At 60.5% G+C, this 57,671-nt stretch carries 41 protein-coding genes (1 of these 41 running past the window's edge); 30 read left to right on the top strand and 11 right to left on the bottom strand.

The window, feature by feature from the left end; all coding sequences use genetic code 11:
* On the top strand, positions 1-526 hold the 3' portion of the coding sequence (locus tag AB4061_RS27185; protein WP_441639343.1) for a methyltransferase family protein. The gene continues 152 nt to the left of window position 1, outside the view; 526 of the gene's 678 nt are visible here — the last part of the coding sequence; its start codon lies off the left edge, out of view; its stop codon occupies positions 524-526.
* A 76-nt stretch (positions 527-602) separates the two neighbouring features.
* On the opposite strand, the gene AB4061_RS27180 is transcribed toward AB4061_RS27185, so the two are convergent.
* Positions 603-1,055, bottom strand: coding sequence for a PA2169 family four-helix-bundle protein (locus tag AB4061_RS27180; RefSeq protein WP_441639341.1), 453 nt, complete (start codon positions 1,053-1,055; stop codon positions 603-605).
* Between the two features lie 414 nt (positions 1,056-1,469).
* Between AB4061_RS27180 and AB4061_RS27175 the strand changes: the two genes are divergently transcribed.
* Positions 1,470-2,309: an AraC family transcriptional regulator gene (locus tag AB4061_RS27175; protein ID WP_441639339.1), complete on the top strand. Its 840-nt coding sequence runs from the start codon at positions 1,470-1,472 to the stop codon at positions 2,307-2,309.
* A gap of 742 nt (positions 2,310-3,051) precedes the next feature.
* Here AB4061_RS27175 and mnmE read toward each other — a convergent pair.
* The gene (mnmE, locus tag AB4061_RS27170) at positions 3,052-4,506 is read right to left on the bottom strand and encodes a tRNA uridine-5-carboxymethylaminomethyl(34) synthesis GTPase MnmE (protein WP_441639385.1); all 1,455 of its coding nucleotides are present in this window, start codon (positions 4,504-4,506) and stop codon (positions 3,052-3,054) included.
* 14 nt (positions 4,507-4,520) lie between these two features.
* Positions 4,521-5,369: a CHAD domain-containing protein gene (locus tag AB4061_RS27165; RefSeq protein ID WP_441639337.1), complete on the bottom strand. Its 849-nt coding sequence runs from the start codon at positions 5,367-5,369 to the stop codon at positions 4,521-4,523.
* Positions 5,370-5,612: 243 nt separating this feature from the next.
* Between AB4061_RS27165 and AB4061_RS27160 the strand changes: the two genes are divergently transcribed.
* Positions 5,613-6,050 carry a PaaI family thioesterase gene (locus AB4061_RS27160; protein WP_441639335.1) on the top strand — a complete coding sequence of 146 codons (438 nt, stop codon included), beginning with the start codon at positions 5,613-5,615 and terminating at the stop codon, positions 6,048-6,050.
* A 30-nt stretch (positions 6,051-6,080) separates the two neighbouring features.
* Here the strand turns inward: AB4061_RS27160 and AB4061_RS27155 are convergent, their stop codons facing one another.
* Positions 6,081-7,034 (bottom strand): LysR family transcriptional regulator, encoded by a 954-nt coding sequence (locus AB4061_RS27155; RefSeq protein WP_441639333.1) that lies wholly within the window; start codon positions 7,032-7,034, stop codon positions 6,081-6,083.
* A 239-nt stretch (positions 7,035-7,273) separates the two neighbouring features.
* Between AB4061_RS27155 and AB4061_RS27150 the strand changes: the two genes are divergently transcribed.
* Together AB4061_RS27150 and AB4061_RS27145 are read left to right on the top strand one after the other, a co-directional pair.
* Entirely contained in the window at positions 7,274-8,395 is a 1,122-nt protein-coding gene (locus AB4061_RS27150) for a M20 aminoacylase family protein (protein ID WP_441639383.1), read from the top strand.
* A gap of 88 nt (positions 8,396-8,483) precedes the next feature.
* The gene (locus AB4061_RS27145) at positions 8,484-9,800 is read left to right on the top strand and encodes an MFS transporter (RefSeq protein WP_441639331.1); all 1,317 of its coding nucleotides are present in this window, start codon (positions 8,484-8,486) and stop codon (positions 9,798-9,800) included.
* A 66-nt stretch (positions 9,801-9,866) separates the two neighbouring features.
* Here the strand turns inward: AB4061_RS27145 and AB4061_RS27140 are convergent, their stop codons facing one another.
* The 6 genes from AB4061_RS27140 to rpmH form a co-directional block, all read right to left on the bottom strand.
* Entirely contained in the window at positions 9,867-10,202 is a 336-nt protein-coding gene (locus AB4061_RS27140) for a type II toxin-antitoxin system RelE/ParE family toxin (protein WP_441639329.1), read from the bottom strand.
* Positions 10,199-10,435, bottom strand: coding sequence for a type II toxin-antitoxin system ParD family antitoxin (locus AB4061_RS27135; RefSeq protein WP_441639327.1), 237 nt, complete (start codon positions 10,433-10,435; stop codon positions 10,199-10,201). The genes AB4061_RS27140 and AB4061_RS27135 overlap by 4 nt, the downstream gene beginning before the upstream one ends.
* 223 nt (positions 10,436-10,658) lie before the next feature.
* Positions 10,659-12,329, bottom strand: coding sequence for a membrane protein insertase YidC (gene yidC / locus AB4061_RS27130; RefSeq protein WP_441639325.1), 1,671 nt, complete (start codon positions 12,327-12,329; stop codon positions 10,659-10,661).
* 22 nt (positions 12,330-12,351) lie between these two features.
* Positions 12,352-12,636 (bottom strand): membrane protein insertion efficiency factor YidD, encoded by a 285-nt coding sequence (gene yidD / locus AB4061_RS27125; protein WP_441639323.1) that lies wholly within the window; start codon positions 12,634-12,636, stop codon positions 12,352-12,354.
* 13 nt (positions 12,637-12,649) lie between these two features.
* A complete protein-coding gene (gene rnpA / locus AB4061_RS27120; RefSeq protein WP_441639321.1) occupies positions 12,650-13,111 on the bottom strand; it encodes a ribonuclease P protein component in 462 nt (153 codons plus the stop codon).
* 118 nt (positions 13,112-13,229) lie between these two features.
* Positions 13,230-13,364, bottom strand: a complete 135-nt coding sequence (gene rpmH, locus AB4061_RS27115) for a 50S ribosomal protein L34 (RefSeq protein ID WP_006578231.1) — start codon at positions 13,362-13,364, stop codon at positions 13,230-13,232.
* A gap of 1,013 nt (positions 13,365-14,377) precedes the next feature.
* On the opposite strand from rpmH, the gene dnaA reads away from it, so the two are divergent.
* From dnaA to drmC, 13 genes are all read left to right on the top strand, one after another.
* Positions 14,378-16,165, top strand: a complete 1,788-nt coding sequence (gene dnaA, locus AB4061_RS27110) for a chromosomal replication initiator protein DnaA (RefSeq protein WP_441639318.1) — start codon at positions 14,378-14,380, stop codon at positions 16,163-16,165.
* A gap of 459 nt (positions 16,166-16,624) precedes the next feature.
* A complete protein-coding gene (gene dnaN / locus AB4061_RS27105) occupies positions 16,625-17,749 on the top strand; it encodes a DNA polymerase III subunit beta (protein ID WP_174424425.1) in 1,125 nt (374 codons plus the stop codon).
* A gap of 227 nt (positions 17,750-17,976) precedes the next feature.
* Positions 17,977-20,514: a DNA topoisomerase (ATP-hydrolyzing) subunit B gene (gyrB, locus tag AB4061_RS27100; protein WP_441639316.1), complete on the top strand. Its 2,538-nt coding sequence runs from the start codon at positions 17,977-17,979 to the stop codon at positions 20,512-20,514.
* 495 nt (positions 20,515-21,009) lie between these two features.
* On the top strand, positions 21,010-21,267 hold the full coding sequence (locus AB4061_RS27095) for an excisionase family DNA-binding protein (RefSeq protein WP_441639314.1): 258 nt from the start codon (positions 21,010-21,012) through the stop codon (positions 21,265-21,267).
* Positions 21,264-22,310 carry a DNA cytosine methyltransferase gene (locus AB4061_RS27090; protein WP_441639312.1) on the top strand — a complete coding sequence of 349 codons (1,047 nt, stop codon included), beginning with the start codon at positions 21,264-21,266 and terminating at the stop codon, positions 22,308-22,310. Before AB4061_RS27095 ends, AB4061_RS27090 begins: the two co-directional genes overlap by 4 nt.
* 33 nt (positions 22,311-22,343) lie before the next feature.
* On the top strand, positions 22,344-22,790 hold the full coding sequence (locus tag AB4061_RS27085) for a very short patch repair endonuclease (protein WP_441639310.1): 447 nt from the start codon (positions 22,344-22,346) through the stop codon (positions 22,788-22,790).
* Positions 22,791-22,795: 5 nt separating this feature from the next.
* Positions 22,796-25,933, top strand: a complete 3,138-nt coding sequence (drmD, locus tag AB4061_RS27080) for a DISARM system SNF2-like helicase DrmD (protein ID WP_441639308.1) — start codon at positions 22,796-22,798, stop codon at positions 25,931-25,933.
* On the top strand, positions 25,930-30,240 hold the full coding sequence (locus tag AB4061_RS27075) for an Eco57I restriction-modification methylase domain-containing protein (protein ID WP_441639306.1): 4,311 nt from the start codon (positions 25,930-25,932) through the stop codon (positions 30,238-30,240). The genes drmD (AB4061_RS27080) and AB4061_RS27075 overlap by 4 nt, the downstream gene beginning before the upstream one ends.
* A 15-nt stretch (positions 30,241-30,255) precedes the next feature.
* The gene (gene drmD / locus AB4061_RS27070) at positions 30,256-33,387 is read left to right on the top strand and encodes a DISARM system SNF2-like helicase DrmD (RefSeq protein ID WP_441639304.1); all 3,132 of its coding nucleotides are present in this window, start codon (positions 30,256-30,258) and stop codon (positions 33,385-33,387) included.
* A gap of 350 nt (positions 33,388-33,737) precedes the next feature.
* The gene (locus tag AB4061_RS27065; protein ID WP_441639302.1) at positions 33,738-35,009 is read left to right on the top strand and encodes a hypothetical protein; all 1,272 of its coding nucleotides are present in this window, start codon (positions 33,738-33,740) and stop codon (positions 35,007-35,009) included.
* The gene (drmA, locus tag AB4061_RS27060) at positions 35,006-39,001 is read left to right on the top strand and encodes a DISARM system helicase DrmA (protein WP_441639300.1); all 3,996 of its coding nucleotides are present in this window, start codon (positions 35,006-35,008) and stop codon (positions 38,999-39,001) included. The genes AB4061_RS27065 and drmA overlap by 4 nt, the downstream gene beginning before the upstream one ends.
* A gap of 2 nt (positions 39,002-39,003) precedes the next feature.
* The gene (gene drmB, locus AB4061_RS27055; RefSeq protein WP_441639298.1) at positions 39,004-40,875 is read left to right on the top strand and encodes a DrmB family protein; all 1,872 of its coding nucleotides are present in this window, start codon (positions 39,004-39,006) and stop codon (positions 40,873-40,875) included.
* A gap of 1 nt (position 40,876) precedes the next feature.
* On the top strand, positions 40,877-41,638 hold the full coding sequence (drmC, locus tag AB4061_RS27050; RefSeq protein WP_441639296.1) for a DISARM system phospholipase D-like protein DrmC: 762 nt from the start codon (positions 40,877-40,879) through the stop codon (positions 41,636-41,638).
* A 46-nt stretch (positions 41,639-41,684) separates the two neighbouring features.
* Here drmC and AB4061_RS27045 read toward each other — a convergent pair whose 3' ends face one another.
* On the bottom strand, positions 41,685-42,377 hold the full coding sequence (locus tag AB4061_RS27045; RefSeq protein ID WP_441639294.1) for a hypothetical protein: 693 nt from the start codon (positions 42,375-42,377) through the stop codon (positions 41,685-41,687).
* A gap of 535 nt (positions 42,378-42,912) precedes the next feature.
* Here AB4061_RS27045 and AB4061_RS27040 point away from each other — a divergent pair.
* From AB4061_RS27040 to AB4061_RS26985, 12 genes are all read left to right on the top strand, one after another.
* On the top strand, positions 42,913-43,326 hold the full coding sequence (locus tag AB4061_RS27040; RefSeq protein ID WP_441639292.1) for a helix-turn-helix transcriptional regulator: 414 nt from the start codon (positions 42,913-42,915) through the stop codon (positions 43,324-43,326).
* Positions 43,327-43,826: 500 nt separating this feature from the next.
* Positions 43,827-44,462 (top strand): TnsA endonuclease N-terminal domain-containing protein, encoded by a 636-nt coding sequence (locus AB4061_RS27035; RefSeq protein WP_441612763.1) that lies wholly within the window; start codon positions 43,827-43,829, stop codon positions 44,460-44,462.
* 55 nt (positions 44,463-44,517) lie between these two features.
* Positions 44,518-46,386, top strand: coding sequence for an integrase (locus AB4061_RS27030; protein WP_441639290.1), 1,869 nt, complete (start codon positions 44,518-44,520; stop codon positions 46,384-46,386).
* A 16-nt stretch (positions 46,387-46,402) separates the two neighbouring features.
* Entirely contained in the window at positions 46,403-47,332 is a 930-nt protein-coding gene (locus tag AB4061_RS27025; RefSeq protein WP_441639288.1) for a TniB family NTP-binding protein, read from the top strand.
* A complete protein-coding gene (locus tag AB4061_RS27020; RefSeq protein ID WP_441639286.1) occupies positions 47,316-48,401 on the top strand; it encodes a TniQ family protein in 1,086 nt (361 codons plus the stop codon). Before AB4061_RS27025 ends, AB4061_RS27020 begins: the two co-directional genes overlap by 17 nt.
* The gene (locus AB4061_RS27015; protein WP_441639284.1) at positions 48,389-50,233 is read left to right on the top strand and encodes a TniQ family protein; all 1,845 of its coding nucleotides are present in this window, start codon (positions 48,389-48,391) and stop codon (positions 50,231-50,233) included. Before AB4061_RS27020 ends, AB4061_RS27015 begins: the two co-directional genes overlap by 13 nt.
* 744 nt (positions 50,234-50,977) lie before the next feature.
* On the top strand, positions 50,978-51,814 hold the full coding sequence (locus AB4061_RS27010) for a DUF6444 domain-containing protein (protein ID WP_441639282.1): 837 nt from the start codon (positions 50,978-50,980) through the stop codon (positions 51,812-51,814).
* Positions 51,815-52,202: 388 nt separating this feature from the next.
* Positions 52,203-52,538, top strand: a complete 336-nt coding sequence (locus AB4061_RS27005) for a hypothetical protein (RefSeq protein ID WP_441639280.1) — start codon at positions 52,203-52,205, stop codon at positions 52,536-52,538.
* A 645-nt stretch (positions 52,539-53,183) separates the two neighbouring features.
* Positions 53,184-53,711 (top strand): hypothetical protein, encoded by a 528-nt coding sequence (locus tag AB4061_RS27000; RefSeq protein WP_441639278.1) that lies wholly within the window; start codon positions 53,184-53,186, stop codon positions 53,709-53,711.
* The gene (locus AB4061_RS26995; RefSeq protein WP_441639276.1) at positions 53,674-54,117 is read left to right on the top strand and encodes a hypothetical protein; all 444 of its coding nucleotides are present in this window, start codon (positions 53,674-53,676) and stop codon (positions 54,115-54,117) included. The genes AB4061_RS27000 and AB4061_RS26995 overlap by 38 nt, the downstream gene beginning before the upstream one ends.
* A 61-nt stretch (positions 54,118-54,178) precedes the next feature.
* On the top strand, positions 54,179-55,237 hold the full coding sequence (locus tag AB4061_RS26990) for a YaaC family protein (RefSeq protein WP_441639274.1): 1,059 nt from the start codon (positions 54,179-54,181) through the stop codon (positions 55,235-55,237).
* A gap of 481 nt (positions 55,238-55,718) precedes the next feature.
* Complete coding sequence (locus tag AB4061_RS26985; protein ID WP_441639272.1) at positions 55,719-56,264, top strand: hypothetical protein; 546 nt, start codon at positions 55,719-55,721, stop codon at positions 56,262-56,264.
* Positions 56,265-57,671: the final 1,407 nt, after the last annotated feature.

Raw genomic sequence — 57,671 nt, 5'->3', positions numbered from 1 at the left:
GCGGCACGATCCGGCGCTGCTCGCCGAGCGCATGAAGGTGCCGCTGCAACGCGGCCAGCCGTTCTGGGACAAGATCCTGCTGCCGATCGTGCTCGTGGCGTGGATCGCATGGATGGTGCTGATGGGCCTGGATGCGGGGCGCTTTCACTGGTCCGCGATGCCGCTGTGGCTCCAGTGCCTGGGCGCAGTGCTGCTGGTGCTGTCATATCTCGTGATCGACCGCGTGTTTCACGAAAACACCTTCCTTGCGGCCGTGGTCAGGATCCAGGCCGAGCGCGGGCACCGGGTGGTGTCGAGCGGCCCCTACGCCGTGGTTCGCCACCCGCTCTATGCCACCATGCTGGTGTTCCTGCCGGCCAATGCGCTGATGCTCGGCTCCTGGTACGGCGTGGCCGCATCGCTGGTGCTCATCGGCGCCATCGTGTTTCGCACGGCAATGGAAGACCGCGAGCTGCAGCGCGGCCTCAAGGGTTACGCGGCCTATGCGGCCCGGGTGCGATACCGGCTGGTCCCGTTCGTCTGGTAGTTCGTCAGGCGTCAGGCAGGCAGCCGGTCTTTGCTACTTATCGCAGGGGATTGCCGACGATCAGCGCATCGCAGCCTCAATGAATCTGCATCCCGCGCATGGCGTGGATGCGATCGTGATGCCACTGGATGCCCTCGTACTGGCGCTGCACCACCGCGCGGATCTCGGGCGGCATGTCCTTCATCAGCGCCGACTGGTACTCGCGTTTCGCCGTTTCCTCATCGCGCTCGCAGAGTTGCAGCACCGCATCGTCGTTGTGCGGCGCGATCACGTGCAACACTTCCATCCAGCCGCGATGCAGCGTGCCGCCCATGCTGCCGCGATCCCGGGGTTCCGCGCCCAGCGATGTCACCAGTGCCTGCAACTCCATCACCGAGGCGCGGCACGATTCCGCCGTGCCCGCGAGAATCGCGCGTATCTCGGGGTTATGCACCTCGCGGGCGCCGGTCGTGCAGCTGAGCTCGCCGTCCTTGCCGACCTCGATCAGGTGGTTCAGGGTGCCGACGATTTGTCCTTGCGCGTTGGTCATGATGATCTCCTTGCCGGTCTTGCATGGACAGGAGCCCGTGCGACTTCTCGTGTGAACCCCTGCGTACATCCGCGCCGCATGCTACACGCCTGGCGTCGATGCCCGTGCGGGATTCAGGCCCCTGCTTCCTGTGCTTGCTTTGCCTGGTTGGCTTGCCGCGCGGCACTTCTGCTATTGGCTCGCGCGCTGGCAGCCGCGTTGACCAGCGGCGGGCGAGATGGGGGTGGGATTTCAGTATAGGAGGGTGTGCGGAATCGTTGTGGCGAGGGCGGACCAGTCTGTGCGCTGCGGCTTGCCGTAATCGACCCACAACCGACCCGCATGCGCTTATCCGCACTTCGCGCTAGCCAAGCCACAAAAAAACCGCAAAATCTGCAAACCGGCCGCCGGTAGATTGCACGCCATGGAGACCACATGAAACCCGAGACCCGAATCCAGTACGCCCAACGCATGGAGCCCGTCCTGCGGTGGCTGGCAAGCCACCCCGACGCCGACCCGGAGTTGTACCAACTGGCCGACCTGGCCTGCCTGTCGCCGTATCACTTTCATCGCGTCTATCGCGCCATGATCGGAGAAACGGTGAACGCCACGGTACAACGCCTGCGCATGCACCGTGCGGCAATCGCGCTGGCGGGTACCGAAGTTTCATTGCGTGATGTGGCGCTGCGGGCCGGCTACGAGTCAGACGCGGCGTTCAACCGGGCATTTGGCGCGGCCTTCGGCATACCGCCGGGGCGGTATCGCGCAGCCCGCTCCGGTCCCTTCAACCCTCAGGAGCTAGGCATGTATCCCATCAAGATCGAAACCTTTCCCGGCACCGTTCTGGCCGCGCTGCCCCATCATGGCAGCTATCAGGAAATCGGCCCGGTGTTCACCCGCGTCTTCATGCTGGCGGCCAGCCGGGGCCTTGCCAGCCCGGACGCCATCGGTTTTGGCGTGTACTTCAGTGATCCCGAACAGGTGCCGGCAGAGCAATTGCGCTCGCTGGCCGGCATGCCGGTTGCGCCGGATGCCGACCTGGGCGACGAGCTGGAGCGATTCGAAATCCCGGCGGGCCGCTGCGCGATACTGACTTACACAGGCCCCTACAACGAGATGGGCAAGGCCTACAACTGGATGTTCTCGGAATGGCTGCCGACCAGCGGGGTCGTGCCGGCGGACTTTCCCATGTTCGAGCAGTACGTGAACGATCCGCGCACCATGCCGCCCGCGCAGTTGCAGACGCGGATCTGCATGCCGGTGAAGCAGGGCTGAAGCCGGCCCGAAGCCGGCTTACTTGTTTCCACGTAGTCGGCCGCGTCCACCAGATGCAGCACCAGGTCGGCGCGGCCCACGGCTTCCCAGGAGCGCATTGAGATGGTTCCAGTTCGCCTTCGGCATCGTTCCACCATTGATTCCCACGCTACCTATTTCGTCAGATCGATACAGACGATTCCATGCAAAAAAGCAGAAAATTCCCAATGCCAATGAGTGCGATTCACATTTATTGTTTGGTCGGCGAGAATATTATTTAGTCTTGTTGGCTATTTGGGGAAGTCCCTTGGAAAAACTGAAAAAAGTCATTGGATCCCTGATTTGTTTCATATTTGAGGTTTGCGTGGGAATGATAGCTGGATATCTTCCCGCTATCATAATAGGCCTTTCTTTTTATATCGTGGGGATGTGGGCAAAGGAATGGATAGATGTAATATTATCGAGGTCATGAGCAGGTTGAGTGGGCAGTTTATCCAAGCATGGGAAATCGTACCTACTGCAAAGCTTGATTCGTGGGCATGTGGGAAGCCCGAGGGCAGGAGCAATAGAATGCCAATTTGAGAGGGCCTCTACTCCCACTCGGCAGACTGCCAGAGCGCTCGACCAGTTGACTATCCAGGTGCGTCCCTAAGTAACCCTGTCTGAAAAACAGGCGGCCCTGGTAGACCGCCGTAATCTGCATCCGTTCGTGGCCCAGTTCACGGTTGATTGGATTTTTCTTGCTTCCGTTCTGGAACTCAAGTTACTTCCCAATACAAAACCGCGTAAAAATCGTCCCCAGCAGATCGTCACTGCTGAACTCGCCGGTGATGCTGTTGAGATGGTCCTGCGCCAGGCGCAGTTCTTCGGCGAACAGGTCCAGCGCCTGCGCCTCTTGCGCCGCGCGCTCTTCGGCCAGGTCCAGGTGCGATTGCGCGTTGCGCAGCGCGGTGAGGTGCCGCTCGCGCGCGAGGAAGGTGCCTTCGTTGCCCGATTGCCAACCCACCAGCCGCAACAACTGGCTGCGCAGCAGGTCGATGCCGGCGCCGGTGCGCGCGGAGATCCATACCTCGGCCGGGTTCGGGCCGATGGCGGCCACCACGTGCGGGCGATCCGCGCCGAAGTGGTGCTCGCCTACCTTGGGCGCCAGGTCGATCTTGTTGACCACGCGCAGGATCGGCGAGCCCGGCGGCAGGTGGCCGGAGAGGCGGTCGTCGATGGCGTCGTCGATCTCCGACAAGCCGTGTTCCACGTAGTCGGCCGCGTCCACCAGGTGCAACACCAGGTCGGCGCGGCCCACGGCGTCCCAGGTGCGCTCGATGCCGATGCGCTCGACTTCGTCGGTGGCGTCTTCGCGCAGGCCGGCGGTGTCGATGATATGCAGCGGGATGCCTTCGATCTGGATGGTCTCGCGCACGCGGTCGCGCGTGGTGCCGGGAATCGGCGTGACGATGGCGAGTTCCGCGCCGGCCAGCGCGTTGAGCAGCGACGATTTGCCCACATTGGGCTGGCCCGCCAGCACCACCGACAAGCCTTCGCGCAGCAGCGAGCCTTGCTTGGCCTGCGCCAGCACGCCGGCCAGCGCATCACGGATATCGGCCAGCTGGCCGCGCGCGTTGGAGGCTTCGAGGAAGTCGATCTCTTCCTCGGGGAAATCCAGCGTGGCTTCCACCAGCATGCGCAGGTGGATCACCTGTTCCACCAGCGCGCGGATGGCGTCGGAGAACACACCTTCCATGGAGCGCGCGGCCGAGCGCGCGGCGGCTTCGGTGCTGGCCTCGATCAGGTCGGCCACGGCTTCCGCCTGGGCCAGGTCGAGCTTGTCATTCAGAAAGGCGCGGCGCGTGAACTCGCCGGGCTCGGCCAGGCGCAGGCCCATCTCGCGGCCGGCGTCCAGGCAGCGCGCCAGCAGCATCTGCATCACCACCGGGCCGCCGTGGCCCTGCAGCTCCAGCACATCCTCGCCGGTGTACGAGTGCGGCGCGGGGAAGTACAGCGCCAGGCCGTGGTCGATCGCCTTGCCGTGCGCATCCAGGAACGGCAGGTAGGTGGCGTGGCGGGCTTTCAGCGCCTGGCCACACACGGCCTGCGCAATCGCGCTCACGTCGGGGCCGGACACGCGCACCACGCCGATGCCGCCGCGCCCGGGTGCGGTAGCAATGGCGGCGATGGGCGTGGTGCGAGCGGAACGAGGCTGGAGGGAGTGGGTTGCGGTCATGGCAGTCGTGGCAGTCATGGCGATATTGTCGCAGATCGATCCGGCGCAACCGTGGCACCCGGCGCATGCGCCGCATCCGCCGCGGGCATGTTCAGGCACTCCATCATCAGGCGGCGTGCCACCACGCCGTCGATCAGGTCACCCAGGCTGCCTTGGCGCTTCACCAGCTTGCGGTGCAGGCGCTTGGCATAGCGCTTGGCCAGTACCGGCTTCAGGGCCTCGATCACATAGCGCAGCCGCTTGCTGCCAATGCGAAAGCGATGCACGCGCGCCAGGTCTTGCGAGCGCGCTGCGTGCGCCAGCGACTTCACGCGCTTGCACGCGCGGCGCACCCGCCGGCGCGCGAACGCCGCCAGCCGGTCCTGCGCGGCGGCGCCCGCCCGTTGCGCGCCGCCATCGCCCAGGTGCGTGAGGTCGCGGTGCAGCACGGGCAGTGGCCAGTGCTGGTGTTCGGTGAGTTGCGCCAGCATGGTGGCGCGTGCGTAGTGGCGGCGCGTGATCGCGGTGTCATGTACCGCCAGCAGCACCGGATCCTCAGGCTGCAAGTCCAGCGCGGGGCTCAAGGTCTGGCTGATGAACACGTCCCAGTCGCGCACATCGCTGGCGGCCTGCGCCAGCTTGCGCAGGCAATCATCCCAGCGCGCGCGGATGGCCTTGGGCAAGGCCGGGGCAAATGCCCAGCACACGGCGCGCAGATGCCGCACCGCCACACGCAACGCATGCACATCGTCGGGATGGTCGCRCCGGTGCAGGGCATCCAGCTGATCGGCAACCGCCACCAGGCCCGCATCGCCGAGCACGATGAAGGCATCGATGGCGCGCATGCGAGGATGCAACTGCAGGGGAAGATTGGCGGCGCGCATGGCGTATCGGCGTAGGCGTATCTACCGGAACAGCCTGATCTTGCGGAGGCCAGCTTCAGGGCACGTTTCGCGGCACGTTTCAGGGCACGTCTAATCAGTGTAGGCCAGTGTAGGCGATTGTGCCGGTTGCGCCGCACTCCATTGACAGCCTGCGCGCTTCGGGTTGCAATGCGTGCTGGCAACGCCAGCCGGCCTGCCATCACAAGGCCGTACCCGATCACCACCCGTGCGAGGAGCAGCGCCATGTCCACCGAACAAGAGCGGCTTTTGCTGCGCGACACCATCGAGGCCGGCTTTCGCCAGGCTGCCTTTGTCGCGGACGTAGGCATCCGGCTGGTGGATTGCGGGCCGGGCTGGTGCGAGAGCGAACTGCTGGTCACGCCCCGCCACCTGCAGCATGGCGGCATCGTGCATGCCGGCGTGCAAGCTACCATCGCCGACCACACCGCCGGTGCCGCCGCCAGCACCATGCTCGACGCCGGGCGCCATGTGGTCACCGCCGAATTCAAGATCAACCTGCTGCGCGCCGCCCGCAGCGATCGCCTGACCTGCCGCGCCGACGTATTGAAATCCGGCCGCACGATCATCGTGGTGGAGGCCGATGTCTTCGCCAGCGTGCACGGCGAGGCGGTGCTGGTCAGCCGCTTCAACGCCACCATGAGCGTGCTCGACCTGGCCTGAGACGGCGTCCGGTCGCAACCTCGAGGCGGCTCAGAACAACAGCGTCAGCAGATCGAACAACTCCCGGTCCGCCGGGGCGGCGGAACGGGCGCGTCGCCGGATCACTGCCCGCAGGCCATCCACGAAGCACTGCGCGGCCGCGCCACGCATCGCGCTGCGGCGCGCGATGATGCCGAGCTGGCTCGATTCGAAGCGCTCGGCCACCGGCACCGCCTGCACCCAGCCGCGCAGCGCATCGGTGAACATCAGCGGCCGCGGGCAATAGGTGATCATGCCCGCATGCCGCACCATTTCCAGCAGCAACGAGGTGGAATGGGCGCGATGCAGATGGCGCGGTTCGATGTCGGCGCCGTGTTGCCAGAACAGGTTCTGCATCATCGCGGGATAAGTGGCGGGCGTGTAGTTCACTACCCAGTCCTGGTCCAGCAGCTGATGCAGCGAGGTCTTGCCAGCGCAGGGGTGGCCGCGCCTGGCCACCACGCGGGAGTCGTAGGCGAGCAGGAGCTCGCAGTCGAACTCCTGGCCCGACATGGTTGGCGTGAACGGGCCCACCACAAAATCGAGCAGGCCCTCGCGCAGGCGCGGCAGCGCCACCGCCGTCAGGCCCTCGAACACCTCAAGCTGCACCCCCGGCATGCGCTCCCGGAAATGCAGTATCGCCTCGGACAGGAACGTCAGCATGACCCAGGGCGTGACGCCGATCGACAGCCGCCCGCCCACCTCGCCGCGTAGCTCCGCCAGTTCCGCGTTGGCGCGGTCAAGCTGGCCCACCACCAGGCGGGCGTGGCCCAGCAGCCGGTGCCCCGTCTCCGTGAAGCCAACGCCGCCCGCGGTGCGCAGCAGCAGTGCCAGGCGCTGCTCCGCTTCCAGTTCGCGCAGCGCCTTGGTCACCGCCGCCTGGGAGTGGCCCAGCAGGCGCGCGGCGGCACGGATGCTGCCGGCGTCGGCAACGGCAACCAAGGCCTGCAATTGATGGAGTTTCATGGATCGCGCGAAGTAGGCGGCGGCGTGGGTCGGCCAAAGAGACAACCAATGGTTGTCAGGATAACAAGATTGCGGCTTCCCGCGGCAGTTGGACGCTGCCTATGATCGGCTCCTGTTCCAAGGGGGCGCCGCCGGCATGGCTTGCGCCACCCGGCACCCACAAGGAGACCGTCATGCTGCAGACCACCCAATCGACCCAATCCCCTGTATTGCCAGGCATCCGGGTCATCGAAGCCGAGATGGTGGCCTTGCGCCACCGCATCCATTCGCATCCGGAGCTCGGCTTCGAGGAGTTCGTCACCAGCGACCTCGTGGCGGAGTGCCTGCAGGCCTGGGGCTACGCGGTGCACCGCGGCCTGGGCGGCACCGGCGTGGTCGGCACGCTGCGCAACGGCGAGGGCCGCGCGCTGGGCCTGCGCGCCGACATGGATGCGCTGCCGATCCAGGAAGCCACCGGCCTGCCCTACGCCAGCAAGCTCGACGGCAAGATGCACGCCTGCGGGCACGACGGCCATACCGCCACCCTGCTCACCGCCGCCAGGTACCTGGCCGAGCACAAGCCCTTCAAAGGCACGCTGCACCTGATCTTCCAGCCCGCCGAGGAAGGCATGGGCGGCGCCCGCGAAATGATGAACGACGGCCTGTTCACGCTGTTCCCCTGCGACGCCGTGTTCGCCTTGCACAACATGCCCGGCCATCCGGTCGGCAAGTTCGGTTTCCTGTCCGGGCCCTTCATGGCCTCGTCCGACACCGTCACCATCCGCGTGAGCGGGCGCGGTGGCCACGGCGCGATGCCACACAAGGCGATCGATCCGGTGGTGGTGTGCGCCTCCATGGTGATGGCGCTGCAAAGCGTGGTGGCCCGCAACGTCAACCCGCTCGACATGGCCATCGTCACGGTTGGCGCCATCCAGGCCGGCAATGCACCCAACGTGATTCCCGACACCGCCGAGATGCGGCTGTCCGTGCGCGCGCTCAAGGCCGAGGTGCGCGACCTGCTCCAGACCCGCATCACCGCGCTGGCGCACGCGCAGGCAGAGAGCTTCGGCGCGCGCGCCGAGGTCGATTACAACCGCCGCTATCCGGTGCTGGTCAACCATCCCGCCGAAACGGAACTGGCCCGTGAAGTGGCGCGCCAATGGCTGGGCGACGAAAGCCTGATCGACAACATGGTGCCGCTCACCGGCAGCGAGGACTTCGCCTTCCTGCTGGAGCGGCGCCCCGGCTGCTACCTGATCATCGGCAACGGCGATGGCGAAGGCGGCTGCATGGTGCACAACCCCGGCTACGACTTCAACGACGCCTGCCTGCCGCTGGGCGCCACCTACTGGGTCAAGCTGGCCGAGCGCTACCTGGCCTGAGCCGCGCCGCCCACGGGCATGACCGGGCGGATGCCCGGCAATAAGCAAAAACAAGCAAAAACGATTAGCGATTCAAGGAGACCGGACCATGTCCACCACCGCACCGGCGCAGGCGCTTGCCGCCGCGCCCGCCCTGCCCGCGCCCACGCGCCGCGCAATCGCCGCCATCACCATCGGCAACGGGCTCGAGTTTTACGACTTCACCGTCTACAGCTTCTTTGCCGTGATGATCGGCCGGCTGTACTTCCCGGTGCAGGGTGCGCTCGGGCAGCTGATGCTGTCGCTGGCGACGTTTGGCGTGGGCTTTGTGGCGCGGCCGCTGGGTGGCGTGCTGATCGGCCTGTACGCCGACCGCGTTGGCCGCAAGCCGGCCATGACGCTGACGCTGTGGATGATGGGGCTGGGCTCCGCGCTGTTCGTGGTGGCGCCCACCTATGCCCAGGCGGGCCTGTTCGCGCCGGCGCTGATCGTGCTGGCGCGGCTGGTGCAGGGTTTTGCCATCGGTGGCGAGATGGGCGCATCCACCGCGCTGCTGATGGAGTACGCCGATGACAACTCGCGCGGCTACTTCGGCAGCTGGCAATTGTTCAGCCAGGGCGTGAGCGTGCTGCTCGGCTCGCTGGTCGGCCTGGTGCTGACCAATGCGCTGCCACCCGCCGCGCTGGAGAGCTGGGGCTGGCGCCTGCCCTTCGTGCTCGGCATCCTGGTGATACCGGTTGGCCTCTATATCCGGCGGCATCTGGATGAGACCGGCGAGTCCGCCACGGCGGGCGCACACGGCGCCACCAGCGAGCGCGCGGGCCTGTCGGAGGTGTTCGTCGGCCACGGCCGCGCGGTGGTGGCCGGCGTGCTGATCACCATCGGCGGTACTTCCGCCAACTACATCGTGCTGCACTACATGGCCAGCTACGCCGCAACGGTGCTCAAGCTGCCGCTGTCGGTCGGCATGGGCGCCGGTTGCCTCGCCGCGCTGGTGCAGGTGGCGTTGTGCGCCTATGCTGGCCGCCTGTCGGACCGCGTCGGGCGCAAGCCTGCCATCCTGTGGTCGCGCGTGGCGATGTTGCTGCTGATCTACCCGGCCTTCCTGCTGATCAACGCGCACCCCACGCTCGAGGTGCTGCTGGCCGCGGTGGCCGTGCTGGCGCTGATGCTGGTCTTTAACTCGGTGCCGTCGGTGGTGCTGCTGACGGAGCTCTTTCCCCGCCGGATTCGCGCCACGGGACTGTCGGTGGTCTACTGCATCGGCGTGCTGGTGTTCGGCGGGTTTGCGCAGTTCCTGGCGACCTGGCTGATCGATTTCACCGGCAACCGCAACGCGCCGGCCTTGTATGTGATCGGCTGCGGGATAGCGTCGCTGGCGGGACTGGCAATGGTGCGGGAGACAGCGGGCAAGCGGCTGGATTGAGGAGACGGTCCGATGGGGTCGCGACGGTGGCCTACCGCCTTGCGCCTGGCCGTGCCTGCGCAAGCGTTATCGGGAAACCTCGTCGCTGTCACGCAGCCAGGCGGGGATGTCTCGCATGCCATGCAGGACGCGCCAGACATCAATGTGGTTGTCGCGCTCAACGTAGAACACGATGTGCGGGTAGCGCGCCAGTGGCCAGGTGCGTAGGCCCGGAAGATCAAGCTCGTGTGCGTAGCGGGGCGAGCCGGCGGCTGGATACTTGCCAATGTGCACGTAGGCCTGCTCCAGCGCGTCAATGAATCCAAGTGCTGCCTGCTCAGCGTCTTCGTTCAGATAGTAGTTGACCGATTCCTCGATATCACGCCTGGCAAGCGCTCTCGGGACGACAGGCTTGGCCCTCATCCCCGAGCGTTGCGCACCCGCGCTCGCAGGGCGTCGAAGTAGTCGCTATCCACCGGCGCAGTCGGCGCCGAATCGGCACCCGCCAATAGCAGGCCGCGAAGGTGCTGGCGATCCTGATCCTTGCGGATCAGCTCGCGCACGTACTCGCTGCTGGTGCCGTAGCCGCGTTGGTTGACCTGCTCATCGACAAAGGCCTTGAGCGTGTCAGGCAGAGAGATATTCATTGTGCTCATGCGTTCATGCTAGCGAGTTTGGCAAAATTTGGCAAACCTTCTGCATGGTGTCTTGCTGCCACGGCAACGCCACCTGGCGAAGCACGCTCCGGAAAAGCAAAATCCCCCGCAAGCCGAAACTTGCGGGGGATTTCAGTGAGGCCGCCATTGACGCCTTGAGCGACCTCTTTGATGCATGTGCCGGGCCGGCGCGGGTTTGCCACCCGCCGGCCCGGTCTCAACGTCAGCCCTTGGCCACCGCGGCGGTCTTCGCCTTGCTCTTGCCAAGCATCCGGTTGATCTGCCATTGCTGCGCGATCGACAAGACGTTGTTGGTGACCCAGTACATCACCAGGCCAGCCGGGAAGAAGAAGAACATGAACGAGAACACCAGCGGCATGATCATCATGACCTTGGCCTGCACGGGGTCCGGCGGGGTCGGGTTCAGCTTGGTCTGCACGAACATCGACACGGCCATCAGCACCGGCAGGATGTAGAACGGATCCGGCACCGACAGGTCATGGATCCAGCCCAGCCAAGGCGCACCGCGCATTTCCACCGACGACAGCAGCACCCAGTACAGCGCAATGAACACCGGGATCTGGATCACGATGGGCAGGCAGCCGCCCAGCGGGTTGACCTTCTCGGTGCGGTACAGCGCCATCATCTCCTGGTTCATCTTCTGCGGATCGCCCTTGTGGCGCTCGCGCATCGCGGTCATGCGGGGCTGCAGGTCCTTCATCTTGCCCATGGACTTGTAGCTAGCCGCCGACAGCGGGAAGAACACCAGCTTGATCAGCACGGTCAGCCCGATGATCGACCAGCCCCAGTTGCCCAGGAAGCCGTGGATCTTTTCCAGCAGCCAGAACAGCGGCTTGGCCAGGATGGTCAGCCATCCGTAGTCCTTCACCAGTTCCAGGCCCGGGGTGATCTTCTCGAGCATGCGCTCTTCCTGCGGGCCGGCGAACAGGCGCGCATCGGTGCTCACCGTGGCGCCCGGGGCGATGGCGCCCAGCGGCTGCTGCACGCCCACGCGGAACAGGTTGTTGTCGATCTTCTCGACGTAGAAGCTGTGCTCCTTGCCCGATTGCGGAATCCACGCCGAGGCAAAGTAATGCTGCACCATCGCCACCCAGCCGCTGGACCCGGCCGCGGGGACCGAAGCCTTGCCCTTGCCGATGTCGTCGAAGGTGATCTTGTGGTACTTGTCGGCGTCGGTGTAGATGGCCGGGCCGGTAAAGGTGCTATAGAACTGCGACTGCTCGACCTTGCTGCCGTCGCGCGTCAGTTCCATGTACAGCGTCGGCGAGATCGGCTTGCCGCTGTCGTTGGTCACGGCAAATTTCGTGTCGACAACGTAGCTGCCCTTGTGGAAGGTATAGGTCTTGTCCAGCTTGACCCCGTCCTTCTCCGCCGTCAGCGTCAACGACACCTTGTCCGACCCAGCCAGGTCGCGCGGGCCCGCCGAAGCGGTAAACACCGTGGTGTGGTTGGGCAGGTCGCCACCGATCAGGCCGGAGCGGGCCATGTAGGTGCGGGTCTGGTCACGCTCGAACAGCACGACCGGCTTGCCGTCATGCTCCTTGTGGTTCAGCAGTTCCAGGCGCGTCAGGATACCGCCGGCGGTATCGATCTGGGCACGCATCACGTCGGTGCTGACCACGATCTTCTCGCCGCTCGGCTGGGCCGCGGCTGCCGGGACGGACGCCGGAGCGCCTGCGGCGGCGCCGGCCGTTGCATTGGCCTTGGGCACGTCGCCTTGCGGGGCCGAAGCGCCGCCTGCGGTTGCCGGAGCCTGCTGCGTCGCGCTCGGGAAGAACATCGACTGGTGACCGTTGGCGCGCTGCCAGTTGTCGTAGAGCAGCACGAGGGCCATCGAGAAGATGACCCAGAGTATGGTGCGTTTGATATCCATGTCTCGCTGTGGTCGGGGGAAATCAGGGGCGGGGTAGCCGGATCGTGACTGGACGGCCAGTCGCGGGGCGAGCCCGGTCTTGCTTGGTTGCCGATGCCGGTGGCACCGGATCATACCCGCCATCCGTGAACGGATGGCAACGGCATAGCCGGCGAGCGGCCAGCCAGCTGCCGCGCCCTGCGCCGTGGCACAGGATCGCTTCGCGGGCGTAATCGGAACAGGTGGGCAGGAAGCGGCACTGCGAGCCGAAAAACGGGCTCAGGGCGATCTTGTAGATGCGCAGCAGGGCAAGCAGGATTCGCTTCATGGCAGCGGGCCGGTCAGGCAGGAGCGCCCGAGGGCGGGACTTCAGTGGGCGCAGCCTCGGCGGACTTTGGCGGCGACACCCCGGAAGGGGCGGCAGGGCGCGGGGCAAGCGGCTTCACCGCTACCTCGAACAAGCTGGTCAGCTCGGCCAGGCACACCCGGCGTATCGCGGTGCGGCTGGCAAACTCCGCGCGCGGAAACTTGGCCTGCAGGCGCAGCAGCACATCGCGGCCCGCGAGTTTGTCCTGCCGTTGGCGGAACAGTTCCCGCACCATGCGCTTCACCAGGTTGCGCTCGGCGGCACGCGCTGCGAACTTCTTGCCAACCACGACACCCAGGCGGGCTTGCGGCAGGCCGTTCTCGCCCACATACAGCACGAAATGCTGGCTGCGTCGGCGCGGACGCAATGCAAAAACGGATGAAAACTCATCCGTTTTTGTGAGCCTCGCGGCTTTAGGGTAGGCAAAGGTAGTCACGCTAGGCAAAGCGAGCGGAAAAGCTGTGCTTGGCTGCTGGCTACCGGCCGTCCAAAAGGCGAGGCGAGTGGCCAAGGCGGCGCAAGCTGCTGCACCGCCGTGGCCGGTCGCCAGGCCCTTAGACTGCCAGGCGCTTGCGGCCCTTGGCGCGACGCGCGTTGATGACGGCACGGCCGCCGCGGGTCTTCATGCGCACGCGGAAACCATGGGTACGCTTGCGGCGGGTAACGGAAGGTTGGTATGTACGTTTCATGTTGCACTCTCTGGTTGATCTGGGCTCGCCCGGCTTCCGGCGTTAAGCCGGGCGCCGCCGCGTATGGTTCGCATGGGGCTGCCGCGGTTTGCGGTGTTGCCGACTGCTGTGGTGATCTTGCTGCCGACCGTGTATCTCGCGAATCGATGGCACCGACGAATCGGACATCGACGCCGCGCGAAGCAGTTGTGGGAGGGAATCTTGCCGGAGCGGAAGCGTAAAACCAACCCATCCGTTCCAACCCCATCAGCCTGCCCGGCCCGCTGCCTGTTCCGGCCAATCCAGCTGTTTCCGGCGCGCTTCAGCTTAGTAAAAAACCAAGGATACGCACCGGTTTTGCACGGAACAGGTCAGACCCGGCGATGCGCATACGTGATCCCCTGCGGCATCGCAGAACCCGCCATTTAACTGAGTTTCGCGCGACGTGTCAAGACTGCAGATGGATTAGAGCCTTGTGAGGCACCCTTGCCTTAAAAATACGCAACAGGCTGTTGTATTTCATTGTCCACAATCGCCAGTGGGTAAGTTTTTTTTCTTCGGGGGTGCCACCCGGGGTCGCTTGAGGTGAGCGAAGTCTCTGTTTCGCATAGGTTTTCCCGCGTTTTGGCTACCCGGAAACCCGCGCCAGAACTGGGGTTGTGCACAACAATCCACTGCTTTTTCACAACTTATCCACAGACTTATCCTTTGTGGATAACTTGGGGCGGGGGGTACAATCCGGGTCCAAACACCACACGGGCTGCGTGGCGCAAGCGCAACCCGGGCAACACCCCTGGCATGCCGGACAACGGACGCGCAACGGGCAAGCGGCGATTTCGCCGCCTCGCCCGTCAGCGGCTCCCGCTTGTCGCGTCGATCACCATGGGGGCCCGGGCTGCGGGGTCATTTGCGGATCGCTTAGCGATCGCGTTCAGGTTGCATGAACCAACGGCAGGGATGCCTCACCGATCCTTGCCTGTCGTCCATTCGGCCGGGCCGTCCATGCACCGTGGCGAACACCGAACAACAAAACAATGCAAGATTTCTGGCAGGCAGCAGCCGCGCAGCTCGAGCGCGAACTGACGCCGCAACAGTTCAAGACCTGGATCAAGCCGTTGGCGCCCGTGGGCTTCGACGAGCAAGCGCATGCGCTGCGCATCGCCGCGCCCAACCGCTTCAAGCTCGATTGGGTAAAAAGCCAGTTTTCCGGCCGCATCACCGCGCTCGCCTGCGAATACTGGGAAGCCAACGTTAGCGTTCACTTTGTCCTGGACCCCGCCGCCTCGGGCCGGGCTGCCGCCGGCTATCCGCAGCAGTCCGGCCAGCCGGGCCAGCCCGGCATGGCGCCGCAGCACGCCGGCCCCGGCTATCCGTCCGGCCAGCCGCTGTCGCAGAACTTCGGCCAGCCTGGCATGCAGCCGGGCCAGGGCGGCCAGGGTGGCCAAGGTTATGGCCCCATGAACCAGGCCGGCGGCCAGCGCGGCGGGCAAGCGCCCTACCCGGGCAATGGCGGTAATGGCGGCAATGGCGGCAACTATCCCGGCAGCGCCAACCAAGGCAGCATGGGCGGCATGGGTGGCGAGATCGTCGATATCGACGTGCCGCAGCTGGACCCGGCCGAAGCCAGCGCCCGTTCCTACCGCGTGCAGCCGTCGCAGCAACCCATGCAGGGCGGCCACCCCGGTAACCAGGGCGGTCATCCGGGCCATCAGGGTCACCAAGGGCATCCGGGCCAACAAAACCACCAAGGCCACCCCGGCAACCAGCTCGGCGGCCAGCAGCAGAACGACTCGGTGCACGAGCGCTCGCGCCTGAACCACATCCTCACCTTCGACAACTTCGTCACCGGTAAGGCCAACCAGCTCGCGCGCGCCGCCGCCATCCAGGTGGCCAACAACCCCGGCAAGTCCTACAACCCGCTCTATCTATATGGCGGCGTAGGCCTGGGCAAGACCCACTTGATCCACGCCATCGGCAACTTCATGTTGCTGGAGAACCCGCGCGCCCGCATCCGCTACATCCACGCCGAGCAATACGTCTCCGACGTGGTCAAGGCCTACCAGCGCAAGGCGTTCGACGAGTTCAAGCGCTACTACCACTCGCTCGACCTGCTACTGATCGACGATATTCAATTCTTCTCCGGCAAGAACCGCACGCAGGAAGAGTTCTTCTATGCCTTCGAAGCCCTGATCGCCAACCGGGCGCAGGTGATCATCACCAGCGATACCTACCCCAAGGAAATCAGCGGCATCGACGATCGCCTGATCTCGCGCTTCGACTCCGGCCTCACGGTGGCCATCGAGCCGCCCGAGCTGGAGATGCGCGTAGCCATCCTGATGAAGAAAGCCGCCGCCGAGAACGTGAGCGTGCCCGAGGAAGTCGCCTTCTTCGTCGCCAAGCACCTGCGATCCAACGTGCGCGAGCTGGAAGGCGCGCTGCGCAAGATCCTCGCCTTCTCCAACTTCCACGGCAAGGACATCACCATCGATGTCACCCGTGAAGCGCTGAAGGACCTGCTGACGGTGCAGAACCGCCAGATCTCGGTTGAGAACATCCAGAAGACCTGCGCGGATTTCTACAACATCAAGGTCGCGGACATGTACAGCAAGAAGCGGCCCGCCAATATCGCGCGGCCCCGCCAGATTGCCATGTACCTGGCCAAGGAACTCACGCAGAAAAGCCTGCCGGAAATCGGCGAGCTGTTCGGCGGACGCGATCACACCACCGTGCTGCACGCGGTGCGCAAGATCGCCGACGAACGCAGCAAGGACGCGCAGCTCAACCACGAGCTGCACGTGCTGGAACAGACGCTCAAGGGCTGAGCCCGAGCGTGCAATCACAATGAAGCAGCAATGAAGCAGCAGTGAAGCAGCATTTGCCCGGCCCCGTCACGCGGGGCTGGCATACTGTAGGGTACGCGCCGGGCAGGATCCGGCGCATGAATCAATCGGAAAGCAACACCGGGGCATTGCGGAACATTGCCATGAAAACGGCCTGGGCTAAGGCTTTGCGGTGAGTCGGGACGAGCGGGCGGAGGGGGCGGCCAGCGACAACAGTCGCCAGCCACCGAAGAAGTCTGAATTTGTGTCGCTTTGCGCACAATTTTCACCCTCTGATCGCGCTTCTCCCGCTTCACCGCAGCGGCTTATCCTTGGTACAATGGCGAATTAACTTGTTGATTCCAAAGCGTTTTGGAAGCGGTATTGGAAACCGCGCAGCAAGTTAGTGCCAGTCAGTGCGCACCCGCGGTCGCTTACTACAAACGACGAAGGATAAATTCAATGCAATTGGTCAAAACCTCGCGAGACAATCTGCTGCGTCCGCTGCAAATCGTGAGCGGCATCGTGGAGCGCCGCCACACACTCCCGATCCTGGCCAACCTGCTGATTCGCAAGTCCGGGTCCAACGTATCCTTCCTCTCGACCGACATCGAGATCCAGATCACCACGCACGCCGAATGCGGCGTGGGCAGCGACACCGTGGCCACCACGGTTGCCGCCCGCAAGCTGCTCGACATCCTGCGCGCCATGCCCGACGGCGAAGTCGCCCTGTCGCTCAACGACAAGCGCATGACCGTGCAGTCCGGCAAGAGCCGCTTCGCGCTGCAGACCCTGGCTGCAGAGGAATTCCCCACGGTAGCCGAAGCCAGCGAGTTCGGCGCATCGGTCAGCCTGCCGCAAAAGACCTTCAAGCACCTGCTCGCCATGGTTCACTTCGCCATGGCCCAGCAAGACATCCGCTACTACCTCAACGGCATGCTGCTGGTGGTGGACGGCAARAAGGTSATGGCMGTSGCYACCGACGGCCACCGCCTGGCCTACTGCGGCGTGGAACTGGACACCGAAGCCACCAGCGGCGAAGGCGCACCGTCGCGCCAGGAAGTGATCATCCCGCGCAAGACCATCCTTGAGCTGCAACGCCTGCTGGAAGACAACGACGATCCCGTGCAAGTGCAACTGGCCGCCAACCAGGTCAAGTTCACCTTCGCCAATATCGAGCTGATCTCCAAGCTGGTCGAAGGCAAGTTCCCGGACTTCCAGCGCGTGATCCCCAAGGGCTACAAGAACGCCTTCGCCATCGACCGCGTCAAGCTGCAGCAAGCCCTGCAACGCACCGCCATCCTGACCACCGACAAGTTCAAGGGCGTGCGCTGCATCCTGGATACGCACGTACTCAAGATCAGCTCCACCAACGCCGACCAGGAAGAAGCGCAGGAAGAGCTCGAACTCGATTACTCGGGCGATGCGCTCGACATCGGGTTCAACGTTACCTATTTGCTGGACGTGCTCGCCAACCTCAAGAGCGAGCAAGTCCAGGTCAGCCTCGGCGACTCCAATTCGAGCGCGCTGATCACCGTGCCGGAAGACGACAACTTCAAGTACGTCGTCATGCCGATGCGCATTTGATGAGCCGGTAACAAGGACCACAAGATACGCAAAACCGGAGCATCTAACGGCACACCACGGCTTGCGCAGCAGCCCCAGGGGCCCCGCGCAAGACCCGCCGCACCAGGGGCAGGATCGTCGAGATCCGCCCCTTTTGCCGTTTTTATGTAACCCGCTATGCGGCCCGATCCGGGCGCGCCCATCCGGGCGTGACGAGAGATCGCCGCATTCGCCGTGAGTAAGAGAACATGACCGAAGAGCAACAACCGCAATCGCAACCGCAACAGCAAGACAGCTACGGCGCAGGCTCGATCCAGATCCTGGAAGGCCTGGAGGCGGTGCGCAAGCGTCCGGGCATGTACATCGGCGACACGTCCGACGGCACCGGCCTGCACCACCTCGTATTTGAAGTGCTGGACAACTCCATCGACGAAGCCCTGGCCGGCTGGTGCACGGAAATCACCGTTACCATCCACAGCGACAACTCGATCTCCATCACCGACAACGGCCGCGGCATTCCCCCGCTCGTCAAGTTCGACGACAAGCACGAACCCAAGCGCAGCGCGGCAGAAATCGCCATGACCGAGCTGCACGCCGGCGGCAAGTTCAACCAGAACAGCTACAAGGTTTCCGGCGGCCTGCACGGCGTGGGTGTGTCCTGCGTCAATGCGCTCTCCAAGTGGCTGCGCCTGACCGTGCGCCGCGACGGCCAGGCCCACCTGCTCGAGTTCGCCCAAGGCGCCGTGCAGAACCGCGTCGTGGAAACCGTGCCCGGCCCCGACGGCGTGCCCGTGGAAGTCTCGCCGATGAAGATCCTCGGCCCCACCGACAAGCGCGGCACCGAAGTCCACTTCCTCGCCGACGAAGAAATCTTCACCAACGTCGAGTTCCACTACGAGATCCTGGCCAAGCGCATCCGCGAGCTCTCGTTTCTGAACAACGGCGTGCACATCCGCCTGGCCGACCAGCGCACCGGCAAGGAAGAAGACTTCGCCTTCTCCGGCGGCGTCAAAGGCTTCGTTGAGTACATCAACCGCGGCAAAAGCACCCTGCACCCCAACATCTTCTACGCCAACACCGAAAAAGACGGTATCGCCGTAGAAGTGTCCATGCAGTGGAACGACGGCTACAACGAACAAGTACTCTGCTTCACCAACAACATCCCGCAGCGTGACGGCGGCACCCACTTGACCGGGTTGCGCGCCGCCATGACGCGTGTGATGAACAAGTACATCGAAGAAAACGAGATCGCCAAAAAGGCCAAGGTAGAAACCACCGGCGACGACATGCGCGAAGGCCTCGCCTGCGTGCTCTCCGTCAAGGTGCCCGAGCCCAAGTTCAGCTCGCAGACCAAGGACAAGCTCGTCTCCTCCGAAGTGCGCCTGCCCGTGGAAGAACTCGTCGCCAAGGCCTTGGGTGATTTCCTGCTGGAGACCCCGGTAGACGCCAAGATCATCTGCGGCAAGATCGTCGACGCCGCCCGCGCCCGCGAAGCCGCCCGCAAGGCCCGCGAAATGACCCGCCGCAAAGGCGTGCTCGACGGCATGGGCCTGCCCGGCAAGCTGGCGGACTGCCAGGAGAAAGACCCCGCCCAGTCCGAACTCTTCCTGGTGGAGGGTGACTCCGCAGGCGGCTCCGCCAAGCAAGGCCGCGACCGTAAGTTCCAGGCCATCCTGCCGCTCAAGGGCAAGATCCTGAACGTGGAACGCGCCCGCTTCGACAAAATGCTCTCCAGCCAGGAAGTGCTCACGCTGATTACCGCGCTGGGCACCGGCATCGGCAAGGACGACTACAACCTCGACAAGCTGCGCTACCACCGCATCATCATCATGACCGACGCGGACGTGGACGGCTCCCACATCCGCACGCTGCTGCTCACGTTCTTCTACCGCCAGATGCCCGACATCATCGAGCGCGGCCACGTGTATATCGCCCAACCGCCGCTGTACAAGATCAAGCACGGCAAGGAAGAGCGCTATATCAAGGACGACAACGAGCTCAACGCCTACCTGCTGCGCCTGGCCATGGAAAAGGCCGCCCTGGTCAACCCCGACGGCAGCGAAGTCGCCGGCGACGCCCTGACGGAGCTGGCCCGCCAGTACCAACTGGCCGAAGCCGTGATCGGCCGCCTGGCCCGCATCGTGGACAGCGACGCCCTGCGCGCCATTGCCGACGGCATCGAGCTGGACCTGGACAGCGCCGCCGCCGCCGAAGCCTCAGCCACCGCGCTCAAGGCCAAGCTGTCGGAAATGCACGCCAAGACCCTGCTGGGCGCCGCCGTGAATGACGACGGCACGGCAGATGTCTATGCGCAATTTGACGAGAAGACGGACAAGCACCGCCTGATGATCGCCCGCCGGCATCATGGCAATGTGCGGTTGTCTCACCTGGATGCGGACTTTGTGCACGGTGCTGATTACGCAGCGCTGTCGCTGGCCGCCAAGACCTTCCAGGGCCTGATTGCGGAAGGCACCAAGGTGCGCCGTGGTGAAGGCGAGAAGATGCGCGACCAGACGGTGAATGACTTCCATGCTGCTATGCAGTGGTTGCTGTCTGAGGCTGAGCGCGGGGTGTCTCGTCAGCGGTATAAGGGGCTGGGGGAGATGAATCCTGAGCAGCTTTTTGAGACTACCTTGGACGTTACCCAGCGCCGACTGCTGAAGGTGCAGATTGAGGATGCTATTGCGGCGGATCAGATTTTTACTACGCTGATGGGGGATGAGGTTGAGCCGCGTAGGAATTTTATTGAGAGTAATGCGTTGGTGGCGCGGAATATTGATGTTTGATGTTTCGTGTAGGTTTTCAGAATAGTTGCGAAAAATCACAAATAAATGAATCGGACTGGGTTGGGCACTGCGTCCGCCCTTGACGTAGAGCACTCACGGGCAGAGTTACACAGTCGGCTTGAACTGTGGCGGGTTCGAGACCTGCGGCGCAAATGAAATCAAGGGGTTGCAGGAATTTTTCCTGTAACCCCTTTGTTCTTTTGCGGTCGATGTAACCGTCATGCGTCTCATATGCGTACTCCAATCGCCGCTGTCATGGCTGTTGCTTGCGGAGCTGTGCCGATAGGGAAACCAGCGGGACTACGCGTCGTCACAGAAGCATCGGTGGCATGGGGCGAGGGCGGCGGAGCTGTATGAGCTGGGGAACTACAAGGCCGGATGGAATCGGCCAAAACCAGATTAAAGCCGATCAGACCATGCTTGATCAGGCTCCAGAAGGACTGATTTCATGCGATGATGCGATAGGGAAGTCCTGCCTTTTGAGTGGAAGTCGACATGACAGATCGCTGGTTGTCGGTCGAGGAGATTGCCGCATACCTCGGCGTGAGCAGGGACACGGTATATGCGTGGATCAACAAGCGGAATATGCCTGCTCATCGATTGGTCGATTCTGGAAATTTAAATCCGATGAAGTCGACGAATGGGTTCGATCGGCTGGTGCAGCAGATAAGGAATATCGGGAAGGGGAATGAAGGACTTGGCTTCCGTTTGTTCCGATCGTCTCTCGACACCGGAAGAAGAGATTTGATGTGAAAAAAATTGCTTGTGTCGATTTATTCTGCGGAGCGGGTGGACTGACGCATGGCTTCCTTTTAGAGGGGCTTCCCGTTGTCGCCGGCATCGATCTCGATCCTGCCTGCCGCTTCCCTTACGAAGAGAACAATGATCAGGCTCGATTCGTCGAACGTGACATAAGTAAGGTCACAACGGACGAACTAGAGGTATTGTTCGGCGACGCCGAACTGAAGATCTTGGCGGGCTGCGCACCTTGCCAGCCTTTTTCGACCTATGCTCAGCGCTATGAGCTGGACGGCAAGGACGGCAAGTGGGGCTTGCTTTATCAGTTCGCGCGTCTCGTCAAAGGTTCGTTGCCGGACGTTATCACGATGGAAAATGTGCCGACCGTCGCTAAGCACGAGGTATTTCACGATTTTGTGGATACGCTAGAACGGCTAGGCTATGAGGTCTGGTTCGATGTCGTCGACAGCTCTCGTTATGGTGTTCCACAGATGCGACGTCGAATGGTGCTACTTGCTTCTAGGCACGGTAGCATCAGCATGATCTCGCCGACCCACGAAAAGCCGAAAACGGTGCGGCAAGCCATCGGGCACTTGCGGTCCATAGGCGCCGGAGAGTCCGCGCCCAGAGACAGGCTGCACGTCTCTTCCAAGCTGTCCGAAAAGAATCTTAAGCGGATCAAGGTCTCCAAGCCCGGCGGTACATGGCGCGATTGGCCCAAGCACTTGATCGCCGAATGTCACCGCTCCGAAAGCGGACGCACCTATCCGGGCGTCTACGGACGCATGGAGTGGGACAAGCCTGCGCCGACCATGACGACCCAGTGCTACGGGTTCGGCAATGGTCGGTTCGGACACCCCGCGCAGGATCGAGCCATCTCTCTGAGGGAAGCGGCGATCTTGCAAAGCTTTCCGCGCGACTACGCGTTCGTCCCGCAGGACGGCCAGGTGAGTTTCACGGTGCTCGGGCGGCTGATCGGCAACGCGGTTCCAGTCGATCTCGGCCGCGCCATCGCTCGTAGCATCAATCAGCACCTCGCATTGCTCGCGGCTCGGTGATGGGCTTACGAAGGTTATCCAATGCGTCGACCCGTGTCTTCGTCATCCGATGCCAGTCGCCGTATGGCGAAAGTGCGGCAAAAGGGAACGGGCGCGGAAATAGCATTGCGACGGGAGATGTACCGCATAGGTCTGCGCTACAGGGTCGACTACGAAGTGTTGAAAAATCCGCGGCGCGTCGCAGACGTAGCGTTCCCCGGTCGAATGATAGCCGTCTTCGTCGATGGCTGTTTCTGGCATGGCTGTCCCGAACACGCCACGTGGCCGAAGCAGAACGCGGAGTTCTGGCGGGAGAAGATTGAAACAAACCGGCGACGGGACGCGGACACGAATGAACGTCTGCAATCCCTAGGTTGGACGGTGCTCCGCTTCTGGTCGCACGAACCACCGACCAAGGCCGCCCGAATCGTCGCGCGCATGGTCGCGTTGGCCGACACAAAGCATCGCGGGGCGTCGACCAGCGCGAATGAGAAGAACTGATAAGAATGATGGCCAGCGTCCAGAACGAACAACAATCTCAGGCATATCGCGCTCGCCCCGAGCCAGGGCAGCTCGTCGAAGTGCGCCGTCGTCAGTGGGTTGTCGCCGACGTCAATGCCGCCGGACTTGATATCGGTACTCCTCAACACTGCCTGACGTTATCGTCGATCGACGAAGACGGTCTCGGCGAAGAACTGGAAGTCGTCTGGGAGATTGAACCGGGCGCTCAGGTCATTGAGCGGGCTGGCCTTCCTTCAGTCACGGGCCAAGATGACTCCAACACGCTCGACGCCTTCCTTGACGCCGTGCGGTGGGGCGCGGCCACCAATGCCGATCGGGGATTCCTTCAGGCTCCGTTCCGCAGCGGCGTCAGCATTGAGGACTTCCAGCTTGATCCGCTCGTGCGGGCCATCGATATGGCTCGCGTCAATCTGCTCATCGCAGATGACGTCGGCCTTGGCAAGACCATCGAAGCTGGTCTGGTCATTCAGGAACTGCTACTACGTCACCGCGCCCGCACCGTCCTGATTGTCTGCCCCGCATCGCTTCAGGAGAAATGGCGAGTCGAGATGCTGGAGAAGTTCGGCCTTGATTTTCGCGTGGTTGACACCGACTACATCAAGCAGTTGCGGCGGGAACGCGGCATCCACGCCAATCCGTGGACGTCGCACCCGCGCCTCATCACGTCGATGGATTGGGCCAAGGGCGGCGAAGGCTTGCGTGCCATGCGCGACGTCATTCCTCCGCATATTGGTCACCCCCGCAAGTTCGATCTGTTGGTTGTAGACGAGGCACACAACGTCGCTCCCGCTGCGGGCGCACACTACGCACTAGAAAGCCAGCGCACGCGTTTCATTCGCGCCATCGGCCCCCACTTCCAGCATCGGCTGTTCTTGACCGCGACGCCCCACAATGGTTACACCGAATCGTTCACTTCGCTGCTGGAACTACTTGACGACCAACGCTTCGCACGCAACATCCTCCCCGACGAGAAACGGCTGAGTCAGGTGATGATCCGCCGCCTGAAAAGCGATCTGGTCGATGCCCAGGGCAATCCGTTGTATGCGCAGCGCAAGTTACAGGCACTCGCAGTCCCATACGCGGCAGACGAGCGCGAGATACATCGCAAGCTGAATGACTACTGCGTCAGCCGCGAAAAGGACGCAGAAAAGGCAGGCAACGGCTTCGGCACGGCGTTCGTCAACCGGCTCCTCAAGAAACGCCTGCTTTCGTCACCCGCCGCGTTCGCGTCCACACTCGAAAAACACGTCGCTTCGCTGTCGGGTGCGGCTCCGGCGTCAAGGCCGGATTACATGTCCGAACGCATCCTGCACAAGGCCATCCTGAAGGCAGACGAGGACTACGCCGACGACCGGGAGGTCGAGAACGCACAAGCCGAAGCCATTGAGGAAGCGACACGGCGTGCATCGCCGCCGACAGCGGAGCAGCGGGCAATTCTGGACGAACTGAGGGGGTGGGCTCAGCGCGCGCGGAATCAGGCCGACTCCAAGGCCAAGGCCATCCTAGACTGGCTAACGGTCAATCTCAAGCCGGGTGGCCAGTGGAACGACCGTCGGGTGATTCTGTTCACCGAGTACCGCACCACGCACCAGTGGATACATCAAATCCTCGCCAGTCATGGTTTCGGCGGCGAACGCCTCGCCCAGCTCCATGGTGGACTTTCCCAAGAAGAGCGAGAACCGATCAAGGCCGCGTTCCAAACTTCACCACAAGATTCACCCGTCCGAATCCTGCTCGCCACCGATGCGGCATCCGAAGGCATCGACTTGCAGAACTACTGCAATCGGCTCATTCACTTGGAGATTCCCTACAACCCCAACGTGATGGAGCAGCGCAACGGTCGAATCGATCGTCATGGCCAGCGCGAAAAGGAAGTGTTGATTTGGCACCCGGTCGATGGCGGTGACGTGGGTGGCGCGTCGGTCGGCGGCCACGGTGAGGACATCCTGCGCGCCTTGCGAAAGTTGGATTCGATGCGCGCCGACATGGGCAGCGTCAATCCCGTCATCGCGCCGCAGATGTCCGGCCTCATCGAAGGCTCGCTGAAGGACTTGGACACCCGCCTCGCCGAAGCTCGGATCGCGCGAGCCAAGAACTTCGTCCGCGCCGAGCGCGAGTTGAAAGAGCGCGTCGCCAAACTGCACGGTCGCTTGCTTACCACCCAGCAGGATTTCCACCTCACGCCCGACCACGTTCTGATGGCCGTGAAGACCGGCCTCGAGTTGGCGGGCCGTCCGCCGCTGGAACCCGTCGAATTGGAGGGCGCGCCCTCGCGCAGCGTCTTCCGGATGCCCGCGCTTTCCGGTTCCTGGGCGCGCTGTCTGGAAGGATTGCGTCATCCGCACACTCAGCGGATACGGCCCATCACCTTCGACCACACGGTTGCCAGTGGCCGGGACGATGTCGTGCTTGTCCACCTGAATCATCGCTTGGTGCAGATGTGCCTGCGCCTGTTGCGAGCCGAGATCTGGGCGCAGGACGACGTGAAGAAGCTGCACCGCGTCACCGTCCGTACGGTGCCTGACGCGCACATTGACGGATCTGCCGTGGTTGTTGTTTCGCGGCTGGTCGTCACCGGTGGCAACCACCATAGGCTGCACGAGGAGCTGACGGTTTCGGGCGGCTACCTGCGGGACCAATCCTTCCGCCGCGAGGAAGGCGTCACCCGTATCCAGCAATGGCTGGATGAGGCAAAACCCATCACAGCAGGCCCATCCTTGTTCGATGCGCTTCGGAACCGCTTTGACCGCCAGCAGGAAGCCATCCTGAAAGCAGTCGATGCCCGCTCGAAGGAACGTCTCCGGTTCCTGACCAACACTCTCCAGACCCGCAAGCAGCAGGAAATCGACGACATCGGCACCGTGCTCGACGAACTGGAACAAGCGATACATTCCGAACTGAAGAAGGGGCAGCAGCCCGAACAGCTCTCGCTCTTCACCGAGGACGAGCGCACGCAGCTCCGGCGCGACATCACGGCGCTGGAAACACGCCTCGCGCGCATCCCCGAGGAACGCCGGATGGAAATGCAGGCCATCGAAGCCCGTTACGCCAAGCTCGCCGATCGCACCTTCCCGGTCGCCGTGATCTTCGTCATTCCCGAATCCGCCGGAGGCTCCGCATGAGCATCCGCGACATCCACCACGACTGGCTCTCGCTTATCGAGATTTCCGGCCCGTTCCTCGCAGTTCCGGTGTTGAGCGAAGCCTTCCCGCAGGGGTTGGAAGAGCTTGATGCGGCCAGGCGCAAGCGGCTGCGGCAAGCCTACGACGAATGGCGCGAGGCGCAGGAAACGGACGATCCACGTTTTGCCGACCTGCATGCGGCGTGGATAGACGAAGTCTTGTCGCGCGGGCTGGAACTCGACGAGGACGGTCGCGGCGACGTGCTGAAGGGTAAGGACTGGTGCGCCCAGCATTCGAACGCCAGCCTGCCCGAGCACGACGTGAGGCTATCGCCGGATTTTGCGGTCGTCGGCAACGACGACAAGCTGTTGATGCTCGTCCATGCCTATGGGCCGGACGTCGATCTCGATGCCACCTCGAAGCAGGACGGCTGGGCCAGCACACCATCGGAACGCATGGTGACGCTTTGCCGCGCCAAGGGATGCCGTCTCGGCCTTGTCACCAACGGCGAACGCTGGATGCTGGTCGATGCGCCGGTGGGCGCGATCACCACTTTCGCCAGTTGGTATGCGCGCATCTGGGGGCAGGAACCCGCCACTCTCCAAGCCTTCGTCCACCTCTTGGGCGTCCGGCGATTCTTCGTGGACGAATCCGAACGACTGCCCGCGCTGTTCGACCGCTCGCAGAAGTTCCAGGACGAAGTAACCGACGCCTTGGGCGAGCAGGTGCGGCGTGCGGTTGAGGTGCTGATCCAGGCGCTCGACAAAGCCGATCAGGACCGCAGCCGCGAGTTGCTGCGCGGCGTGAAGGAAGCCGAACTTTACGAAGCCGCGCTGACGGTGATGATGCGGCTGGTCTTCCTACTCTCAGCCGAAGAACGCGGCTTGCTGCTCTTGGGTGATGAACGCTACGAAGCCAACTACGCACTCTCGACCCTGCGCATGCAGTTGCGCGCCGAATCGGATGAGATTCTGGAGCGCCGCTGGGATGCGTGGTCACGCCTGCTGGCCGTATTCCGCGCCGTTTACGGCGGTATCGAGCACGAAAACCTGCGCTTGCCCGCGCTGGGCGGCTCGCTGTTCGATCCAAATCGCTTCCCCTTCCTCGAAGGCCGCGCTCGTGGCTCGGACTGGCGTATCGATGTCGCCAAGCCGCTGCCGATCGACAACCGCACCGTCTTGCTACTGCTCGAAGCCATCCAGCAGTTCCAGGGCCGCACGCTGTCATATCGGGCGCTGGACGTCGAACAGATTGGCTACGTCTATGAAGGTCTGCTGGAACGCACCGTCAAGCGCACAACCGAGGTCACGCTGGAGCTCGACGCCACCAAGAGCGCCCAGTCGCCTTGGGTCACGCTGGCCGAACTCGAATCCGGACGGCTGGACGGTGCAGAGCGACTCGCCGAACTGCTCCAGCAGCGTTCCGGCAGTTCCGCTAGCCGTGTGCGCAACGATCTAGCGCGTCCGGTGGACGACGCGCTCGCCGATCGCATCTTGACGACCTGCCACGGCGACACGGCGCTGCGCGATCGGATCAAACCGTTCGCCCATCTGGTACGCACCGATCCTTGGGGCTATCCGCTGGTCTATCCCTCGGGAGCCTTCGTCGTCACCACTGGCTCCGACCGGCGCGAGACCGGCACCCACTACACGCCGAAGTCGCTCACCGAGGCCATCGTCGCCGAGACACTTACGCCCATCGCCTACGTCGGCCCAGCGGAGGGCACGCCGCGCGCGGACTGGACGTTGAAATCGCCCGCTGAACTGCTCAACCTGAAGATCTGTGATCCAGCGATGGGTTCGGGAGCGTTCCTCGTGCAAGCATGCCGCTGGCTGGCCGATCGGCTGGTTGAGTCGTGGGCGCAGGCCGAGGCTCAAGGTAGCACGGTTGGTGCCGATGGACGGGTGGAGGGAGCCGACGCTAACGTCGAGCCGCTGTCTCGCGACACCGAGGCGCGCACCATCGTCGCCCGCCGCCTCATCGCCGAACGCTGCCTCTACGGCGTCGATCTGAACCCGCTGGCGGTTGAACTGGCCAAGCTCTCCATCTGGCTGGTGACGCTGGCCAGGGGGCGGCCTTTCGGCTTCCTCGACCATAACCTACGCTATGGCGACAGCCTGCTCGGCATCCATCGGCTGGATCAACTGACTCAGCTTTCGATGAATTCCACAGGCCAGGGTCAGCTACGTCTTTTCGGCCAGCACGTCGAACAAGCCGTGCGAGAGGCTATCGAGCTGCGGTCGCGTTTGCGGGAGATGCCGATCCGTGACATCCGCGACGTGGAAGCCATGGTGCATCTGGACGCCGACGCGCGCCGCAGGCTCGAAGTACCGGAGTGCATCGCCGATGCGTTCGTCGGCGAAGTGTTCGCGGCAGGTGCTGGCACCGCACTGGAGAGCACGCTAGCGTCGCTGACCATCCAAGCCGGGCAAGCCATTGAAGGCGACCGTGAAGTGCTCGCCTCGATGCACCGGAGATCGGTCGCTGCACTCTCGACCAATCTGCATGCCAACAAACCTGCACGTCGGCCTTTTCATTGGCCGTTGGAGTTTCCAGAAGTGTTCGCGCGCGAACGTGGAGGCTTCGATGGCATTGTCGGCAATCCCCCCTTCCTGGGCGGACAGCGCATCACCGGTGTTGCGGGCACTGCCTTCCGCGATTGGCTGGTCGCACACATCGCTGAGGGGCGTCGCGGCTCGGCAGATCTGGTTGCCTATTTTTTTCTGCGTACGTGGAGCTTGCTACGCGATGGCGGTGGTTTTGGGTTGCTTGCAGTCAACACCATTGCGGAAGGAGATACGAGGCAGGTCGGACTAGAGTCCATGGTTGGCACTGGTGCCGTCATCCATGCGGCCTACCCCAATGAGCCTTGGCCTGGGAAGGCGGCAGTTGTCACCAGCCGTGTGCATGTCCACAAGGGCGAATGGAGAGGCGAGCGCTCGCTGCACGGCCAACCGGCACCATTCATTTCGGCTTTCCTTTCTAATCGTGAGGAATGGAGCCCGAAGCGCTTGAAAGCAAACGAAGGTATTGCGTATCAAGGCTCAATCGCGCTAGGGATGGGCTTCGTGCTCTCGCACGATGAGGCACGCCGAATGCTGGATGCCGACCCGAAGAACGCCGAGGTGATCTTTCCCTATATCAACGGCGACGACCTCAATTCAGATCCTGAACAGAGGCCGAGCCGTTGGGTGATCAATTTTTGGGATTGGACGGAAGAGCGCGCAAAGGAATATAAACTGCCGTGGCGTCGACTTGAGGAAACGGTAAAGGACGAGCGTCAAAAAAATAATCGCAAGGTGTATCGAGACTATTGGTGGCAATTCGCAGAAAAGAGGCCTGCCATGTACCACGCCATCGGCCGCGGTCGCCATTTCGATCGGCATCCCACGAATTGGGTAGAAAGTGAGCCGATGAACAGGATCATCGGAATTACAAGAGTATCGAAGTTCCTCAATGCCGCATTCTTGCCGAACGATCGGATTTTTACGCTCGACCTGTTTGTCTTTGCCTTGAGCGACGCTGCGAACTTAGCGCTTCTCCAGTCCTCCATTCACGATGTGTGGACTCGCAAGCAGTCTTCGACGCAGGAAACGAGGATGCGGTATACGGCAACTGACAGCTTTGAGACCATGCCGCAGCCAGCTAGAAAGGACACACTTCACGACATCGGAACGAGCTATTTGGATCTACGTTCATCAATAGCGCAAGAGAGTGAGATTGGCCTGACCAAGCTCTACAACCGCTTCCACAGTGACGCTGAACACGATCCTCGTATCGAAAGGCTTCGTGTGTTGCAACGCGAAATGGATGCTATGGTCGCGCGTGCCTACGACTGGGACGACCTCGACCTCGAGCACGGGTTCCACGAGGTGCCGTACCTGCCCGAGAGTGACCGCGTTCGCTTCACTATTTCGGAGGCAGCGCGCGTTGAAGTGCTCAGGCGACTGTCGGAATTGAACCGTCAACGGTACGAAGAGCAGGTCGCCCAAGGGCTGCATGCCGACGCCATACCACGTGCTTCTCCCCCTGCCCCGCGCGCCGGTCGGAGGGCCAGCGCCGCTACCGCTCAATCCTCGTTTGACTTCGAGGCAGGGGTTGCAGCTAGCGCCGACGGTGCCACGCCAACTAGGGCGATCCTTGGCTTCCTGAGCACGCACGACGGCTGGCACGCCAAGGCCGACGTCCTTGTTGCCACTGGCATTGCTGACGGCCAATGGAACGCTGCGATCACCGAACTGATCGCGGTCGGCAAGGTCGAGCGCCAAGGTGAACGGCGCGGAACTCGATACCGAGCAATTGAATAGCGAGGAGTGCCCCGTATGCCGTGGAATCCCGGACAACTCGTTCGTCATATCGATGATCCGGCCAAGATCGGCACGATCACCGATCRGACCCGTGCGCGCACTTCTGGCTCCCAGTATCGCGTGAACTGGAATGGCCGCCTGGACTGGCACTACGAGGAGGAATTAGTTGCTGCCGATGCAGGCGGTGACGATCCTCTGGAATTGATCCGTGAAGGACGTTATGGACGTGTGGATCATCTGCGCCAGTTGCTGACGCAGATCCATCTGGCCGGGCGTCTGTCGAACGTCGTGTATGCCATGGGTCTGACGCAGACCGACTTCTACCCGCATCAGTACAAGCCGTTGTTGACGCTACTGGATTCCCCCGTCAACGGCCTGCTGATCGCGGACGAAGTGGGTCTGGGCAAAACGATTGAGGCGGGATTGATCTGGACCGAACTTCGCGCCCGCTACGACATGCGCCGACTGTTGGTGGTTTGTCCCGCCATGCTTCGGGAGAAGTGGCGGTTCGAGCTTTCGTCACGCTTCGGTCTGGATGCTCGTGTCGTCGATGCGGAAACGTTACGGCAAGAACTGGATTCGACCGAGCATCGGGAACGTGCATGGATCGTCAGCTACCAAGGCATCCGGGTTCCGAGTGATTGGGATGCAACCGATAGCGACAAGCCCAAGCGGTCGGTTCGCGCCCGTCTCGCCGATTTGCTCTACAACCATGCCGATCAAGAACCGTTGCTGGACTTGGTGATCTTCGATGAAGCGCATCACATGCGCAACGAAGAAACGGGCGCATGGCGGACGGGCAGCTTGCTGAGAGATGTCAGCACGCACCAGTTGATGCTTTCGGCTACGCCGATCAACCTTGGTTCGGATGACTTGTTCAATGTACTGCGCTTGCTCGATCCAGATCATTTCGAGTATCCGGAGGATTTCCGAAACGTCGTCCTCGCCAACCGCCCGGTGATTGCCGCGAGTGACGTCGTGCGTAACCCGACAAGCGATGCCGACCAAATCATGGCGGCAATCCGCGAAATCGAGTCGTCACGATGGTTCGAGCGATCTGAGCGTGTCGATCGCTTGATCGAAGAAGCCGAGGCGATTACAGATTGGACGAATGACAGGCGCATCGATATCGCGGCCAAACTAGAAAGGCTCAATTTGCTTGCGCATATCGTCAGCCGAACCCGCAAACGGGAAGTGCAGTCTGATCGGGTGTTGCGTGACCCGACCGTATTCGAGGCGGAAATGTCGCCCGTGGAGCGGGAGCTTTATCAAGCGATCACCGAAGGAACGCGAGAGTATGCACTAGCCAATGGCATTGAGCACGGTTTCTTGCTCTCCACACCACAGCGTATGGTTGCCTCCAGTCCGGCTGCCTTGCTGCGGACTTGGCGTGACGACGGGCTTGATGCCGATGCCATGGCTGCGGCGATGGACGAAGTCGATGAAGACGAGGAAAAGCTGGCGGAAAGGACATCGGGTCTCAAACGCTGGTTGGCGAGCAGAACGCTGCGCCAGTTCAAGTTTGCTGACCTGAGCAGGAACGACTCGAAATTTGCCGAGCTTTCCAAAGCATTCAAGCGATTCATGGCCGAGGATCGCGAAGCCAAGGCGATCGTGTTCACTACCTTTCGCGGCACGGCGCGCTATCTGGTGGAGCGTCTCTCCGCCGAAAACGTGGAAGCCGGGCTATTGATGGGTGGCGCTGACTTTGACAAGGAGGCCGTGGTCTCCGGTTTTCGCGAGGATAGGAATTGCCGTGTATTGGTCTGTACCGACGTCGCTGCCGAAGGTGTGGATTTGCAGTTCTGCCGTCTCGTCGTCAACTACGATCTTCCATGGAATCCGATGCGCATCGAGCAACGTATCGGGCGTATCGATCGCATCGGCCAACAGTCTAAGCGCATCTTGGTATGGAACTTCGTTCACAAGGAGACGATCGATGCGCTGATTCTCGCGAGATTGGCCAAGCGCATTGGCATTTTCGAGAGCACCTTGGGGGAAACGGAGGAAATTCTCGGTCAAGTCAGAAAGCTCGAAAACGTTTTATTGTCGAAACACCTGACCACCGACGAAGAGGCGCGCTTGATCGAGGAGGTGGCGCTGGCAATCGAAAATGCCAAGCGAAAACAGGAGGAACTGGAACGAGAGGCGATCCAGCTGGTGGCCCACGGTCAGCAGTTACTGGCGCAGATCGAAGCGGCGCGCGGCGATGGAAAGATCGTCACCCGTCATGACCTGATCCGTTACGTCTCTGGATGCCTCAGGAATGCTCCCGGTTGTCGCTTCCTTGCGGCGCATGGTGATTCCGACACGTTCGACATCGGCTTGAGTCCCAGCGTTGCTGCAGAGTTGGATGAGTTCGTGAGACGGGAGAATCTCGTCGGGAAGACTGGCCTTGCCTCCGGTCAGACGAAGCGTTGTCGCTTCACCGACAGGATCACCGACAAGCCCAAGCCCGGCGAAGAGATTGTCCATCGCTTTCATCCTATAGTTCGTTTCCTGTCGCGTAAAGCTGAAGGGGAAGAGGATCGTTTTCCTCTCTATGCTGCCAGAGTCACCACCGATGGCGTAAAGGCGGGCCGATATGCGCTGATGACCCGATTGGCTAGCTTCTCCGGGGTCAAGGAGGAGGAGCATCTCCTGGTCGCTGCCGTTCCACTAGACCGTGATCTCCCCCTCGACGATCGACTGGCGGAAGCCTTGCTCGACTCGGTCAGGAAAGCGGGCGACGACTGGCCGACGGCGGCGGTCGATATCGCTCCTGATGTCGGGGTGATGGCAGCAGAGCTAATTGAGGAAGTACTCAGGGATCGGTACAAGGCAATCAAGGATGAAAAATGGCGCGAGAACCGAGATCGCACCGACGTGCTTTCGCAGCTATTGGACGACCACATTCGCAAGAAGCGTGAGGGGTTCGAGAGGCGGATCAACAGCCACGAATACTATGCATCACTGTATGGGAGTAGTCCGGACGGAAAACGACGCAAGGGCTTGGCGAACGCAGAGCGCAAGAAGATGGAGGATTTTCTGGCCCGGATGGACACCCGCAGAGCGACGCTGGCACGTAAGAGCGAAGCCTTTTCGGCTGAAACGCGTGATATCTGCGTCTTGCTCGTGGACGTGGTGCGGGCGGGAGATCGTCCATGAAGAGTTGGAAAGAGCAACTGCGGGATATCAAAGTGAGGTTGCGCGAGTCGGCACGTGGCAAAGAACGAGGAGATGAGCAATCCGAGGTCGAGTTCGAGCCGGCACCCTCCTGGCTGAATGGCGACGGTACTATCCCGAAGAGCCCACCTACCGGGAAGCCCGTCCAGCAATCCGCGACATCGGACAATGTCGGGACATCTGCCGACAAGCCGTCGGCGCGACCCGGCAGGTCGTTACCGCCACCCTTCAGACCTCACATCGATGGTGGCTGTTCCTTGATCATGCCGGAGTGGAGTGCCGTCGGTAGATCGTTGCAGCATCCGGAGCATCGGGGCGGAAGATCGACACCCATGGCCGTCAGAATCGGGGTGGATTTTGGAACTGCTTTTACAAAAGTAGCGATTCGAGCGGGCATTGATCTGGCGCCCGTGGAATGGTCTCCTGTCACAGGGGACGATTCAGAGACTGGGCGCTATGTGGTGCCCGGTCTCGTCGTTCGTGCGCCAGATGGCGTGTACGGTTGGAAGCGGTTCACTGAGACCGATATCCAAGGGAATCTCAAGCTCCCGGTCATAGAGATGGCCGGATCGGATGAGTGCCCGATAGCCACCGTGGCGTACCTGGCGTTGGTCATCCGATACTCGAGAGCATTCTTGTACCGGAATACGGAGATCGGTCGAAAACTCGTCGGGCGTTCGCTGCGCTGGGAACTGAATATCGGTTGCCCCACCAAGCCGCACGAGAACCCCAAGGTCATTGAGGCATTTCGGCGCATTGCTCGAACGGCCTGGTTGTTGGCTGCGGAAGAGCAGATCAAAGAGCAGGATGTTGTGGCTGCATGGAGCTTGGTCGAGTGCGACACAGACCTCGAGGCAGAACCAGGTGTCGTTCCGGAGTTCGTCGCCCAAATTGCCGCGTATCTTGGGTCTTCGCAGGTGAAGGAAGGGCTGCATGCGCTGATCGACATCGGTGCGGCCACCCTTGATGTAGCGACCTTCAATATCGTTCTGCAAAATGATCGAGCGTCTCCACCGCGCATTCCAATCTTCTTTTCTGCAGTTCGCCCGCTCGGAACTCACTATCTGCGCCACTCCCGTCATTCCAGACTCGACCTTGAGCTTTCGTGGAACGACGCTGCGCCCGTTGAATCTGCCGAGGACTTCGGGCAACGAAATGGCAAACCTGTGAACGAGGTCGTTGCAGTTGATGAGGAGTTCGTGGGACAAATCGTTCGCTGCATTGTTGGGGTCATTGAGGGAACTCGCACCAACGTACGGGGAGACCCGCGTAGTGCGGCGTGGCGCGAGGGCTTGCCGATGTTCGTCACTGGCGGGGGGGCGAATTGCGTCCTGTATCGCCAAGCCATTGAGGCGGTGCAAGGAGAAGTGAGGTTACGAGTGGAGCAGCGACCGAGTTCTCCGAGACATTTCCGACTCATCGAATTGAATCCAGCCTCTGGAAATGTGCGACAAATCGGAGCAGGCGGCAGGTTGGGCGTGGCGCTCGGGTTAACGGAGGATGCAGAGAGCATTGCCCGTGTCGTCCCACATCGTGACATTGAGCCAATTGCCCACGGCACGAGGGAACGTGTCGATCAAACGGAACGGTATGGAGATCGATGATGAAGAGTGATTCGAAAATGGAGATGACCGGCCATCCCAACGCGTGGATCGCCGTCGATCACGGTCTTTGCGCCGATCGTAGGCTCGGGCCCTACACCTTGGTCTTGAAAGGCGATCGTTCCCTGTATCAGGACATCGCCGAGGACGCTTGGGTGCTTGTCCTGAACGCCGCAGGGGCGATCGTCCGTGTCGGGCGGGTGCTGCAGCTTCGTTCCGACCTCGAAACCACCACGATCTTCTTCGACAGGCTGTCCACCGCCGATGACCCAGTGCCGCTCGCCAGCGTTTCGCTGGCCCCGCCGTCGTTGGGGAACGTTAGGCGCATCCTGTGGGACGAGTTTGTCGCAGCCTTGTCCACGGCGCTGCATCAAACCGTCGATGGCGTGTTGCCGGTCGAAGATCGGGCCTACATCCGCGAACTGCTGCAACTGGCCGCGGTGGACGACCTGCTCGGCCCGGCTGGCGGCCCGCATGAGCGCATCGTGGACATGAGTGTGCGCGACCGCTATTTGGTCGGCAAGCTGGCACCTCGCGAGGATGCTCAGGGTGGCATCGAAGGGCTGGAAGGCCCCCTGGCTGAGGACGATTTGGAGGAACCCACCGACCCAATCGTGCCGGGCCAGCATGAACCGGGGGCCGAGTTCGGCACGGCGACCGGGCGGGTGGAGCCGGAATCTGACTCCACCGACGAGATCGACGCAGCCAGCAATCAATCCCTGGTGCCAAGCAGCTTCGGCATGACCTTCTGCGTCGATGGCGACGTCGAATGCATTGAGGTTGAGGCACGTTGGGGCAGCTACGAGCGTGTGTCCAACGAAGAACACGAGCTGACGCGACCCAACGGACAGAAGGCCAAGGTCTGGCAGCGCATTCCTTGCGGCGGGAAGCTGATGCTGCCGCTCACCGAGGGCGTGATTCGCCATCAGGCACCGGACGCAAATCGGCCGGCGGTGCGGATACAGGGTTCCATCCGAGCCAAGAACGCCAACGGCGACCGATTGGTGACGCTGTTCCTGATCAACGCTCAGAAGGAGCCCGACACCAACCGCGACACCGCGTGGTTGTTTCAGCCAGAATTAATCGTGCGCGCAGAAGGAGAGGCTTCGTCTCGGAACATCTTCCGCCGCCGCCCCGTGCTGGATGCCGACGGGAATGACCCGGAGCGCGAATCATTGGAGATGATCTACCGCAACCGCGTGGAGTTCGCGGTTGGGCATGGCGTTGCCATCCACGCCGAGACGGCGGACGATGTGACGCTGGCCACCGAGGTGCGCACCACTGTTATGCCGCAATACGAAGTGCAGGTCACGGAGACCCCGGGCCTCGACCCCTCCGACCGAGCAGCGATGAGGGAGATGGTGGCGAGCGGTCTGCTCGACATGCAGCGCCTCGCCACGCTTGGCGTGGATGAGTTGGTCGCCGCCCTGAACTTGCTGACGAAGGACTATTTGGCGTGGATCGCCGAGCAACGGGACCGCATCGGCGAGGACGTGATTGGGTATGACACGTCGGCGGCAGAGGCACTGGAACGGTGTCGGGAAATCCAATCGCGCTTGCAGCACGGCATCGATACGCTGAAGAACGACGAAAAGGCGCTGAAGGCTTTTCGTTTCGCCAACCGGGCGATGGCCATCCAGCGCGTGCGCAGCCAGTACGCGCTTGAAGTGCGGCGTGGCCGGGACGTGACGGTCGATCAGTTCGACCTGCCGAAGAACCGAAGCTGGCGTCCGTTCCAGTTGGCATTCCTCCTTCTGTCGATTCCGTCGCTGGCCGACCCAACGCATCCGGATCGCGTGCAGCCGATGGAGGCCCATGCCGATCTGCTGTGGTTTCCCACCGGCGGTGGCAAGACTGAAGCCTACCTGGGCGTGGCGGCCTTCACGATGGCGATCCGCCGTCTGCAAGGCAAACTCGGCGGCTATGACGGCTCGCGCGGTCTGGCTGTGATCATGCGCTACACCCTGCGCCTGCTGACTCTGCAGCAGTTCCAGCGCGCCACTGCCCTGATATGCGCGATGGAAAAGCTCCGACGCGATGCACACGTACAAGGTGATGAGTCTCTCGGCAAGGAGCCTTTCAGCATCGGGCTGTGGGTCGGCAACAAGGTGACGCCGGGTACGACCGAAGAAAGCCACTATGCCATTCAAGCCCTGCGAGATTCAGGAAAGAACAAGGCAGGACGTACCTCACCTATTCAGCTCACCAGTTGTCCTTGGTGCGGCTCAGCGATCGATCCTGGAAAGGATGTTGTTGTTGATAGGGATCGTGGCCGAACAGTGGTTTACTGCGGCGACAAGAAGAGTAGTTGCGCATTTTCTCGCGGCAGATCGAGCAATCTCTCGCATCCCGGCATCCCGGTACTTACGGTGGACGAGGAAATCTACCACCGCCCCCCGACGATGATGATTGCCACCGTGGACAAATTCGCCATGATGGCGTGGCGCGGTCAGGTGCGCACGTTGTTCGGTCGCGTGAGCCAGGAATGCGAGCGCCACGGCCTGCTGTGGCGCGAGGCAGACTGTACCGGCAATCACACCGCCGGGAAAGGGCTGCCTGCGGTCAAGGTCAGAATCGTCGCGCCGATTCGCCCGCCCGATCTGATTATCCAGGACGAGTTTCATCTCATCAGCGGCCCGCTAGGCACAATGGTCGGCTTGTACGAATCCGCCGTCGATGAGCTGTGCGGCTGGATGCTTGATGGCAAGACGGTCAAACCGAAGATCGTCGCGTCCACGGCGACGGTGCGCAAGGCCAAGGAGCAGGTCAACAACGTGTTCATGCGACGCGTATCGGTGTTCCCGCCGCACGGCTTGGACGTGGAGGACAACTACTTCTCGGTGCAACGCCTGATCGACGATCAACCCGGACGGCGTTATCTGGGCGTGTGCTCGCCTGGTAGTTCGCGCCCTGCGATGCTGATTCGCATCTATACCGCTTTCCTGACCGCAGCCCAAGCCTTGTTCGACCGCTTCGGTGAACCCGCCGATCCGTACATGACGATGGTCGGCTACTTCAACTCGCTACGCGAGCTGGGCGGCATGCGGCGCTTGGCTGAGGACGACGTGCAGACACGTTCCTACCGCGTGCGAATGAGCATGGTCGAACGCCCCGCGCTTGCACAGCGCAGTGTCCGAAACATCAGTGAGTTGACCTCTCGTGTATCTAGCCAAGACATACCCAAATATCTCGACCAGCTTGAAGTTAAGTTCAAGTCGGAATTTGACGCTGTCACAGGCAAATACGAAACCAAATGGCTGAAGGATGACGTGCAAGCGATCGATGTGGTGTTGGCAACCAACATGCTGTCGGTCGGCGTGGACGTGAATCGCTTGGGCCTGATGGCGGTGAATGGCCAGCCCAAAGGGACCGCAGAATACATCCAAGCGACCAGCCGCGTGGGCCGTTCTTTCCCAGGTTTGGTCTGCACAGTGCTCACATGGGCGCGTCCGCGTGATCTCTCGCACTATGAGACCTTCGAGCACTACCACGCGACCTTCTACAAGCATGTGGAAGCGCAGTCGGTGACGCCATTCTCGCCGCGCGCGATGGATCGAGGGCTGACCGGTGCGCTCCTCTCCCTGATGCGTCTGGAGAACGATGCCTTCAGCCCGAACGTGGGTGCAGGAGAGCTGAACAAGTCCGACAACCCGGAGATCACCAAAGCAATCGACGTGCTGGTGCGGCGTGCTTGGAACGTCGGTGAGACGCCCACCATCAAGAATCTGGCCGAGCGTGAACTAAAGGAACGCGCGGACGAATGGGCGAAGGAAGTTAGCGTCCCCGGTCGCACGCTGGCCTACGAAAAACGCGGCGCGCAGGCGGCGACGATGGTCGCCCTGATCAAGTCACCAGGCATCCATGCGTGGGACAACTGGACGGTACCGATGTCGATGCGCGAAGTGGAGCCTGGCGTGCGCCTGATCATGAATACGGGACATATTTCGGACGACCAGGGGTGGAAGCCGCGTCCGATGCTGAATGACGAGGACTGACCATGACCACGAATAGAATACCCGTTGGGGAAGTCCGCCCCAGTCAACTGCTCTGGACATACGGGCCGGGCGCGCTGATCGACCTGCCGAGTCTCTCGGTGGTGACATTGGGCATCGACCAGTGGGAGAAGGACCGGTGCCAGCCCATCGGCGAGCCGCGCCTGCTCGCCGCGGTCCGCGAGGTGCTCGGACCGCAGGTGGAGAACCTACGCGTGCCGCCATTCCAGAAGAGCGAACTTGTCGACCCGTGGTCGGCAGAGGCGAACATTGGTGTGCCAGTGCGCCCGTTCCCGCGCTGGATGCGGTGCGTGAAGTGCGGTTTGCTGTCGCCTTTTGATGCGGGACTGTTCGAAATTAAGGAAAACCGCTTCCGGCCGGAGCGAACCCGTTTCTTGCACAAGGGATGCCGTGGCTCGAAGGGCGACCAGCCAGCGAAGGACGCCGACGCCGTTCCGGCTCGCTTTCTTTTGGCCTGCCGCGATGGCCACCTCGACGACTTCCCTTGGCGATATTTCGTGCACGGCGGCAACAGCCCTTGCAATGGGTCGCTCAGGTTCTTCGAGAGCGGTGCCTCACTACAGACTGAAAACCTCTGGGTCCGATGTGACGGTGACAATGTGCATTGCCGAGGCGTCTCACGCAGTCTTGCCCAAGCCTTCGGCAAGGCCGGGAAGGAGAATTTGCCAAGCTGCCGAGGCAGGCATCCGCATCTCGACCATTTCGACGAAGAGTGCGACGAGGAAGCGCGTGCAGTCCTGTTGGGCTCGACGAACAGTTGGTTCCCGATCACCCTGTCCGCGCTCGCCATCCCGCAGGCCAAAGACCCGCTCGGCCAACTGATTCGGGACGGATGGGCGATCTTTCAAGGTGTCACGGCTGAGGCTTTGGTGCCGATCGTGGTTCAAACGCTGAAGGTTACAGGTGGACTTCCGGGCATCGAAAAACATTCGGCATCGGACATCTGGGCAGCCATCGAAGCCCATCGCAACGGTGGTGGCCAGGAGATCGTCGGCGAGGCCGATATTAAGGGGCCGGAGTGGGAAGTGCTCACGGCCGCCAATCCGCCTGCCGACTATCCGCACTTTATGAGCAAGAAGGTCGCTACGCCATTAGGTTTCGAGAAGCACATCGGCAGGGTGCTGTTGCTGGAGAGGCTGCGCGAGGTCAATGCCTTGTTGGGCTTCACGCGCGTGGAACCTCCGGAGGAGACGAGCGATCCGAACGAGCGCCCGCAGAGGGCAGGTCTCGCGCGCCGCAAGCCGGATTGGGTTCCCGCGAATCAGGTTCACGGCGAGGGCATCTTCATCCAGTTCGATGAAACGGCCCTGCGGACGTGGGAAGTGCAGGATGGCGTCAAGCGAGTGAACGGAATGCTCGACGGCGGCCATCGCGGATGGCGCAACTCGCGCCACCTCGATCCGAACGAGGGATACCCTGGCATCCGATACGCCATGCTCCACACACTATCACATCTGCTCATCCGCGAACTGGCGCTGGAGTGCGGCTACAACGCGGCGAGCATCCGCGAACGCATCTACGCGGACGTGTCGGACGCGAGTCCCCAAGCAGGCATCCTAATCTACACGGCGGCAGCCGATTCCGATGGGACGCTGGGTGGCCTTGTCGACCTGGGCCAGCCGGAAAGTCTCGGTCGCTTGCTCCGTCAGGCGCTGAACCGATCGAAAATTTGCTCATCCGATCCGCTGTGCTCGGAACATGATCCGGCCAAAGACCGCTCGTTGCACGCGGCGGCCTGCCATGCGTGCAGCCTGGTCGCCGAGACCTCGTGCGAAAGAGGCAACCGTTACCTCGACAGATCGTTGCTGGTGCAGACCCTCGACCGAGGGGATGCAGCGTTCTTTGCGGGACTGTGACATGGAAAGACTATTGGAAGCCATCACAGCCGTGGTCTGTCTTGTTTCGCCGGAGAAGGTTCGCGCACTGGCGGGCAGGATTCAGAAGCTCGGGGACGTGAAGGCGAACGCCACACTGTCCGATGTCGTTGGCACGGCTACAGCCAAGATCGTCGTCGAACGGCTCGCCGATGCGTGGCGAGCCACGTCGATCGGCTCCAGCGAGTTGGCCTCGATGCTGCTCGCCGCCAGTCACGCGTCCGAAAATGCTTCAAAGCACCAGTCCACCGAACTCGTGTGGACGGGGCCGACGACGCCATTCGTCTCCGCGCGCCGAACCGAACAGGCGTTACTGCAAGTCATTGGCGCGACCAAGCAAACTCTATTCGTTACCAGTTTCGTTGCCTACGATGTCTCGACCATAGTTAAGGCACTGAACGACGCGAACGCACGTGGCGTGAGCATTTCGATGCTGCTCGAATCGTCGCAGGATCACGGTGGCAGCATTTCCTTCGACGTGATCGGCAAGATGCGGGCGCTGGTTCCCTCCGCGAAGCTCTATGCTTGGCGCGAACGAGCGGCCTCGTTTGCGGGCGGGCGGGTTCACGCCAAGGTCGCCGTTGCCGACGGTGACATGTGCTTTATCACCAGCGCCAATCTGACGGGGCACGCAATGGAGCAGAACATGGAAGCTGGCGTGCTCCTCACCGGTGGGCAGGTTCCCAAGTTACTGCTTGATCATTTGCAGGCGCTAGTCGATAYGAAAACGGTCTCACCTGTCTGACCCGTTACCCCGCAACCCATCCACCAAGACAAATACTCTCGTCAGATCAGTCCCAGATGACTTCACAGTCGAGATATTCCCGAAGCACGATTTTCACTGCTAATCCGCTAGCATGGTTGACGCGAAAGCGGTAGTTCCCCTCTTGTACGGCCAGCCATCCTTCGGTGAAAGCATCGGTACCGACGACGAGCATCCGCTGCATCGCCCGACTCCCGACTTCTGGCCAAACATCAAGCGCATCGTCGCCACTTTCGAATGCGGCGCGCTCGCCTGCCGTCATGACCGACAGAGGCTTGAATTCAAGATATGATGGTTCGTCGAGTTGTGGCTCGTTGAACTCGAATGCGGTATGACAACGCGCCAACTTGAGGACGACGCGACTCACGCGGTCGTTCTCGGCTACCCAGACGGGGCCTTCCGCGCCAACCGTCCGTGCCCGCTGCAAGCGGGCTAAGAGCGAGGGGTTCGACCGTAAGATGCGGCCAATCTTTGCCCTGTGCAGTTCTTCGGGTGCGGTGTCCCCGGCGATGACACATTCGAGCAAACAGGCTAGATACTCTTCGTCGATCGAAAGGTCGTTATTACATTTGCGGCACGCGGGGGCCGCCATGAGATTTTCCGGATACGGCTCGTCTAAGAGAACTTTCGATGGGACGTGATCGACGGTTTCGCTTGGCCCGCCGCAGTGCACGCAGAACCCTTTGTTTCTATCGTCGCCGTAACATCGCAACTGCTGCATCTGGCTTGCCTCCAAGTCTGCGGTCCACATCGCGCGCTTTAGGCGACGCTGCTGATCTCACATGGTAGGGCAATCGACGAAAGCACACGGCGACATTTATAACTTACTAGGGTTGCGCGGCCGGTTCTTCCTGCGAAGTCAGCGAAGGAGTCGCACGGTCGCTTTGCAGTCGGTCGTTAGGCGAGCAGCAGTGCGTCAAGCGAACCGCGCCGGCGATTGCATCTCAGAACCGGGTGCTGGGCGGAGTGCGGGCCGGCGCATGCTGGAGGCTGGCGTCGATCGGCACTTTGCTGCCCGGGCCTGACCGCGCTCGTACGGGGAGTCAGCATAACCCTTACAAGCCTGAGCTGTGAGCATCCATGTGTTTCCGCAATAAAACTGCCGGCAAACCGGTCAGAAATAGAAATTGGTCCATCTCTCGATGCGAAATTAATATTCTTTTTGTCTAAGTATTTGATTTAAAAGGAGTTGTTGCGTTCCGGTCTCGGTGCCGGTATCTTGACAGCTCAGTGACCTCCTTTAGGCGACTTGGGTAATGACCGCGCTCGGCGAATTCATTCGACAGCATCGATTGGCAGCTGACCTCACGCAGGCCGAGTTGGCGCGTCGCGTCGGGGTCGATTCAACCTACCTTGGAGCCATTGAGACAGGAAAAAAGCGGCCCAAGGGAGAGGCGCTTCTGGAAGGGATAGCGGAGTCACTGTCTCTGACCCGGGAGGGGAAGTATGAGCTTGTGATGGCCGCCAGACTTTCTCAGCGCACTCTTAGGCTTCCAGAAGAACTTACTCGTGCTCAACACGAGATCGTGCAGGAACTAGTGCGCGAACTGCCCCAGCTTGGTGAAGCAGACACCGATTCCCTGCAAAGCATCTTGGCTGCCTTCTTTGGCGTATGCGATCGACGCCGTAGCCTCCGGCCATCACCGTTGGAAGGAGAAACCAGAATGTAAAGAAAAAGCGCCACAGACCATGGGCCCGTAGCGCTTTTGGGTCGGAGCCTCATAGAGACGCCGGTTCGCACCTCCAGTCTCCAACGTCCCGTCCCAAGCGTCAAGCCCTTTTCATTGCCAGCCGTCCGCGGAGGGATTCGTGTCGCCAAAAATTGGTCGGCATGAAGCCTTCGCGCGGTAGCGCTCGCCCATTTCCCGACAGCCAACGGTAGTCGGGTTGGTGTCGTGCACCCTGGAAAAAGGACCTTTGATGTCGAGCATCCGTTGCTTCAAGACGCACTTATCCCAGCGCATTTCAACGCGCGAACCCGTTCGGCCACGCGATCGACGGCCCCACAGTCGAGAAGGGCTCGAAAGCGGCATCCGCCGCAGATTTTCAGGATCGCTGTCCTTCGGACCGGCCCATGCTCATGCGGAGGTTGGACTGACGCATGCGTGCGCGAAGCTGGATTCGCTGCAGATGCGTGCGGGTGAAAATGTATGCCCGAAGGGAGAGTTGCATGCCCGTGCGTAAAGTCATTACTCGGCGGTCGAACCACTTCAGAACATACATTCCGTCAATAAAAAACGGTCGCCCCACGCCTTGCGAATCAATGCTCGAAGGGATGTTTGCGCGCTTCTGTGAAGTGTCGCCCTTGGTGCGCAGTTATGAGGTTCAGCCGGAACGTGTGACGCTGGACTTCGGAGATCACACGGAGCGCTACGTCCCTGACATGCATGTCCAGCTTGCCACTGGTAAGGACGTCTGGGTCGAAGTTAAGCCGATGGTTCGTCTTAGGTCTCCCAGAGTTGCGAAGCGGATGGCAGCAGCGAAGGCTCAATTCGCAGCGATGGGACGGGAGTTTCGCGTTGTTACCGATGCAGTGCTTAGCATGCAACCGCGAGCCGCCAACATCCTTGAACTGATGTATCACAGGCGCGAACCGCTCAGTCTCGCAGACGCGAGCAATCTCAGAAGCTTCCTGATGAACGCTCGGCTTGAAACAGTAGCAGATCTGTCTTCGTTGGTGGGCGACCTTGAGGCGTGGAGGCTGCTGGGGCTTGGCATTGTGGGCATCGATCTGGACCTACCAATCACGAGCAACTCTGCAATCTATCTCCGGGGAGGGCATCGACATGCAGACATTTTCGCTTAGAGCCCGTCTGTGTGTACTCCTGCGCGGGAAACGATTGGTCCTAGTCAACAGATTGATGGACCACCGTCTCGCATTCAAAGACGACTTCGGGGAGCCGGTCGTTCTGTCAGAAGCCGATTTCTACCTGGCCTACGACAAGAAGGAACTGACTATAGACGTCGACCAGCCCTATCTCGATACCGTACCCCTCAGGACAAATGCACCCCCAGATTTAAGCTGCTTTGCGACGAAGCATTCCACTGAAGCTTTGCGCCGGCGGGCCTACCTTGATGCGCTAATAGGAATCGACACTTCGAGGCTTTCCGGCAACACCGAGTTGAGAAAGCAAATCGCCGACATTGCCCGCACCATTCAAGATGGGACACCTCCGAGTCCGTCCACGGTCAGAAAGTGGGTCACACGGTACGGGCTGACGAAGTGTGTCGTAAGCCTTGTGCCAAAGCACACACAGAAAGGGCGCATGGCCGCGATTCGTGGGGAAATCGAAGACATTTTGACACCATGTCTTGAAGACGCCTACTTGCAACCGGAAAGGCCGACCGTCGCTCATCTCTACGAGGAGTTCAGGGGGCGGATCCAGGATATCAATGCGCGACGTCTACCGGCAGATCGGCTCAAACTACCCTCAATAATGACGGTAAGGCGTTATATAGCGAAGCTGGATCCGTTCGAAGTGGACAGACTGCGCGAAGGGGAATTTGCTGCAAAAAGGAAACATCGGAACGCAATTGGAAAGCTCGAAATCGATAAGATACTCGACCGTTGGGAAATCGACCACACATTGCTCGACATACAAGTCGTAGATCCGGAAACCGGCGAGGTGATAGGGCGGCCATATCTGACTGTGATCATAGACCGGCATAGCCGCATGGTCATGGCCTTCCTACTACATCTCTCTGCGCCGAACACCGAGAGCGTACTTCGAACCATCGAGCGCGCCATCCGCCCAAAGCAAGCTTGGCTCGAAAAGTTCCCTCAGGTGATCAATGAATGGCGAGCGCGCGGCCTACCTCTATACCTTCTGCCAGACAATGCCGCGGAATTCCATGCCTATGATCTGATCCTCGCATTCAATGAGCTCGGAATTGAGGTCCTATTTCCGCGCTCGCGCGGTCCGGAGAAAAAGGGCGGCGTGGAGCGCTTCTTTCGCACACTGGCCGTGGACCTCATCCATCGACTACCGGGAACGACCTTCTCCAATGTGCAACAGCGGGGCGACTATCCCTCTGAGCAGCGTGCATGCATCACGCTTGCAAAGTTGGAGGAAATGCTCGCCCTGTGGATCGTCGATCGCTATCTCCAGCGTCCCCATCGTGGCCTAAACGGTCGCACGCCTGCGCAGGTGTGGAGAGACGGGGAATCACAACGTTCGCCTCGGCTTCCCCTTGATCTCGACTCGCTCGAATGCATCCTCGCGCATCGAGCCAGCGTAAGGCTGCATCACTATGGCGTGGAGGTCGATAGCCAGCAGTACCACTGCGAAGACCTCGTTGAGTTGCGGCATCGTCTCGGCGAGCGACCGAAGGTGGACTTGCGCTTCCGCGACGATCTGGGGCACGTATGGGTTCGCGATCCTTTAAGAAATACCTTCCTGCTTGTTCCCAATAAGGATAAGCGCATGCACGGTCTCAGTCGCGATCTGTACCGCGTTGCTCGCGCCCGTACCAAGAAAGAATCCAAAAACAACGCCCAAGCGAATGCCCACGCGGTTTTGGAGACGTACAGAACAATCACTGCCGAGGCCAAGGCCGCGATGGATTCCAACAAGCTTCGCAAACGCAGGTATGCCGCCCAGTCCAGGCTGGATAAGGAGGGCAATGCCAGGGAAGCGCCTGCCGTCCAGCCCAACCTGGAAAAGCCGCAACTAGACCTGGATTTCGATATCGAACCTCCAGCACTTCAAATCCGGCCGCGAGCATTCTGAACTCTGTCCGACATCTATGAGAGACCTCCATTTCTCCCTCCGTCGTCACTTCATCGAAACGCAGCAGGTGAAGCAAGTATTTCAGCGCATCGGCGATGTACATCACGATATGTTGCGGTCCGGTACGAGCAAGGGCCTTACGCTGCTCGGCGTGAGCGGCTCTGGCAAGACCACCGCTCTCCGACAATGCCTAGCTTCTTCGTTTCCGGACAGTCTGATCCCCGGGAAACTTCGCCGAACGTTGGAGATTGCTACGCCTTCGACCCCAACGAAAAAGAACTTGGCAAGCGCCGTGCTGACCGGCTTGAATGATCCATTCGCTGATTCGCGTAGCCATACCGAAGGTGTAAAAACCAAACGAATAATCAAGCTACTCACGAACTTGCAGACCGAAATCGTTGTGTTCGACGAGGCCCAACACATCGTCGATTGCACGAGAAGCACCACCTATGAGGCGGYCGACTGGGTCAAAGAAATAATGAACGCGTGCAACATAGTTGTCGTGCTCGCTGGGCTTGAGAGGACACAGCAACTTCTCTGGACCAACGAGCAGTTGCGCCGCCGTTTCTCTGCAGTGGTACGCCTCAGGGGATACGACCTCTACGTGCGGGAGGAAGCAGAGCAGTTTGTCGCGCTTCTCGCTGCGCTGCGCTCATTTCTTCCTGTGCCTTCCGTTGACTTCCTGACGAAGGAGATGATTCAGCGCTTCCACTTCGCGAGCAACGGCTTAATCGACTATCTGATCAAGGTACTCGACCACGCCACATGGCAGGTTCTAGTTGGACGGTCGAATGGGATCGACAGCAACCTTCTTTCCCAGGCGTTTCGGGACGAAGTATGGGCGGAGGCGCCGTTGGAACGTATCCCTTTCGCCACCGAGTTCAATTTCAAACCACTGAGCGGCGCACGTGAACCGTTCGAGGTCTTCAATGGCATTCAGAGCTAATGCAATGCGTCGGGACTTCGAGCCTCAGCAGCGGACATTTCCGAGGTCAAAGGTCGAGTCGTTCCTTGGTACCCCCGGCTTTCGTCGCGGCTCACCAATCTTCCCCAGTAGTGTTGAACCGTATCCGGAGGAGAACTTCGAGAGCTATCTATTTCGTGTCGCAGAGCGCAATGGGGTGCCCACGATACCGGAAGTCATGCAGGCGCTCCGTCTTCCTGCGCGGAGAACGTATGCTCCAAACGAACACGAAGAGATTTGCTTTCGTCTCGACTACCGGCTGCGTAACCTCGTTCCAATAGAGCCAGTGCCAAGTCAGCACGAGGCAATGTTTGCTGGTCAATGGATTCGCGTCAAGCATCTGATGACCTTCGCTACACGAATATGTCCTCAGTGTCTCGCGGAGGATGGCTATGGTCGAATTGGTTGGAAGCTGGTTCCACTGCCCGTGTGCGATCGCCATGGAACTTATCTCGTGGATAGCTGTCCTTGTTCCCCGAATCGGGCGATCGGCATACGAAGGCCTTGCTACTCGGAGTGTGAGTGCGGAATGGATTTGCGGTCAATCGCTTCGTGCCGGGCGAGTGCAGAAGCTCGTTCGCTGGCAAGCCTCGTCATCAGGCGCTTGCTCAAGCAGCCAGTAGGCGATGCCGATCATGCGCTTACTGGCCTCGCATCGATTCCACGCGAAATCTCTTGCACGGAGCTATTGGACATTATTGTGGTGCTCGGTTGCATGGACCCAAAGACTGGCAAATTGGGTCCTCGATACGGTTCGCCATCCAGCGAGCTGAAGCCGAATATCGCTCAATTCGAGCGGGCGGCCCAGATTTTGGCTAACTGGCCGGAAAGTCTCCTTCCCTCCGTTCGAGTTTTGATAGCGCCAACCGCATTCAAAGCCTTGTCATGGAGCGATCCGTCTGATCGTCACGATAAAACGCGTCGGTACTTGGATTCGGCCCTGTTCAAGTGGATTGCTGACGCTCAGTCGAGAGTTCTTCAGGAGAACATCCGCTGGATGTTGCAGTCTTTGGGCGCAGAGTTGGTCAGGGGGAAAGCATGTTCTCACTAGCGGTTCGTGTAGCCCCTATGCCGGATGAGGGACTAGTCGGCTATGTATCACGACTTGAAGGCGCGAATGCCCTTAGATCCGGCGAATTGGTCCGGCGAATTAGGTCGATGTCGGACGAAGAACTGTCGAGCATCTTCACGACCGGAACGTACCCATTGGGATGGACGCATGAACTCGCCGAGATCCGGCGACCTTCAACCAGGCCAGCGCGGGTGTGGAGTCATCGAATCTGGAAGTATTGTCCCCCTTGTCTGCGACTGGCCGGCTATTGGCGCAATCACTGGAGCCTCACCCTGGTGTCTTGCTGTCCATTACATAGCACCAGACTCATGGATCATTGTTCAAAGTGCGGAAAGAGTATCGCTCGACAAGCGCTACTCGAATTCCGTTGCGACGAATGCGGGCAACCGCTCGCGGACGGCATTGCGGTCACGACACAGTCGCGGGGGGCACTGTGGCTGGCAGCTGAACTAGCAAGTCGGCTTGATGGTATCCATCGCGACCGCATGGAGGAGGTACGGGCGCTTGGGTTGATCGAGTTGCACGAAGTGGCGTTGCGGCTTGGTATCCGCGCTAGCCATACGCAACGTGTCAACCCTTTGAAGGTCGGGGACGCCAGCGGAGTTGCGATAGCTCTGCCGATTGCTAGAGAAGCGGGGGAAATACTGATGACGTGGCCTGCGGGCATGAAGCAACTGATCGGGCGCCTGTGCGCCCGGGCTCCCCAAGAAAGCCGATGGCGGATTCAAAAAGCCGTTGGCCCCTTGTATCGAGATGTCTATCGATATCTCAATGGCCCTTGCTTCAATTTCGTGAGGAAGGCATTCGAGGCATATGTCGGGGAAGAGTGGCAGGCGCCGCTCGCGCGTCGCAATCGAAATTTTCCGCCCGCGGTCGTCCAACGGCACGGCTGGCTTAGCATAAGTAAGGCTGCGTCACGACTCGCTCTCCCTCCGTCACTGCTATTTCGCCTTGTAGATAGTGGCGAACTACGTGCGCTTGAGATCAAGCACAAGAGTGGAAAAGTCAGCCGATCGGTTGACCTCAACGAACTAACGGCAGCACGAAACACGTTGCGATCGGCGTTATCGCTACGTCAGGCGTCCAGGAGCCTAGGCATTGGTCTGGAACGAGTGCGTCAGCTACTCGATGCGGGACTGTTGCGAGCTCTCGCTGGACGGCCGAGACCGGGGGAGAGATGGTGGATCGATCGAGAGAAATTGCCTGTGCCGGCAAACCGCAAAAGACGGAGGCGGAGGGAGGTTGATTCCGAATCCGTCACGGTAGCGGACATCGCGAAATACCTGGTTGCCGATGCAGATACCTTTGTTGCCTTAATCGGTGCAATCTGGTCAGGTTCACTGTCGGCCGGCGTAGGCGCGGATCCCGTGCGAATTGGAGAGTGGCGTTTGGATCGAGAGGAAGTGGCAACGTGGATGCTTGAGAGGCACAAGACTGAGAGTATCAGCCTGGTTGAGGCCGCAGCCCAACTGGGCGTGAAGCAGGAGGTCGTGTATGCATTATCCCGGGCACAAATCCTGACGACGAACGTCGTTCGGGTTGGGCGGCGCGAGGCAAAAAGGGTCTCCAACAGCTCGCTGTCGGATTTCCGCGATCGATTTGTGTTTGGCACTGAACTGGCTCGGCTTGCCGGGACGAGCCCGAAGCACTTGGCACGCCGGCTCCTAGCCATTGGTATCCACGCTGTCGCTGGGCCAGGGGTCCATAACTGCAAGTGCCGCCAGTATGTGTGGGAACGGAGTCAACATACGTTAGACGTAGCCATAAGCAACTTCGTTGGAAAACCCCACGAAAGAAGAGGGCTGGAATGATGAGCCCAACCCTTGCGGCCCTTATCGCACTGCCGCCAAACCAACATGGCGGCTGGCGCCGTCAGCATGTGAATTGAAGGAGCATCGTGTCTGAAAAATTTGTTCCGCCCTCCCTTGATGGCTTTAGGCGAAAGGTCCACTATCTCCGCTCTCTTGTCGGGAAAGACTCGCTTCCGGTAAGTCGGGCCTACGAGGTAACCGCGCGCGTATGCGGTCATCGGAGTTGGCATGCATTGAGTCGGCTACTCAAGAGTCCGACGCCGCAACTGACCATCTGGGATGAGGATTTGGATCACTCGGAACTGATGCGGCGACGTGAGGTTCAGGTGTCAATCCTCACGGAAGAAGCCGAGGTAGCCAAGTCCGAGGCAGAGCACATCCTCGATATCGTTCGAATCTCCTCGAGAGTGGGATGCGAAGTGGTGGCTCCTGAGGCGGACGCCGACGTCAACGCACGGGTCGATGCCTTGAGTGATCGGCACGTTGAGCCGAAGACGCAGCCAGTGCCGTCGGTCATATACCGGAAACGTCGAACCCTGGTGCGTAAAGCGGTGTCATAGACGGGCTGGGGGATTAGCCGACGCGGTCGACGGAATCGACATGCCAGCAGTGCGCCCAGCTGACATTTGCCAGGAAATCTGGGCGGCGGTTCCCGCTGGCACGAGCGACACTGCGGTTAACTATTCAGCATGTTAGTGGTTGTAAACATGCTGAAGGCACTGCATTGTGTGGGAGATGACAAGAATGCCGAACCTCAAGGACTTGACGCCGAAGCAGAAGGACGCGCTCATCATGGATTTGGTGGGGCGTCTGAATGCGTTGGAGGCGCGGCTGGAGAAGGATAGTCACAACTCAAGCAAGCCGCCTTCGACGGATGGCCTGAAGCGCAAGCCGAAGTCGCTGCGCGAGCCGGGGACGAACCAGCAAGGCGCTCAACCGGGGCATCAGGGCAAGACACTCAAGTGGATGGCGGACCCCGATCATACGGTGATTCATCCGGTGGCCGAGCAGTGCGAAGCCTGTGGCAGGCGCATCGCGGCAGATCAGGTCACGGTGCTGCCGCAGGGCCGCCAGGTCATCGAGTTACCGGCTATCCGCTTTGAGGTTACCGAGCATCGTGTGCAAGTCGCGCAATGCCGCTGCGGCAAGACCCATACGGGTCAGTTTCCGGCCGGGGTAAGCCAGGCGGTGCAATATGGCCCCCGAGTCAAGGCGGCAGCGGTCTATTTGACGCAATATCATCAAGTGCCGATTGACCGGGCAGCGCAGGCCTTGCGAGATTTGTTCGGGCTGTCGGTAAGCACGGGCACCATTCAAAACTGCATCAACGAGACCGCCAGTGCCCTGGCACCGGCGCTCGAGCAGATCAGCCAGGCGATGATCGCGAGATACATAGCTAGAACTGGGGCGCGCGCGTCGAACTGGATGGCGATTGACGATGATGACGATGGTTGGCCAGAAACTCTCGGGAGCCGGTTGATCGCGACCGACAGCGATCTCGGACTCTCGTGCCCGAACACTCAGGAAGCGCTTCGATCGAGAATACCGGAGTTCTATGGGAGGGACGTGTCATGGCTTTAGACGTGGACAGTCGGTTGAGGATGCCGCTCACTGTAATCGCTGAGCCCAATGTGGTGCTTGTTGCCTGGGAACTCATGCAGGTTCAGGTCGGCGCTGTGCACTTCGTTGGCCGCCGTCTCGACAATGGTGTTTGGCGTGTGAGTTCGACTGTGGAGAGTTTCGACGCCGGCCGGTCGGTCGGAGTTACACGCTCGGGACGCAGGTATGCCCTTCAGGGCAATCGTGGATTCGATGCGCACGGTGCGATTGCCTGGATGGCATGGTGTAAGGCTAACGGCGTAACGGCGCCGGTGAGGGTGCAAGCACGTGGTCGCATTGCGATATGTTGCCGCAAACAAACATTCTGTCTATGTGAAGAAGTGTATATGGACGTTACTGGGGATCGATCATGTTGAGGGTACAAATCGAGTTGCTACCGAACGGCGATGAGACGGCGAGTCGAATTCTTGGCGAAGTTACGATTGCAAACGATGGGTCCGGCTCCATACATACGGGAAACTATCTCGTCGTGATGAATGAATATGATGAGCGGATCCCAGGTCGAAAGGCCACTTACAGAACTACAGCCGTTATTGAGGACATGGAGCGCGACATCGTGCGTCCGATGCAGATTGTGGGTGCGGCGCTCAGCTTCCTCGCGCCCGTAAAACGAAGCATCAGTAATACGACGGTCTCCTTGGGCAGAATACTTGCCCGAGGCGAAGTCGATCCTGAAGTGGAGTAGATGTCTCGTAGGAAACTGCCATGCGCCTATACGTTGACTGCGAGTTCACCGACTTCATATACCAAGGACTGATCAGCATAGGCATCGTCGACCAGAATGGCGAAGAGTTCTGCGCCGAGCTCTGCGACATCGACGAGTCGGCGTGCAGCCCATTCGTCCGCAAGGTCGTGCTTCCGAAATTGTCCATACTTCCGGAATGCACATACACCACCGGTATGTCTCCGAATTTATAAGAGGACTTAGAGCGTTACTCTCCAATGCTGGGCACGCTTGAGTCTAGTCCCCGCATTGGCTCTCTTCCAGAGCGCCTAGCTTCTCACGAAGGGTATCGACGATCCACGAAACAAAGGTTTCCCATCCCGCTTGGCTAATTGCCATGCCCTTGGGTCCCTCCATAAGCACACATTCCGCGGAGTCGTGTTCGGTCAGCTCAGGGTGCAGCATCAACCAGCGTGCTATTAGGCTTTCCAGTTCATAGGGGACGTCCTCCAGGTGAAGGTAAGTTGTGCTCCCATGGCTGAAGTACGGAAGACCAAGCGGCAACCATCCCGAAAGGAGGCGTAGTTTCTGATTTATTGCCATAGCGGAAGGCGTGGACTGGAGGATTTCCTACTATACGCCGAGATTGATGGAGGCAGGCACCGGATGACAAGACTTCGTCCATTCGCCGTGCGCGCGAATCTGACCTATACCCAGCGGTCTGCCAAGGTGGTCGAGGAGATCATGGGCGGCCGCATGCAGGGACATGTCGTGGAAAGCGTGAAAGCCCTTCCCGCTGAGATGACACCCACGTTCCTCCTGGCCCGCATTCATGCCATTCACGATGTGGGTCCGGGGATGTGCATTCATGACTTCCAGCTATCCCCCTGCGAGCGGCACCTGCAATGCACGGCGAATTGCGAAGACTTCCTGTGGGCCGGGAGAGATCACGAGCGTGGCGAGGAACTCAAGCGCCAGGCGGCCGTGGTGCAGATCAGCTTACGCACGGCTGCCGATCAGGCCAACGAGGAGGTGGCTGGGCAGCCAGACTGGCAACTGCATCTGCAGCGTCGCTATATGCAATTGATGCAACAGTTGGCGGCACTGGGACTCGGAGAGGCCGATCTCCATCCCTATCTCGACGAAGGAGATCGACATGGGAAAGCCGATTCGGGCAAACGCAAAGGTCAGTGAACAGACACGCCTGGCCATCCTCGCCGAACTGGAGCGCTGGCGCGACCGGGAGCTCGGCACGCAACTGTCCTGGGCGCGCGTTGAGGCCTTCTCGGGGTACTCGCGGCAGGCGCTCAGTCGGCACCCCGACATCTTGCGCGCCTTTCAGGCGGCCAAGAGTGCCTTGGCGTGCGAGGGGCGTCCGTCCCGGTCGCGCGTACGCGATGACGAACTGGCCTTCCAGGACCGTGTCATCGTGCGGCTGCGCGAAGAGATCGGTCGCTACGCGTTGCTGGAACAGGAATGGCACGCACGCTGGCAGCGCATCGCGCAGCAGTGTGGGCGAATGGGATTGAGTCTGGAGGAGCTCGATGTGCCAAAGAAGGTGGTCTCTGATAAGACCGTACGACCGAAGCGAACTCGCTGAGCTTGATTGAGCGATGCACATAGCGTTTGAGCGATTTTACAAATCTTACTGGATTGAATAAATGGATGCAGAAATATGGCAGCAACTGCTTTCATTCGAGAGCAGAGACATCGCGACCCAGTGGTTTGAGCGAATTCATTCGCTAGAACTTAACGCGCGACGTGCAAAAGAAATCAACGCGGCTGCAAAACAGGCGCGAGAGTATTTTAGAAATGCGAGCAATGCAAGCTATTCGGTTCGTCCTCTGCTCACCTTTTATGGCGTCGCCAGCTTAAGCCGCTCACTCCTACTTCTTCTGCAGAGTAGAAACGGCGAAGAAATATTAAATAAGGGGCATGGGCTAGAAACGCTTGATTGGTCGAGCGTTATCTATGGGGGAAATAGAAATGGACTCAGAAATGCGGGTGATCTGAAAATAAAGACTTGTGCCGGACTGTTCTACGATTTCATGGGTGGCACAGATAATAGAATTTCCATGCACGTACATTCGTCCACGGTCGATTGGAATATATGTTATGACATCCCGCCGCTAGCAGACGAGCTATCTTTCGGGGACTTGCTCTCTCGTATTCCAGATTTAGAGAAAGACTACACGCATGTCTCTGGCGACGCGAAATATGTGCGCGTAAATGAAATGACATTCAGCAACGAGGCCGGTTTTATGGCTAAAATTGCACAGGAACGGTTCAAAAAAATAAAGGAGATTTATGATGCGTTCGGATATTCGAGTGTATCTGCCTCTGGGCTGACCACGCTTACAGCTGACGCCAAAATTTTCTCTGATCACACGCCATTGTTTGTCCATACGTACGTTCACAAGACGTTTGGAGCAATTCCTTCGTTGCACCTCTCGGCCCCTTTTCCAAGTGGCGCGAGGTACTCGCAGTTATGTATTACATATATGGTGTCGTACATTCTAGGGATGCTGGTGAGATACTACCCTACGCAATGGATGTCACTTATCCAGGGCGAAAAAGGCGACATGTGGTGGCCGACAATAAACCGCGCCCAGCAATTCGTGGAAGAATCATATCCCGAGTTGGTTGTGGAATTGCTAATGGACGTCCTTAAGGAAAGAGACGCACAGCGGGCCGCCCCCGACAGCGCAGAGAATGCATAACATTACCGCGAATACAAGTCCAACACGATACAAGAATGAGGGACCGCTGCTTGGTGAGGAGCAGCCGCTCGAATGGCCGTGTGGCGGCGATGGCGAAGGGTGGCTCCTGGCCGGCTCGCCAACGGATGCAAAACAGGCGGCAGTCGCTCCTGTCGGCCCTGAGTTGGCTGTTGTGCTGAGGGAATGTCCGTTGAGGGGCAGCAAGCTGTCGATTCGTTTCGGGCGAACAGGATTTCGTAGGATAGCTTCACAGGTGATGTTATCGTTTAGTAGCTTCCGGCCTAGCGCGTGGCACCAGTCAATCCATTCAGCGAAGGTATCTATTCCATCTCAACCCGGACTGGCTGGCACCGCGGGCCGGCCTGGCCACTACGGCTGGGCCAAGGCTGACGCGAGCACGTATTTCAACACTGCCTCGGAAAACATCGGACGCAGCGGGCGCGCTCGACCGTGAGTACACAACACACAAGGAGGCCGTCTCATGTCTCTGGCTGACCTCATCCTTTCCCTGCTTCGACTCATCGACCCGCGACTTCCTACAACGATTGTCCTTTTCTCGCTCGTTGATCTCTGGAAGATGCTCGTTGTCTTTGTAATCACCGCCTTCGCCGTTCTTTGCGTCCACGAACTCGCCCACCTTGCGGCGTTGCGCAGCCTTGGCATTCCGGCAAGAATTCTGCTCGGCGGCCGACGCGAGGAGTCGCGCTTCTGGTTCCTTTCTCCGATGGTGGTACATATTGAAGATCAGGTGATGGCGACCATGCAGCCGTTGCAGATACGGCTTGCAGCTGCCAGCGGCCCGATCGCTCACCTGCTCGCGAGCCTGGCGTGCTGGTGTTTGGGCTTGAGCCTCCCAGGGCCGGCCTGGCTCGGCGTAGGCGTGACGCTCTGCGGTGCGATGTACTTCGTCTGCTGCATGTTGATGAATGTGGTGCCATTGCCCGTCCTTAAGAATGATGGATGGCTCGTATTGCGGCCCGAAACTGCACTGGCGGAAGTCCGCCGCAAATTGGGCCTTCTCGACTGACACGGCAACCAACGGAAAAGATGGACAAGACTCCGACCCTCACCGACCAGTTCTGCCGGCAACTCCACGCCGACCTGGTCAGTCTCCCGCGGATATGGACGGTGATCGCTCGGTTACAGACTACCGGTGGTGTCGCTGCGGTACTCGCGACGCCCGTGACACTGACGCTTTGCGTCCGGTTCTTGGCATACGGCCCCGAAGAGATTCCGTTGTACCTGATACACGCGTTTGCCACGATTCTTGGATTCTATTTTTTGGCACTAGGACTATCGACTCAGGTCGACACCGGGCGGACACGCGCGACGACAACGCTTAGGAAAAGAGATGGGAAACGCAAGGAGATTGTCTGAGATGACTCGGGAACGATACCGGGGTAATCGGCCAACGGCAGCTTTCCCTGTCAGGGATTAGGGGCTCCAGTACCGTCACAGCAGTTGCCTTCAATAGTTCGGGGCAATCGAGTTCACCCTTGCCCAGTAGATGAGTGAGATGCTACGACTTCGACTCCAGTCGCTTGCAGTCGTCAGGCTGGGCCAGCCTGCTGTATGGCGGCGAGCATGCGGCCCCGCGAAGAGGAGCCCGTAGGTCGAGCAAATGGGGCAGGCCTTATCACTACGGTCCGAGGCAACTCTGGCCCATTTCCGCACCGGGCACTCGCTAATTGTTTAGCAAATGTGCTAGAGCGCGTGATATGCAAAAAGGCGAGTCAATATGTCCCGCCTTTCCGTCCCAGTGGAAGCGGCGAGCCACTGGAAGCTCATTAGATCGATGTTTTGCTGAGACGCATCATGCCCAAGCTCCTTTAATATAGATCTTACCCTGTTTTGATCAATTAAACTCCAGATAGCAAGCAAAGACCATCTCGGATTTGGGCCTAATGTGTTCAACTTCGAGGCCGCGTCCCATTTGGGTGGAATTTCTTTAATTGAAGAGGCGCCATCAATTCCATTTTCGGGTATGACAAAATAGTCAGGGAAGTATCTTACTGCATCTTTCCATGCGCCAAGAAACATGGGCAAATGAATCTCTCTCGTTGCCTTTTCATTAGCAAGTCGTGCGGCATACTCAGGAGAATTGGTGTACACAACTACCTCGGTGCCACAAAATGCACCTGGGACAAACCATTTTTCATCGTCAACGCGTATCGCATCCGCTGCCGTGTATGTTATCTCGAGAGATATAATTTGCGGCCACACATTTTGAATAGATTTTGGGAAGAATCGCTTTGCGACTCTAAATCCGGGCAGACTTCCTAACTGGACAGTGCCAAGTTCTTCCGGTAGCTCAGTCCCCGGTTTTGGCCAGCCGCAAAGTTGACAACTCCATCGATAGGTCGATCCAGCGATCCAACAGGATCTTCATGCGCTCAAAGTTTTTCAGTTGACGGCGCACCTCCGGCAAAGCAAA

The organism is Cupriavidus sp. YAF13, from assembly GCF_052113425.1.
GTDB lineage: Bacteria > Pseudomonadota > Gammaproteobacteria > Burkholderiales > Burkholderiaceae > Cupriavidus.
The sequence above is the reverse complement of the archived record's forward strand: the minus strand, read 5'-3'. Positions and strand labels throughout refer to the sequence as shown.

Bases quoted from the DNA above. Each gene is read 5' to 3' on its own strand.
- AB4061_RS27180 (WP_441639341.1), bottom strand. From the start codon at position 1,055: ATGACCAACGCGCAAGGACAAATCGTCGGCACCCTGAACCACCTGATC.
- AB4061_RS27175 (WP_441639339.1), top strand. From the start codon at position 1,470: ATGAAACCCGAGACCCGAATCCAGTACGCCCAACGCATGGAGCCCGTC.
- mnmE (WP_441639385.1), bottom strand. From the start codon at position 4,506: ATGACCGCAACCCACTCCCTCCAGCCTCGTTCCGCTCGCACCACGCCC.
- AB4061_RS27160 (WP_441639335.1), top strand. From the start codon at position 5,613: ATGTCCACCGAACAAGAGCGGCTTTTGCTGCGCGACACCATCGAGGCC.
- AB4061_RS27155 (WP_441639333.1), bottom strand. From the start codon at position 7,034: ATGAAACTCCATCAATTGCAGGCCTTGGTTGCCGTTGCCGACGCCGGC.
- AB4061_RS27150 (WP_441639383.1), top strand. From the start codon at position 7,274: ATGGTGGCCTTGCGCCACCGCATCCATTCGCATCCGGAGCTCGGCTTC.
- AB4061_RS27145 (WP_441639331.1), top strand. From the start codon at position 8,484: ATGTCCACCACCGCACCGGCGCAGGCGCTTGCCGCCGCGCCCGCCCTG.
- AB4061_RS27140 (WP_441639329.1), bottom strand. From the start codon at position 10,202: ATGAGGGCCAAGCCTGTCGTCCCGAGAGCGCTTGCCAGGCGTGATATC.
- AB4061_RS27135 (WP_441639327.1), bottom strand. From the start codon at position 10,435: ATGAGCACAATGAATATCTCTCTGCCTGACACGCTCAAGGCCTTTGTC.
- yidC (WP_441639325.1), bottom strand. From the start codon at position 12,329: ATGGATATCAAACGCACCATACTCTGGGTCATCTTCTCGATGGCCCTC.
- yidD (WP_441639323.1), bottom strand. From the start codon at position 12,636: ATGAAGCGAATCCTGCTTGCCCTGCTGCGCATCTACAAGATCGCCCTG.
- rpmH (WP_006578231.1), bottom strand. From the start codon at position 13,364: ATGAAACGTACATACCAACCTTCCGTTACCCGCCGCAAGCGTACCCAT.
- dnaA (WP_441639318.1), top strand. From the start codon at position 14,378: ATGCAAGATTTCTGGCAGGCAGCAGCCGCGCAGCTCGAGCGCGAACTG.
- gyrB (WP_441639316.1), top strand. From the start codon at position 17,977: ATGACCGAAGAGCAACAACCGCAATCGCAACCGCAACAGCAAGACAGC.
- AB4061_RS27095 (WP_441639314.1), top strand. From the start codon at position 21,010: ATGACAGATCGCTGGTTGTCGGTCGAGGAGATTGCCGCATACCTCGGC.
- drmD (WP_441639308.1), top strand. From the start codon at position 22,796: ATGATGGCCAGCGTCCAGAACGAACAACAATCTCAGGCATATCGCGCT.
- AB4061_RS27075 (WP_441639306.1), top strand. From the start codon at position 25,930: ATGAGCATCCGCGACATCCACCACGACTGGCTCTCGCTTATCGAGATT.
- AB4061_RS27065 (WP_441639302.1), top strand. From the start codon at position 33,738: ATGGCCGTCAGAATCGGGGTGGATTTTGGAACTGCTTTTACAAAAGTA.
- drmA (WP_441639300.1), top strand. From the start codon at position 35,006: ATGATGAAGAGTGATTCGAAAATGGAGATGACCGGCCATCCCAACGCG.
- drmB (WP_441639298.1), top strand. From the start codon at position 39,004: ATGACCACGAATAGAATACCCGTTGGGGAAGTCCGCCCCAGTCAACTG.
- AB4061_RS27045 (WP_441639294.1), bottom strand. From the start codon at position 42,377: ATGCAGCAGTTGCGATGTTACGGCGACGATAGAAACAAAGGGTTCTGC.
- AB4061_RS27040 (WP_441639292.1), top strand. From the start codon at position 42,913: ATGACCGCGCTCGGCGAATTCATTCGACAGCATCGATTGGCAGCTGAC.
- AB4061_RS27035 (WP_441612763.1), top strand. From the start codon at position 43,827: ATGCCCGTGCGTAAAGTCATTACTCGGCGGTCGAACCACTTCAGAACA.
- AB4061_RS27030 (WP_441639290.1), top strand. From the start codon at position 44,518: ATGGACCACCGTCTCGCATTCAAAGACGACTTCGGGGAGCCGGTCGTT.
- AB4061_RS27020 (WP_441639286.1), top strand. From the start codon at position 47,316: ATGGCATTCAGAGCTAATGCAATGCGTCGGGACTTCGAGCCTCAGCAG.
- AB4061_RS27015 (WP_441639284.1), top strand. From the start codon at position 48,389: ATGTTCTCACTAGCGGTTCGTGTAGCCCCTATGCCGGATGAGGGACTA.
- AB4061_RS27010 (WP_441639282.1), top strand. From the start codon at position 50,978: ATGCCGAACCTCAAGGACTTGACGCCGAAGCAGAAGGACGCGCTCATC.
- AB4061_RS27005 (WP_441639280.1), top strand. From the start codon at position 52,203: ATGTTGAGGGTACAAATCGAGTTGCTACCGAACGGCGATGAGACGGCG.
- AB4061_RS27000 (WP_441639278.1), top strand. From the start codon at position 53,184: ATGACAAGACTTCGTCCATTCGCCGTGCGCGCGAATCTGACCTATACC.
- AB4061_RS26995 (WP_441639276.1), top strand. From the start codon at position 53,674: ATGGGAAAGCCGATTCGGGCAAACGCAAAGGTCAGTGAACAGACACGC.
- AB4061_RS26990 (WP_441639274.1), top strand. From the start codon at position 54,179: ATGGATGCAGAAATATGGCAGCAACTGCTTTCATTCGAGAGCAGAGAC.
- AB4061_RS26985 (WP_441639272.1), top strand. From the start codon at position 55,719: ATGTCTCTGGCTGACCTCATCCTTTCCCTGCTTCGACTCATCGACCCG.